The sequence below is a fragment of the Mesorhizobium sp. M0060 genome (assembly GCF_040323155.1).
GTDB lineage: Bacteria > Pseudomonadota > Alphaproteobacteria > Rhizobiales > Rhizobiaceae > Mesorhizobium.
Map to the genome: position 1 here is coordinate 110,825 of NZ_JAMYUP010000001.1, position 56,083 is coordinate 166,907.

55 protein-coding genes (2 of these 55 cut by a window edge) are annotated in these 56,083 nt (G+C 63.3%); 24 read left to right on the forward strand and 31 right to left on the reverse strand.

Features of this window, described 5'->3' with window-relative positions; all coding sequences use genetic code 11:
- The 4 genes from NKJ94_RS00580 to NKJ94_RS00595 form a co-directional block, all read left to right on the forward strand.
- Positions 1-729 carry the 3' portion of an FAD-binding oxidoreductase gene (locus NKJ94_RS00580; protein ID WP_352522466.1) on the forward strand. 18 nt of this gene lie to the left of the window's left edge, so only the last 729 of its 747 coding nucleotides appear in the window; its start codon lies beyond the left edge, outside the window; its stop codon occupies positions 727-729.
- A gap of 442 nt (positions 730-1,171) precedes the next feature.
- Entirely contained in the window at positions 1,172-1,375 is a 204-nt protein-coding gene (locus NKJ94_RS00585; protein WP_352522467.1) for a DUF680 domain-containing protein, read from the forward strand.
- 72 nt (positions 1,376-1,447) lie between these two features.
- A complete protein-coding gene (locus NKJ94_RS00590; protein WP_352522468.1) occupies positions 1,448-1,654 on the forward strand; it encodes a DUF680 domain-containing protein in 207 nt (68 codons plus the stop codon).
- 68 nt (positions 1,655-1,722) lie between these two features.
- The gene (locus NKJ94_RS00595) at positions 1,723-1,959 is read left to right on the forward strand and encodes a DUF680 domain-containing protein (protein WP_352522469.1); all 237 of its coding nucleotides are present in this window, start codon (positions 1,723-1,725) and stop codon (positions 1,957-1,959) included.
- 185 nt (positions 1,960-2,144) lie between these two features.
- On the opposite strand, the gene NKJ94_RS00600 is transcribed toward NKJ94_RS00595, so the two are convergent.
- The 5 genes from NKJ94_RS00600 to NKJ94_RS00620 form a co-directional block, all read right to left on the reverse strand.
- Complete coding sequence (locus NKJ94_RS00600) at positions 2,145-3,257, reverse strand: ABC transporter ATP-binding protein (RefSeq protein WP_352522470.1); 1,113 nt, start codon at positions 3,255-3,257, stop codon at positions 2,145-2,147.
- Between the two features lie 25 nt (positions 3,258-3,282).
- On the reverse strand, positions 3,283-4,947 hold the full coding sequence (bglA, locus tag NKJ94_RS00605; protein WP_352522471.1) for a beta-galactosidase BglA: 1,665 nt from the start codon (positions 4,945-4,947) through the stop codon (positions 3,283-3,285).
- 4 nt (positions 4,948-4,951) lie between these two features.
- The gene (locus NKJ94_RS00610; protein WP_352522472.1) at positions 4,952-6,106 is read right to left on the reverse strand and encodes a carbohydrate ABC transporter permease; all 1,155 of its coding nucleotides are present in this window, start codon (positions 6,104-6,106) and stop codon (positions 4,952-4,954) included.
- 1 nt (position 6,107) lies between these two features.
- The gene (locus tag NKJ94_RS00615; protein ID WP_023680221.1) at positions 6,108-7,121 is read right to left on the reverse strand and encodes a carbohydrate ABC transporter permease; all 1,014 of its coding nucleotides are present in this window, start codon (positions 7,119-7,121) and stop codon (positions 6,108-6,110) included.
- Between the two features lie 227 nt (positions 7,122-7,348).
- The gene (locus NKJ94_RS00620; RefSeq protein WP_352522473.1) at positions 7,349-8,704 is read right to left on the reverse strand and encodes an ABC transporter substrate-binding protein; all 1,356 of its coding nucleotides are present in this window, start codon (positions 8,702-8,704) and stop codon (positions 7,349-7,351) included.
- A 360-nt stretch (positions 8,705-9,064) separates the two neighbouring features.
- On the opposite strand from NKJ94_RS00620, the gene NKJ94_RS00625 reads away from it, so the two are divergent.
- The gene (locus tag NKJ94_RS00625; RefSeq protein ID WP_352522474.1) at positions 9,065-10,087 is read left to right on the forward strand and encodes a substrate-binding domain-containing protein; all 1,023 of its coding nucleotides are present in this window, start codon (positions 9,065-9,067) and stop codon (positions 10,085-10,087) included.
- Positions 10,088-10,154: 67 nt separating this feature from the next.
- Here the strand turns inward: NKJ94_RS00625 and NKJ94_RS00630 are convergent, their stop codons facing one another.
- Positions 10,155-11,063 carry a LysR family transcriptional regulator gene (locus tag NKJ94_RS00630; RefSeq protein ID WP_352522475.1) on the reverse strand — a complete coding sequence of 303 codons (909 nt, stop codon included), beginning with the start codon at positions 11,061-11,063 and terminating at the stop codon, positions 10,155-10,157.
- 82 nt (positions 11,064-11,145) lie between these two features.
- On the opposite strand from NKJ94_RS00630, the gene NKJ94_RS00635 reads away from it, so the two are divergent.
- Together NKJ94_RS00635 and NKJ94_RS00640 are read left to right on the forward strand one after the other, a co-directional pair.
- Positions 11,146-11,334, forward strand: coding sequence for a hypothetical protein (locus NKJ94_RS00635; RefSeq protein WP_352522476.1), 189 nt, complete (start codon positions 11,146-11,148; stop codon positions 11,332-11,334).
- Between the two features lie 22 nt (positions 11,335-11,356).
- Entirely contained in the window at positions 11,357-11,851 is a 495-nt protein-coding gene (locus NKJ94_RS00640) for a DUF8737 domain-containing protein (protein WP_352522477.1), read from the forward strand.
- Positions 11,852-11,862: 11 nt separating this feature from the next.
- On the opposite strand, the gene NKJ94_RS00645 is transcribed toward NKJ94_RS00640, so the two are convergent.
- The 13 genes from NKJ94_RS00645 to puuE all read right to left on the reverse strand — a co-directional run bounded on the left by NKJ94_RS00645 (position 11,863) and on the right by puuE (position 26,352).
- The gene (locus tag NKJ94_RS00645; RefSeq protein ID WP_352522478.1) at positions 11,863-13,320 is read right to left on the reverse strand and encodes a S8 family serine peptidase; all 1,458 of its coding nucleotides are present in this window, start codon (positions 13,318-13,320) and stop codon (positions 11,863-11,865) included.
- Positions 13,310-13,978, reverse strand: coding sequence for an anti-sigma factor (locus tag NKJ94_RS00650; protein ID WP_352522479.1), 669 nt, complete (start codon positions 13,976-13,978; stop codon positions 13,310-13,312). The genes NKJ94_RS00645 and NKJ94_RS00650 overlap by 11 nt, the downstream gene beginning before the upstream one ends.
- A complete protein-coding gene (locus tag NKJ94_RS00655) occupies positions 13,975-14,538 on the reverse strand; it encodes a sigma-70 family RNA polymerase sigma factor (protein ID WP_352522480.1) in 564 nt (187 codons plus the stop codon). The genes NKJ94_RS00650 and NKJ94_RS00655 overlap by 4 nt, the downstream gene beginning before the upstream one ends.
- Before the next feature lie 159 nt (positions 14,539-14,697).
- The gene (locus NKJ94_RS00660) at positions 14,698-15,537 is read right to left on the reverse strand and encodes an alkaline phosphatase family protein (protein WP_352522481.1); all 840 of its coding nucleotides are present in this window, start codon (positions 15,535-15,537) and stop codon (positions 14,698-14,700) included.
- 101 nt (positions 15,538-15,638) lie between these two features.
- Entirely contained in the window at positions 15,639-17,291 is a 1,653-nt protein-coding gene (locus NKJ94_RS00665; RefSeq protein WP_352522482.1) for an ABC transporter ATP-binding protein, read from the reverse strand.
- Positions 17,291-18,115, reverse strand: coding sequence for an ABC transporter permease (locus tag NKJ94_RS00670; protein WP_352522483.1), 825 nt, complete (start codon positions 18,113-18,115; stop codon positions 17,291-17,293). Before NKJ94_RS00670 ends, NKJ94_RS00665 begins: the two co-directional genes overlap by 1 nt.
- A gap of 10 nt (positions 18,116-18,125) precedes the next feature.
- Positions 18,126-19,085 carry an ABC transporter permease gene (locus NKJ94_RS00675; RefSeq protein ID WP_352522484.1) on the reverse strand — a complete coding sequence of 320 codons (960 nt, stop codon included), beginning with the start codon at positions 19,083-19,085 and terminating at the stop codon, positions 18,126-18,128.
- A gap of 16 nt (positions 19,086-19,101) precedes the next feature.
- Positions 19,102-20,688, reverse strand: a complete 1,587-nt coding sequence (locus NKJ94_RS00680; protein ID WP_352522485.1) for an ABC transporter substrate-binding protein — start codon at positions 20,686-20,688, stop codon at positions 19,102-19,104.
- A gap of 155 nt (positions 20,689-20,843) precedes the next feature.
- On the reverse strand, positions 20,844-22,829 hold the full coding sequence (locus NKJ94_RS00685; RefSeq protein WP_352522486.1) for a CocE/NonD family hydrolase: 1,986 nt from the start codon (positions 22,827-22,829) through the stop codon (positions 20,844-20,846).
- A gap of 84 nt (positions 22,830-22,913) precedes the next feature.
- Entirely contained in the window at positions 22,914-23,507 is a 594-nt protein-coding gene (locus NKJ94_RS00690) for a nucleoside deaminase (RefSeq protein ID WP_352522487.1), read from the reverse strand.
- Entirely contained in the window at positions 23,507-24,010 is a 504-nt protein-coding gene (locus NKJ94_RS00695; protein WP_352522488.1) for an ureidoglycolate lyase, read from the reverse strand. The genes NKJ94_RS00690 and NKJ94_RS00695 overlap by 1 nt, the downstream gene beginning before the upstream one ends.
- Positions 24,007-24,855, reverse strand: a complete 849-nt coding sequence (locus NKJ94_RS00700; protein WP_502895989.1) for a bifunctional allantoicase/(S)-ureidoglycine aminohydrolase — start codon at positions 24,853-24,855, stop codon at positions 24,007-24,009. Before NKJ94_RS00700 ends, NKJ94_RS00695 begins: the two co-directional genes overlap by 4 nt.
- 63 nt (positions 24,856-24,918) lie before the next feature.
- Positions 24,919-26,352, reverse strand: coding sequence for an allantoinase PuuE (gene puuE, locus NKJ94_RS00705; protein ID WP_352522490.1), 1,434 nt, complete (start codon positions 26,350-26,352; stop codon positions 24,919-24,921).
- A gap of 173 nt (positions 26,353-26,525) precedes the next feature.
- Between puuE and uraH the strand changes: the two genes are divergently transcribed.
- The 4 genes from uraH to xdhC all read left to right on the forward strand — a co-directional run bounded on the left by uraH (position 26,526) and on the right by xdhC (position 31,800).
- On the forward strand, positions 26,526-26,900 hold the full coding sequence (gene uraH / locus NKJ94_RS00710) for a hydroxyisourate hydrolase (protein ID WP_352522491.1): 375 nt from the start codon (positions 26,526-26,528) through the stop codon (positions 26,898-26,900).
- Between the two features lies 1 nt (position 26,901).
- The gene (gene xdhA / locus NKJ94_RS00715; protein WP_352522492.1) at positions 26,902-28,383 is read left to right on the forward strand and encodes a xanthine dehydrogenase small subunit; all 1,482 of its coding nucleotides are present in this window, start codon (positions 26,902-26,904) and stop codon (positions 28,381-28,383) included.
- Complete coding sequence (gene xdhB, locus NKJ94_RS00720; RefSeq protein WP_352522493.1) at positions 28,383-30,734, forward strand: xanthine dehydrogenase molybdopterin binding subunit; 2,352 nt, start codon at positions 28,383-28,385, stop codon at positions 30,732-30,734. Before xdhA ends, xdhB begins: the two co-directional genes overlap by 1 nt.
- Positions 30,735-30,810: 76 nt before the next feature.
- Positions 30,811-31,800 (forward strand): xanthine dehydrogenase accessory protein XdhC, encoded by a 990-nt coding sequence (gene xdhC, locus NKJ94_RS00725; RefSeq protein WP_352522757.1) that lies wholly within the window; start codon positions 30,811-30,813, stop codon positions 31,798-31,800.
- Between the two features lie 9 nt (positions 31,801-31,809).
- Here xdhC and dps read toward each other — a convergent pair whose 3' ends face one another.
- The 4 genes from dps to NKJ94_RS00745 form a co-directional block, all read right to left on the reverse strand.
- Complete coding sequence (gene dps / locus NKJ94_RS00730; RefSeq protein ID WP_352522494.1) at positions 31,810-32,298, reverse strand: DNA starvation/stationary phase protection protein Dps; 489 nt, start codon at positions 32,296-32,298, stop codon at positions 31,810-31,812.
- Positions 32,299-32,443: 145 nt separating this feature from the next.
- A complete protein-coding gene (locus tag NKJ94_RS00735) occupies positions 32,444-33,709 on the reverse strand; it encodes an LLM class flavin-dependent oxidoreductase (RefSeq protein ID WP_352522495.1) in 1,266 nt (421 codons plus the stop codon).
- The gene (locus NKJ94_RS00740; protein WP_352522496.1) at positions 33,706-34,728 is read right to left on the reverse strand and encodes an LLM class flavin-dependent oxidoreductase; all 1,023 of its coding nucleotides are present in this window, start codon (positions 34,726-34,728) and stop codon (positions 33,706-33,708) included. Before NKJ94_RS00740 ends, NKJ94_RS00735 begins: the two co-directional genes overlap by 4 nt.
- Positions 34,729-34,804: 76 nt before the next feature.
- Positions 34,805-35,725 carry a LysR family transcriptional regulator gene (locus tag NKJ94_RS00745; protein ID WP_352522497.1) on the reverse strand — a complete coding sequence of 307 codons (921 nt, stop codon included), beginning with the start codon at positions 35,723-35,725 and terminating at the stop codon, positions 34,805-34,807.
- A gap of 139 nt (positions 35,726-35,864) precedes the next feature.
- On the opposite strand from NKJ94_RS00745, the gene NKJ94_RS00750 reads away from it, so the two are divergent.
- The 4 genes from NKJ94_RS00750 to NKJ94_RS00765 all read left to right on the forward strand — a co-directional run bounded on the left by NKJ94_RS00750 (position 35,865) and on the right by NKJ94_RS00765 (position 40,232).
- Entirely contained in the window at positions 35,865-37,082 is a 1,218-nt protein-coding gene (locus NKJ94_RS00750; protein WP_352522498.1) for a urate hydroxylase PuuD, read from the forward strand.
- Positions 37,079-38,392 carry a guanine deaminase gene (gene guaD / locus NKJ94_RS00755; protein ID WP_352522499.1) on the forward strand — a complete coding sequence of 438 codons (1,314 nt, stop codon included), beginning with the start codon at positions 37,079-37,081 and terminating at the stop codon, positions 38,390-38,392. The genes NKJ94_RS00750 and guaD overlap by 4 nt, the downstream gene beginning before the upstream one ends.
- A 74-nt stretch (positions 38,393-38,466) precedes the next feature.
- Positions 38,467-38,970: a heme-degrading domain-containing protein gene (locus NKJ94_RS00760; RefSeq protein ID WP_352522500.1), complete on the forward strand. Its 504-nt coding sequence runs from the start codon at positions 38,467-38,469 to the stop codon at positions 38,968-38,970.
- The gene (locus NKJ94_RS00765) at positions 38,967-40,232 is read left to right on the forward strand and encodes a glycerate kinase type-2 family protein (protein WP_352522501.1); all 1,266 of its coding nucleotides are present in this window, start codon (positions 38,967-38,969) and stop codon (positions 40,230-40,232) included. The genes NKJ94_RS00760 and NKJ94_RS00765 overlap by 4 nt, the downstream gene beginning before the upstream one ends.
- A 7-nt stretch (positions 40,233-40,239) precedes the next feature.
- Here NKJ94_RS00765 and NKJ94_RS00770 read toward each other — a convergent pair whose 3' ends face one another.
- The 3 genes from NKJ94_RS00770 to NKJ94_RS00780 form a co-directional block, all read right to left on the reverse strand.
- Positions 40,240-40,959, reverse strand: a complete 720-nt coding sequence (locus NKJ94_RS00770; RefSeq protein ID WP_352522758.1) for a UdgX family uracil-DNA binding protein — start codon at positions 40,957-40,959, stop codon at positions 40,240-40,242.
- Between the two features lie 85 nt (positions 40,960-41,044).
- Positions 41,045-42,466, reverse strand: a complete 1,422-nt coding sequence (locus NKJ94_RS00775; RefSeq protein WP_352522502.1) for a glutamine synthetase family protein — start codon at positions 42,464-42,466, stop codon at positions 41,045-41,047.
- A 14-nt stretch (positions 42,467-42,480) separates the two neighbouring features.
- Positions 42,481-43,863 carry an aspartate aminotransferase family protein gene (locus NKJ94_RS00780; RefSeq protein ID WP_352522503.1) on the reverse strand — a complete coding sequence of 461 codons (1,383 nt, stop codon included), beginning with the start codon at positions 43,861-43,863 and terminating at the stop codon, positions 42,481-42,483.
- Between the two features lie 160 nt (positions 43,864-44,023).
- Here NKJ94_RS00780 and NKJ94_RS00785 point away from each other — a divergent pair, with 160 nt between their 5' ends.
- A complete protein-coding gene (locus NKJ94_RS00785; RefSeq protein ID WP_352522504.1) occupies positions 44,024-44,476 on the forward strand; it encodes a hypothetical protein in 453 nt (150 codons plus the stop codon).
- Between the two features lie 4 nt (positions 44,477-44,480).
- On the opposite strand, the gene NKJ94_RS00790 is transcribed toward NKJ94_RS00785, so the two are convergent.
- Together NKJ94_RS00790 and NKJ94_RS00795 are read right to left on the reverse strand one after the other, a co-directional pair.
- Positions 44,481-45,455: a WD40 repeat domain-containing protein gene (locus tag NKJ94_RS00790; protein WP_352522505.1), complete on the reverse strand. Its 975-nt coding sequence runs from the start codon at positions 45,453-45,455 to the stop codon at positions 44,481-44,483.
- Between the two features lie 113 nt (positions 45,456-45,568).
- A complete protein-coding gene (locus NKJ94_RS00795) occupies positions 45,569-46,627 on the reverse strand; it encodes a CobW family GTP-binding protein (RefSeq protein ID WP_352522506.1) in 1,059 nt (352 codons plus the stop codon).
- Positions 46,628-46,844: 217 nt separating this feature from the next.
- Here NKJ94_RS00795 and NKJ94_RS00800 point away from each other — a divergent pair, with 217 nt between their 5' ends.
- Entirely contained in the window at positions 46,845-47,567 is a 723-nt protein-coding gene (locus tag NKJ94_RS00800; protein WP_352522507.1) for an intradiol ring-cleavage dioxygenase, read from the forward strand.
- A gap of 201 nt (positions 47,568-47,768) precedes the next feature.
- Complete coding sequence (locus NKJ94_RS00805; protein WP_352454736.1) at positions 47,769-48,251, forward strand: MarR family winged helix-turn-helix transcriptional regulator; 483 nt, start codon at positions 47,769-47,771, stop codon at positions 48,249-48,251.
- A 1-nt stretch (position 48,252) separates the two neighbouring features.
- On the opposite strand, the gene NKJ94_RS00810 is transcribed toward NKJ94_RS00805, so the two are convergent.
- Positions 48,253-49,125: an AraC family transcriptional regulator gene (locus NKJ94_RS00810; RefSeq protein WP_352522508.1), complete on the reverse strand. Its 873-nt coding sequence runs from the start codon at positions 49,123-49,125 to the stop codon at positions 48,253-48,255.
- A 49-nt stretch (positions 49,126-49,174) separates the two neighbouring features.
- Here NKJ94_RS00810 and NKJ94_RS00815 point away from each other — a divergent pair, with 49 nt between their 5' ends.
- The 5 genes from NKJ94_RS00815 (at position 49,175) to NKJ94_RS00835 (ending at position 53,305) form a co-directional block, all read left to right on the forward strand.
- Positions 49,175-49,582 carry a DUF2000 family protein gene (locus NKJ94_RS00815; protein ID WP_352522509.1) on the forward strand — a complete coding sequence of 136 codons (408 nt, stop codon included), beginning with the start codon at positions 49,175-49,177 and terminating at the stop codon, positions 49,580-49,582.
- A 218-nt stretch (positions 49,583-49,800) separates the two neighbouring features.
- Positions 49,801-50,685 (forward strand): DMT family transporter, encoded by an 885-nt coding sequence (locus tag NKJ94_RS00820; protein WP_352522510.1) that lies wholly within the window; start codon positions 49,801-49,803, stop codon positions 50,683-50,685.
- 68 nt (positions 50,686-50,753) lie between these two features.
- A complete protein-coding gene (locus tag NKJ94_RS00825) occupies positions 50,754-51,776 on the forward strand; it encodes a LacI family DNA-binding transcriptional regulator (RefSeq protein ID WP_352522759.1) in 1,023 nt (340 codons plus the stop codon).
- On the forward strand, positions 51,773-52,756 hold the full coding sequence (locus tag NKJ94_RS00830; RefSeq protein WP_352522511.1) for a 2-hydroxyacid dehydrogenase: 984 nt from the start codon (positions 51,773-51,775) through the stop codon (positions 52,754-52,756). The genes NKJ94_RS00825 and NKJ94_RS00830 overlap by 4 nt, the downstream gene beginning before the upstream one ends.
- 156 nt (positions 52,757-52,912) lie before the next feature.
- Positions 52,913-53,305 carry a hypothetical protein gene (locus NKJ94_RS00835; RefSeq protein ID WP_352522512.1) on the forward strand — a complete coding sequence of 131 codons (393 nt, stop codon included), beginning with the start codon at positions 52,913-52,915 and terminating at the stop codon, positions 53,303-53,305.
- Positions 53,306-53,379: 74 nt separating this feature from the next.
- Here the strand turns inward: NKJ94_RS00835 and NKJ94_RS00840 are convergent, their stop codons facing one another.
- Positions 53,380-54,153 (reverse strand): gamma-glutamyl-gamma-aminobutyrate hydrolase family protein, encoded by a 774-nt coding sequence (locus NKJ94_RS00840; protein WP_352522513.1) that lies wholly within the window; start codon positions 54,151-54,153, stop codon positions 53,380-53,382.
- Positions 54,154-54,437: 284 nt separating this feature from the next.
- On the opposite strand from NKJ94_RS00840, the gene NKJ94_RS00845 reads away from it, so the two are divergent.
- Complete coding sequence (locus NKJ94_RS00845) at positions 54,438-55,547, forward strand: TRAP transporter substrate-binding protein (RefSeq protein WP_023718055.1); 1,110 nt, start codon at positions 54,438-54,440, stop codon at positions 55,545-55,547.
- A 66-nt stretch (positions 55,548-55,613) separates the two neighbouring features.
- Here NKJ94_RS00845 and NKJ94_RS00850 read toward each other — a convergent pair whose 3' ends face one another.
- A protein-coding gene (locus tag NKJ94_RS00850; protein ID WP_352522514.1) for a zinc-dependent alcohol dehydrogenase family protein crosses the window boundary here: on the reverse strand, positions 55,614-56,083 show its end. 553 nt of this gene lie beyond the right edge of the window; only the last 470 of its 1,023 coding nucleotides appear in the window; the start codon falls outside the window, past its right edge; its stop codon occupies positions 55,614-55,616.

The following is a 56,083-nucleotide window of genomic DNA, read 5'->3' on the forward strand; positions in this document are numbered from 1 at the left end:
GCGCAGTCGCCCTGGCAGACGGTCACCATCACCCGCATCCAAAAGCGCACGCCGCGCGTCACCAGCTTTTTCCTGCAGCCGTCGCGGCCTTTCGCCTATCGTGCCGGACAGCATGTCGACGTCAGGCTGACGGCGCCGGACGGCTATCAGGCGCGCCGCTCCTACTCCATTGCCTCGGCGCCGGAGGGCGGCGAGACCATCGAGCTGGCGATTGAAAAACTCGAGGACGGCGAGGTCTCGCCGTTCTTTCACGAGATCGCGGCGGTGGGCGACGAGGTCGAATTGCGCGGGCCGCTCGGCGGCCATTTCGTCTGGTCCGACAGCGATGGCGGACCGCTCCTGCTGGTTGGCGGCGGGTCGGGCGTGGTGCCGCTGATGGCGATGGTCCGTCACCGGGCGATGCGGAAATCGCTGGTCGCCGCCGCCCTGGTGTTTTCCGCGCGGGTCTGGGACGAGGTGATCTTTCGCGACGAGTTGATCGACCTCGCCGAGCGCCGGGATGGCTTCGATCTGGTGCTGACGCTGACGCGCGAGCCGGCCCGCCGACCGTCGGATTATGCGCGGCGGGTCGACACCGCGATGATGGTGCAAGCCATGACCAGGCTGCCCGCGCCGCCGAAGCTCGCCTTCGTCTGCGGCTCGAACGCATTCGTGACGGCCGCCGCCGAGGCGCTGATCGATGCCGGCGTTCCCGCGGCTCTCATCCGCACCGAACGTTACGGGGTCTGACCCGGTTCTGCTTGCCCGTTGCAGTCTTCGCTGGGCGGCATAAGGCAGGCCAAAGCAGCCGCAACGCCGACGCCGCATTTGGCCGAAATGGTTAACGATTCGACAAACAACCTCGGCTGCGACTTTTATCGGTTTGAAAAATCGAACCGAACGGTTCGTTTCTGTTGACAATGCGTGCAGGACGCTGTGAACGCTGCCTCTCCAAGTCACCTTGCAGCCAGACCGATGCTATGGGCTATCTACTTGATGTTTAGCAATAAAATTGTGGCGAAAGGAATCTCTGGCACAATTTCAAGGTGTAGATTCTTGGTCCACACCAAACAACTTCGTGATTGGAAACTGGCCATTGGCTTTCCCACATCGGGGCTGTCCGAACGACGCGAATTCCTCCCAAGACACGCCGCTAGACGGACCGAAAACTAAGATACTGGAGTACTAAAAAATGAAAAAGATCGCTCTTGCCGCCGTCGCCGTTTTGGCCATCACCGGCAGCGCCTTCGCTGGCAGCGACAACTTTGGTTCCAATAGTGCGAACCAGCCTGCCGCCTCGGTCGACAGCTCGTATACGGCTTCCATTCAGAAGCCGGCTCATGCCGACAAGCAGCCTGTCCAGGGCGCCGACCGTAACCTCTTCGGCAACAACTAACAGCCGATCCCAGCATCAGGGCGGCGGGCATAGCCGCCGCCCGGGATCTGAAAAAAATTCAGGAGTATTGAAATGAAAAAGATCGCTCTTGCTGCCGTCGCCGTTTTGGCCATCACCGGCAGCGCCTTCGCCGGCAGCGACAATTATGGTTCCAACGGAGCCAACCAGCCGGTTGTCTTGGTCGACAGCTCCTACACGGCTTCCGTCAAGAAGTCGGACCAGGCTGAAAAGCAGCCGGTCGTCCAGGGCGCCGACCGCAACCTCTTCGGCAACAACTAACAGCCGATCCCACCACTAAGGCGGGCGGGCATGCCCGCCGCTTGATTCGAAAATCCAGGAGTATCCAAATGAAAAAGATTGTTCTTACTGCCGCCGCTCTTTTGATCGCCGCCGGCAGCGCCTATGCCCGCAACGACAATGTTGGCGGGACCGACATCAACAAGCAGTCGACCGTCAACGTCGACAAGACGCAGACGTCTTCGGTACGTGACAGCAATTCGCCGGTCTACAAGCTGCTGAATTCGTCGGGCGACGTCCCGAAGTCCGCGCCTCAGGGCGCCGACCGCAACCTGTTCGGCCGCTAACAGCCGAGCTGGATTTCCTGAACAAGAGCGGCGGGCCATGCCCGCTGCTCTTGTTTTTTGCGTGCCGAGAAAACGCCCGCTCGGAGCAATTCCAGGAAAAGTGTGAAACGGTTTTCCGTCCGGAATTGCGTCAAAAAAGATAGCGCGGTTCGGCGTTTCCGTGAAACGATGAACCGTTCCAGAGTTCAGGCCGCCTTTGCTTCTGCTTCATGGAGCGCGAAGGAGTGTCCGTCCGCATCGAAGATATGCAGATCACTGGCATCCGCCGTCAGCCGCATCGTCGCCCCGCGCTTGACCCCGACATTGCCCGGCAGCTTGGTCACCAGCGGCAGGTCGGCGCGGCCGATGTCGACATAGACGAGTTGGACTTCGCCGAGCTGCTCGACATAATCGACCGTGCCTTCGAACAAATAGTCGGCCCCGGTGGCGATCATCAGATCCTCCGGCCGCACGCCGAAGCTCACCGCAGCGCCTTTCGCGGAGGCAGGCGTTGCGATCGGCACCGTCGCCTTGCGGCCGCCGACATGGCTGACGACCGTCGGGTTGCCGGTCTTGTCGATCGTCGCCGGCAGGATGTTCATCGCCGGCGAGCCGATGAACTGGGCGACGAACAGATTGCCGGGCCGCTTGTAGAGCTCCATCGGCGTTCCGACCTGTTCGATATGACCTTCCTTCAGCACCACGATGCGGTCGGCCAGCGTCATCGCCTCGACCTGGTCGTGGGTAACGTAGATCATCGTCGTAGCGGGCATCGATTCCTTGAGCTTGGCGATCTCGATGCGGGTGGCGACGCGCAGCGCCGCGTCGAGGTTGGATAGCGGCTCGTCGAACAGGAAGACCTTGGGATTGCGCACGATGGCGCGGCCGATGGCGACGCGCTGGCGCTGGCCGCCCGACATCGCCTTGGGCAGACGGTCGAGATATTTGGTCAGCTGCAGGATCTCGGCCGCCTGGCGCACCCGCTTGTCGATCTCGGCCTTGCTTTCCTTGCCGATCTTCATCGAGAAGGCCATGTTGTCATAGACGGTCATATGCGGGTAGAGCGCATAGGACTGGAACACCATGGCGATGCCGCGCTTCGACGGCGGCACGTCGTTGACGATCTCGCCGTCTATCCTGAGCTCGCCCGAGGTGATCTCCTCGAGCCCGGCGATGCAGCGCAGCAAGGTCGACTTGCCGCAACCCGAGGGACCGACAAAGACAATGAATTCGCCCGACTTTATGTCGAGGTCAATGCCGTGCAGAATGTTGAGATTGCCGTATGATTTCTTCACTTGCCTTAGCCTGACATCGGCCATGGTACCCTCCAGTTCTTCCTTGAATTCAGTCGATACGCCCGAACCAGGCGCCGTAGCCGCCGAGGCGGATAGTGCCGGCGCCAGTCTGTCCCGAAAACCCGTGTCCCGGCAAGGGCTGCAATGAGCGGCCGCCAAGATCGACTTCGGCCGGCTTTGCTCCGAGATTGAAGGCGCAGACGATCTGCTCGTTGCCTTCGCGGCGCGTGAAGGCGACGGTGTCGCCCTCGCTTTCGATGAACTCGATATCGCCCTTGGTCAACGCCGGATGGGCGCGGCGGAAAGCCAGGAAGCGCCGGTAGTGCTCGAGCAGCGAGCCGTCGTCGCCCTGCTGCACGTTGACCGCTTGCGCTAGATGCTTGCTGGGCACCGGCAGCCAGGGCTTTGCCGTCGAGAAGCCGCCATTGCGAGCGGCGCCGTCCCAAACCATCGGCGTACGGCAGCCGTCGCGGCCCTTGAATTCCGGCCAGAAACGGATGCCGTATGGGTCCTGCAGATCCTCGAAGCTGAGTTCGGCCTCGCTGAGCCCGAGCTCCTCGCCCTGATAGATGCAGACCGAGCCGCGCAACGACATCAGCAGCGCCGAGATGACCTTGAGATAGGCGGTCGGGTCGGGCTCGTTGGCCGCCCAGCGCGAGGCAGGTCGCATCACGTCATGGTTGGAAAAGGCCCAGCACGACCAGCCGTCGCTGGCCACCTTGCCGAAGGTTTCCAGCACCGAGCGCACCTTTGCCGCGCTGATCTTCTCCGGCGCCAGGAAGTCGAAGGAATAGCACATATGCACGCGCTTGCCGCCGGCCGTATAGGCCGCCACCACTTCCAGCCCACGCTGCGAATCGCCGACTTCGCCAACCGCGGCCGTCGCCGGATATTCGTCGAGCAGGGCGCGGAAGCGTTCGAGGAAGCCGAGGTTTTCAGGCCGGCTCTTGTCATAGAGATGGTCCTGGTAGTTGTAGGGGTTGACGGCCGGCGCCGTCTGGTCGTTGCGCTGCTCAGGCGGCAGCGGCGGATTGTCTTCCAGGCCTTGGCTGTGGAAATAGAAATTGATGGTATCGAGGCGAAAGCCATCGACGCCGCGCTCCAGCCAGAAGCGGGTGACGTCGAGCAGCGCGTCCTGTACCGCGCGGCTATGGAAGTTGAGGTCGGGCTGCTCGGCCAGGAAATTATGCAGATAATATTGCTGGCGGCTGGTGTCCCACTGCCAGGCCGAGCCGCCGAAGATCGACAGCCAGTTGTTGGGTGGCGTGCCGTCCGGCTTGGCATCCGCCCAGACATACCAGTCCGCCTTTGGATTGCTCCGGTTCGAACGGCTTTCCTTGAACCACGGATGGATGTCGGCGGTGTGCGACAGCACCTCGTCGATCATCACCTTGAGGCCAAGCCGGTGCGCCTCGGCGGTCAGCGCGTCGAAGTCGGCCAGCGTGCCGAACATCGGATCGACGTCGCAATAATCCGACACGTCGTAGCCGAAATCCTTCATCGGCGATTTGAAGAATGGCGAGATCCAGATGGCGTCGACACCGAGCGAGGCGATGTAGGGCAGCCGGCCGATGATGCCTCTGAGGTCGCCGATGCCGTCGCCGTTCGAATCCTGATAGCTGCGCGGGTAGATCTGATAGATCACGGCACCTCGCCACCAGTCGCGATCGATAGCGAGATCGGGCTTCGGGGTCGCCTTCAAAGCGGATTGCATGATCTCAACCTCCTTTCACCGAGCCGGCAAGCAGCCCGCGGACGAAATAGCGTTGCAGCGAGAAGAACACGATCAGCGGCACGATGATGGTGACGAAGGCCGAAGTCGTCAGGATCTCCCAGTCGCCGCCGCGCGAACCGAGCAACGCATTGAGCTTGGCGGTCAGCACGATTTGGTCGCCCTCGGTACCAAGGAAAACCATCGCCACCAGCAGATCGTTCCACACCCAGAGAAACTGGAAGATGGCGAACGAGGCCAGCACCGGGAACGACAATGGCAGCACGATCTTGACGAAGATCTCGAAATCGCTGGCGCCGTCGATGCGCGCCGATTCCATGATCTCGCGTGGCAGGCCGGCAATATAGCTCCTCAGGAGATAGATGGCGAAGGGCAGGCCGAAGCCGGTATGCGCCAGCCAGATGCCGAGATAGGTCTTCGACGGCACGCCGAAGAAACTGCCGACGCCGTTATAGAGCTTCAACAGGGGGATCAGCGACATTTGCAGTGGCACGACCAGGAGGCCGATGATGACGGCGATGAGCAGGGCCCGGCCGGGAAAGCGCATCCAGGCCAGCGCGTAGGCGGCGAACGCGGCGATCAGGATCGGGATGACGGTCGCCGGAATGGTGACGGTCAGCGAATTCATGAAGGAGCGGCCGATGCCTTCCGAAAACAGCACTGTGTCGTAATTGTCGGTGGTGAATTTCGGCGGCGCCGACGAGGCGTAATACACGCGCTGGCCACGTTCGCTTTCGAAGGCCTTCGGCGAGGTCATGACGAAACTGCCGTCGGCATTGAGCTGCAGGGTCACGCCGTCGCCGAGATCGGCTGTCGTGCCGGCGGGATATTGCGTCGGCGCTGCCGACTTGACGCCGAAGGCGCTGATGTTGCGGGCAGGACCATCGCCGAAGATATTGCCTTGCAGGACGAACTTGCCGACCTTCTCGACCTGCGCCGAGGCGGGCGGCAGCCGGCCGGCTTCCGTCTGGCTGGAACTGGTGAACGAGTTCCACCAGCCCGAAGCGATGATCTGATCCTTGTCGCGCAGCGACGAGACCAGAATGCCGAGCGTCGGGATCGTCCAGATCGCAACGAAGATGAAGACGGCGATATGGACGCCGAAACGGCTGACAAAGGACTTTCCGGTCGACACGGCCATCTCAATGCCCTTCCGTCTCTTTGTTCGCCTGGCGGATGTTCCAGACCATGATCGGAATGACCGCTATCATGATGATGATGGCGATGGTGGCGCCGCGGCCGAAATCGCCGCCGCCGCGGAACATCCAGTCGAACATCAGATTGGCCAGCACCTGACTGTTCCACTGGCCGTTGGTCATGGTCAGCACGATGTCGAAAACCTTCAGCACCAGGATGGTGATGGTGGTCCAGACGACGGCGATGGTGCCCCAGATCTGCGGCACCATGATCTTCCAGAAGATCTGGAAAGGGTTGGCGCCGTCGATGACGGCGGCTTCCAGCGTTTCTTCCGGAATGCCGCGCAAGGCCGACGACAGGATGACCATGGCAAAGCCGGTCTGGATCCAGATCAGGATGACCATCAGGAAGAAATTGTTCCAGAACGGCAGCGATATCCAGACCTGCGGCTGGCCGCCAAAATACTGGATGATGGCGTTGAGCAGGCCGATCTGCGTCTGGCCGTCGCCGCGATACTCGTAGATGAATTTCCAGATGACGCTGGCGCCGACGAAGGAGATGGCCAGCGGCAGGAAGATCAGGCTCTTGGCGATGGTGCCCCACCAGATCTTGTCGGTGAGCACGGCGATGATCAGCCCGAGGAAGGTGCAGGCGGCCGGCACCACCGCCAGCCAGATGATATTGTTGAGGATCGAGTTGCGGAACTCGCGGTCGCCGAACGCCCATTGATAGTTGGCCAAGCCGACGAAATGGGCGCCGCCGCGATCGAGGAACGACAGCCTCAGCGTCTCCACCACCGGGTAGATCAGGTAGATGGTGAGGATAATCATCGCCGGGCCGACGAACAGCCAGGGCCGGATCACCCCCTGCCGGCGCAGATTGTTGATCGCCGCCTTGCCGGAAACGCCGCGCGCCGGAAAGATCGTGTCGAGTGCCTTGTTGGCGCCCCAGAAATAGGCGACGCAGCCGCCCACGCCGATGATGATGACGAATATCGCCGAAAAAATCTGAGCCGCCATGGGTCCCTCGCCCTGCGCACGGATCCGCCAGTCGAGAATGGCTTTGGCGACGGGATCATGCGCCGATTCAGTTGTCTGGAGCGCGACCAGCCGAAAAGCAGGTCACTGGGCGCGCGTCATGCCGGAATGCGTTGTGCTCACGACAATCGACGCGACGCCAAGCACCGGGTAGGATCCGGGCCGTTTGAGGCCCGGATCGCATCGGATCGGGAACTCAAGCCGGCCGCTTACTTGATCGCGTCCCAGCTTTTCTGGATGTCGGTGGCGACGTCCTGGGCGGACTTGCCGCCGACCAGGTCGATCATGCCGGTCCAGAAGGCGCCGGCGCCGATCTTGCCCGGCATCAGGTCGGACCCATCGAAGCGGAAGGTCGAGGCGTTGGCCAGGATCTCGCCCTGCTTCTTCAGCGCGTCGCTGGCATAGGCGTCCTTGTTGACCGACTTGAACGGCGTCACGAAGCCGCCCTGTGCCATCCAGATCTCATGAGCGAGCGGCAGCTTCAGGAATTCGATGAACGCGCGGGCACTCTTGCTGTCTTTAGTGATCATGGCGAGCGTGCCGGCGCCGAGCACCGGAGTGCCGAGCTCGGGCTTGGAAGCGTAAGGCGGGAAGTAGAAGAAGTCGGCATCCTCGCCGATCTTGGTGCCTTGCGGGAAGAAGGTCGGGATGAACGATGCCTGGTGGTGCAGATAGCATTTCGGTGGCACCGAGAAGAGGCCCTTCGGGCTGTCGCGGAAATCGGTCGCCGCAACCGCCTTGGCGCCGCCCTCGACCATCTTGTCGTCGGTCGCGATCTTGCCGAAAATGTCGATGGCGTTGACCACCGCCGGATCGTTGAACGGAATTTCGTTCTTCACCCATTTGTCGTAGGTCTCGGGCGTCTGGGTGCGCAGCATGATGTCTTCGACCCAGTCGGTCGCCGGCCAGCCGGTGGCGCCGCCCGAACCAAGCCCGATGCACCATGGCGTGCCGCCGTCGGCGATGATCTTCTTTTCGAGCTCGGCAAGCTCTTCCTGCGTCTTGGGCACCTTGTAGCCGGCTTCTTCGAAATTGTCCGGCGAGTACCAGACCAGCGATTTCACGTCGGCCTTGTAGGGAAAGGCGAAGAAGCCGGGCTTGCCGTCCTTGTCCTTGAAGGTGCCGAGGTCGACCCAGGATTGGCCGGCGCCGTAATTGTCCTTGACCCAGTTGGCCGTGTCGTCGCCGAGTGGCGTCAAAAGGCCCTTCGACGCCAGATCCTGGATCAGGCCCGGCTGCGGCAGCACGGCGATGTTGGGCGGGCTGCCGGCTTGCGTGTCGATGACGATCTGCTGTTCGTAATTCTCCGACGAGGAGTACTTGATCTCGGCGCCGGTGGCTTCGGAGAAGTAATCGAGAACGGTGCGGATAAGCCCTTCGTCCTCGCCGCGCCACGGTCCGAAGATCGTCAGCGTCTCGCCCTTGAGGTCGACTTTCTTGAGCTCTTCGTAGTTCGCCCAGTTGAAACGGGGATCTTCGCCCGGCTTGAACTTCAATTCGGCTTGCGCCGGCATGGCCAGGGCAAGCGTGGCAAACGCAGCACCCAGCAGAAGCATTTTCTTCATCGGTATTCCCTCCCAGTGGTGACAAACACCGAACGAAACCTCCATTCCGTCCGCCGGCGCTGCAGGACTGTGACTCAGTCGGAAAGGAACCGCAACCTTTCGTAGAGTCTTCCAAAGCGCTTTGGTGATTTTGATCTCGCCACTGAATTGGTCGGGAGTCAAGAGGAGGCCGGGCTAATCGATTTAATTTTGCGCCGAGAAGCGGCGAAAGTGCGCTGCAGCACAGTATTATGGCGGTGCAGCAGCAAATTCGGCTTCAAACTGGCCCGAGCGATGCATATGGTCATCGCGCTCGGCGACGCGGTTCGTAGTGGCCACATCGATTCAGATTAAAAGCGCTTTGGGGTTTGGAGGCCTCCGGTGAACCTCAAGCAGCTCTCCCACATGCTGGCGCTTTCACAGACCACGGTCAGCCGCGCATTGAACGGCTACCCGGAGGTCAACGAGGAAACGCGCCGGCGGGTGGTCGATGCCGCCAAGCGCCAGGGCTATCGCCCCAACCCGAGCGCCCGCCGGCTGGCAACCGGCAAGACCGGCATGATCGGCTATGTGCTGCCGACGGGAACGACCGTCGATATCGACCCGCATTTCGTCGAGTTCCTGTCCGGCCTCGGCGACTATGCGCGTTCGCACGAGCTCGACCTGGTGCTGTCACCGGCCGATGCCGACGACCAGGAGACGACTTACCGCCGCATTGTCGCCAACCGGCAGGTCGACGCGGTCTATATCTCCTCGCCGAGGCCGGCCGACCGGCGCGTGGCGCTGGTCAATACGCTCGGCATTCCCTTCATCGTCCACGGCCGCAGCGAAGGCTTCGATTTCGATTATCCCTTCACCGACATCGACAATGAGGGCGCCTTCCACGAGGCGGCGCGGCTGCTCGTCCAGCTCGGTCACAGGCGGCTGGCACTGATCAATGGTGACGATCGCGAGACCTTCGCCATCCATCGTGAGCGCGGCGTGCGGCGCGCGCTTGCGGCAAGCGGCTTGATGCTTAGCGAACAGCATGTCTGTTCCCTCACCATGACCGAGGAGAACGGCTACCGCGCTGCCAGGCGCTTGCTGGAACAAAGCGACGCGCCGACGGCGATCGCCTGCTCCAGCCTGATCATGGCGCTCGGCGTGGTGCGCGCGGTGCGCGATCTCGGCCTGACCATTCCAGGCGACCTGTCGCTGATCGCCCATGACGACGTCTTCCCGTGGCTGAAGCCGGAAAATTTTTCGGTGCCGCTGTCGACGACGCGTTCGTCGATCCGCCTGGCCGGCGCGCGCATCGCCGAACGGCTGGCGGCGCGGATTTCCGGATTGGAGGAGGGCGCCCGCGGCGAGGTCTGGCCGGTCGATCTGGTGGTCAGGGGATCGGTGGCCGGCGCACCGGCCTAGGGGCACGACTCGATCACTCTGAATGGCGGCTGTTAGCCAGCGTTGGCGGTTGCTGTGCGTCCTGGTCTCAGGCCGCGGATTTGAGGTGATCGATGAAGGCGCGCAGCTTCGGCAGGACCTGGCGCTTGCCAGGATGATAGAGGAAGACGCCCGGCGTCGTGGTGGCGACGCCGTCCAGCACCGACTTGAGTTTTCCTTCGGCTATCGGACCTTCGGCGAGGGGTCGCGGCGTCTGCGCCAGCCCAACGCCCCGCATCGCAGCCCCGACCAACGTCGAATAGTCGTGCGCGATCAGCGGGCCTGAGACGATCGCTTCGATCGCGCCGTTGCCGTCGATGAAAGACCAGGGCGCGATGGCGCCATTCGAGCGGCGCAAGCGTAAGCAGGCGTGGTGGCGCAAGTCGTCGACACGCTCGGGACGGCCGTGGCGCTCGAGATAGTCAGGGCTGCCGACGACCACGAACGAGAACGGCGGAGTCAGCCGCACCGCGACCATGTCGGCGGCAATGAGCTGGCCGAGGCGGATACCGGCATCGAACCCGCCGGTCGCCAGATCGACCATCTGGTCGCTCACGGCGATCTCCAGTTCGATCTCAGGATAGGCTTGGCAGAACGACGCGATCACCGGCTCCAACATCAACGGCACGATAGCGCGGGGTACAGACAGGCGCAGCAGACCGGTCGGCCGTTGGCCGATATCGCGCGCGGCCTCGCCGGCCGCGACGAGCTCTTCGAAAGCAGGGCCGGCACGGTCGAGGAACCGCTGACCAGGCTCGGTTAAACCAACGCTCCGCGTCGTGCGGACGAACAGCGCCGTGCCCATGCGAGCTTCCAGGGCGCGCACCGCTTGGCTCACTGCGGACGGCGTCACGCCGAGATCCGCGGCGGCACGGCGGAAGTTGCGGCGCCTGGCGACAGCCAGGAACGCCTCGACGCCCTCCAGCGCACCATGTCGGACTGTGTAGTTCTGCTTCATAGGGTATTGTGATTACACCGGATAGCCGAATTGCGGTAGCGGGCTTAGGGGGTAATCGGCTGAAGCTCGGAGACATCTTGCAATGACGGATGGACTTGATGGCGTGCGCGACCACCATCGCGCCACTGGCCTGACCAAGCGGCTGCCGGGGCCGCGACCTTCGCCAAATCTCGGCGCGGGACCGGACTTCGCGCGGCTTTCCGCCGACCTGGGACGGAATCTCATGAACGACCGGCTCGGCGTCCCGAGCGCGGTGTTCGAGGCCGCGTGAACCAACGTTGAGAGGAGGCCAAATGTCCACGGAAATGGTGTTCCAAACCCATCTCGTTCTCGGCTATGTCGCGTGGCTGCTTTGCTTCGGCGCATATGGTTTGCCGTGGCTCAGGTCGATGGACCGGGTCGCAGCGCAGCGCGCTATCGCTACGCTGCACAGCTTCCGCTTCTTTGGGCTCGTCTTCCTCCTTCCGGGCGTCGTAAGCCCCAATCTGCCCGCCGACTTCGCCGTGTTTGCCGCCGATGGCGACTTCGCGACAGGGGTGCTGGCCATGCTGGCGCTGCTCACGGTGAGGATACGCCGGCTCTTCTGGCTGTTCGTCGTCGCCTTCAATGTCGTAGGGACGGTCGACCTCATCGTCGACTATTACCATGCCGTCCAGATCGGCCTTCCTGCACACGCCGGCGAACTGGGCGCCACCTACGCGATCCCGATCATCTACGTACCGCTGCTGATGATCACGCACATCGTCGCATTCTATTTTCTGGTGCGTCCTCGGCAAAACGCGACTTGAGCCGTCACGGACTATTCCTTCGCCGCCTCGGCCGCCTTGGTGTCCAGCAGGCCAAAGCCGAAATCATCGTCCCGCCCCTTGGGACCGAGATCCCTTGCGGTGGCGGCAAGTGCTTTCTCGACCCAGTCGGCCGAACGGTCGGGTGCGGCATGAAACAGGTTGGCGACGGCACCGGTCACGATCGCCGCTGCAAAGGAAGTCCCGGTCACCACATCCGAGCCGGCGCCGCTTGGCGCTACCATCTCGACGCCGGGAGCGGAGATGAAGACGTAGGCGCCGCGATTGGCCTGCGGCATCAGCCCGTCCTTCGCATCGGTGGCCGTCACCGCGATCACACCGTCGAAGGCGGCCGGATAACCATAGGGCGCCCTCGGCCCATTATTGCCGGCGGCCGCGACCAGTACGATACCGAGCGCCCGGGCATTGTGGCAGGCAATGCCGAGCAGATCGTTCTTCGGGCCGACGAAGCTCATATTGATGATGCGGACGTCCTGGTCCGCCGCCCAGTCGAGCGCCGAAAGGATGACGTCCATGGTCGACTTGCCGCCCTCGAAGGCGCGGGCGTGATAGATCCTGGCGCCGGGCGCCATGCCTTTGAACGCGCCGGTGCCGGCGATCAATCCATCGACCGAAGTGCCGTGGTCGCGCGCCTTGATCGGCACGTCGGGCATGGCATCGAACTGCTTGGCAATGACGCCGAAGAGCGCTGGATTGCTGTCGTCGATGCCGGTATCGATGACGCCAACGCGGACGTTGTCGCCGCTGGCCTCGTTGGCGTCGAGCGCGATGCGCTCGAACGCATAATTGACGATGCTGGCCGCCTGCTGCAGCGAATAGACATGGTTGGCCTCACGCCGCAAAGTGCGGCCGTCGGCGGCAAGCTGCGCCAGCACGACCCCGACCGGGCGGCCATCGGGAATGCCGAAGCGCACCAGCGTGTTGCCGAGCAGCCGCGACTGCCGCTGCGAGCGTATCTCGAGGCCGAACGAAGCGGCGATCTGCTGGACCGCGCCGGCATCGCCATTGATCGTGACCAGCACCTCGTCAGGCACGAAATCGCCGATCACCGCGCGCGGCGGCTCGGTTGCGACAAGATCGGTCGGCGCTACGACCGGACCGCCCGGCGCGGCCACCTGTACTGCTGGCGCATCGGCGGGTGGAGCGGACGGCGGGGCTGCGGTATTGCCAGGATTGGGTATCGGCGCCTCGGCGACTACGGCAGGATTGGGGAACAAGTCGACGATCAGCGCGGGAAGAAACACGGCACTCGCCGTGGAAGCTTTAGCCGGCGTTTTGCCGCCATCCTTCACGCCGCCGCCATCCTTGGCGCAGTCGGCGCCGGCCGCACTTGCCCGGTTCAGGCAGTCGATCTCCGCCTGGGTGAGGTTCGGGTCGTTGGTCTGCGCCATTGCGGACGCGGCGAAGATTGTCATCACCGCCGTCAATCGAATGACCGCCTTAGCCGCCATCAGCCGGTTTCCTTCCCTCCAGGGCAGCTTCAGTGAAAGGCTGGGCGGCAATAAGGCCGAGCAGTTTTTGATAGTCCGCGGCGGTCTTGGCCGGAACGCCGAGGCGGAAGACGCCGTCGGCGGTAGGCCCGCCGGCGATCTTCAACTGGTTCTGGTCGAGAAAAGCGACGATGTCGGACAGCTTCGCATCCGGTTTGAACTTCACCAGCGCAAACGGCATTTTGGCCAGATCGTCTTCCGATCCGGCAATCTCGAAGTCGTCACTCTTGTTGCCTGTCTGCACAAAGGATTGCACCACGACCAGAGCCAGCAGCACTGCGGCCGCGGCCCAGGCGACGCCGACCGGCACCGCCATGAGGCGGCTCCAGGCTTGCGCCAGCCAGGACGATGCCGGAGGCGCGCGGGCCGGACCGGCCTCGGCGTCGAGCGCCTTGGCAAAGCGGCTGAGCGCATCGGCCGGCGGGCGGATTGCCTCGTTGGCGGCAGCGGTGCCGGAGAATTCGGCCTCGGCCTCGCCAAGTGCGGCCATCGCCGCCGGATCGCTCGCCAGCCATTCCTCGATGACTTCGAGCTCGGCGCCCTCCAGCGAGCCGTTCAGATAAAACGGCAGCAGCATTTCCATTTCGTCGCGGCGCGACATTTTTTCAGCGGCACTCATGGCCATCCCCTGTCGTAACCAGCGGCCTTGAGGGCTTCGCCGAGTTTCTTGCGGGCGTAGAACATCCTGGTCTTGACCGTGGCGACCGGGATGCCGAGCACCTCGCCGATCTCGCTCACCGACTGCCCGTGATAATAGGCAAGGTCGATCACCGTGCGGTGTTCTTCCGGCATGGCATCGATGAAGCGCCGCAAGGCAGCGGCCTTGTCTTCCTTCATCGTCACGACTTCCGGCGTGTCGGCGCCGTCGGCGACCTGGGCCGCGTCATCGTCGTCGATCCAGTCTTCCTTCTTCTTGCGCAGCAGGGACAGCGCCTTGAAGCGGGCAATGCCGAGCAGCCATGTCGAGACCTCCGAGCGCCCCTCGAAGGCCGGCGCCTGCCGCCAGAGTTCGAGGAACACCTCGTTCGCGATATCGTCGGCCATCAGTTCCGATCCCGTCTGGCGTGCCACGAAGCGGTAGACCCGCGCGTGGTGGCGCATGAACAGGAGCCGCACGGCGGCACGGTCGCCGTTCGCGACTCGCTCGACAAGCGCGCGATCGGTCTCTGCGGCAGTCATCGCCGGTCGAGCCGCCTGGCTCCTGCCTGCTCTGTCGCTGATCGGCCCAAAAAGGTTCACCGCATCCGCCCGAGGACTTTTGCGGAGGCTAGCCGAAGAGCGGGAGCGTGGCCAGAGGGAGCGCTTTCCCTTCTCCCTTGGGAGAAGCGAGCTGCCGGATCAACTGAGAAACGGCTTTGCCTTCATCGTCGCCGGCGCTGGCACGCCGAGGCGCCTCAGCACCGTCGGGGCGAGCTGCAGCTGATCGAGCAGCGTGTTGGCTTCCGGACCCTCGCCGGATCCGAAGTAATAAAGTGCGAAATCCTGCATCTCCTCGTCATGGCCGCCATGATGGCCGCGATTGGTCTGCCCATGATCGGCGGTGACGATCACCTCGTAGCCGGCGTCCCGCCAGCGCGGCAGGAAGCCGGCGAGCATGGCGTCCACTGCATAGACGGCATGATCCATCTCGTGACAGTCGTGGCCGAAGCGGTGGCCCATCGAGTCCAGCGTGCAGCTGTGCAGGATGCCGTAGTCGATGCCGTGGCGCCGGGTCAGCATGGTCAACGTCGCGAACAGGTCGACGTCGCTCGGCGTCATCTGGTTCCTGGCATTGTAGCCGGTCATGGTGTGAAACCGGCCATGGCTGATCGGCCCGCCCGGCTCGTCGAACTCCATGTCCTCGACCAAGTCGAACGGATAGACCCGGAAGAATTCGGACCAGTAGGAGTGGGTGACCGCACCAGTTTTGCCGCCGGCCTTGGTGACTTCGGAAAAGATGTCCGGTTGTTCGACGCGAAACCGGTTCTCGTTTGACAGGATACCGTGCACTTGAGGCGGCACGCCGGTGTGGATCGAGGCATAGCAGCAGGCCGAGGTCGACGGCAGCACGGAGCGCATCTTCCACACGCGTGCTTCGCCTGATTGCACCCAGCCTTCGAGATTGCCCATCAGCCGTCGCCAGTTCCGGTAAGGCACGCCGTCAAGGATGATGAGCAATAGTTTTGTCTTGAGCGCCACGGGCGGCTCCATGCGATTCAATCGAAAAAGTCAGAGCGTGCGTCTGGGGCCTGCCGTTCAATCCAGGCCAGGACCTGATCGTAGGCGCAACGGCCGGCCCGCTAGTTCCCCGCGCTTGCCATGCGCCGTCCCTTGATCGCCTTTTCCAGCCAGCCGATCTCCATTTCGGGCACCGACGACAGCAAAAGATCGGTGTAGGCATCGAAGGGCGGCGCCAGCACCTTGCTCTTGGCACCGTAGCGCACCACTTCGCCGCGATACATCACCGCGATGGAATCGGCGATCGACTTCACCGTTGCGAGATCATGGGTGATGAAGAGATAGGCGACATTCTCCTCCTTCTGCAGCTCGAGCAGCAGCTCCAGTATGCCGTGGGCCACCAGTGGATCGAGCGCCGAGGTCACCTCGTCGCAGATGATCAGCTTCGGCTTGGCGGCGAGCGAACGGGCGATGCAGACGCGCTGCTTCTGGCCGCCGGAAAGCTCGGCCGGGTAGCGGTCGACAAAACCCTTGCCCATCTCGATCTTGTCGAGCAGTTCTGCGACGCGGGCGTCCCGCTGCCTTCCACGCAGACCGAAATAGAATTCGAGCGGCCGGCCGATAATGGTGCCGACCGTCTGGCGCGGGTTCATCGCCACATCGGCCATCTGATAGATCATCTGCAGCTGACGAAGATCCTCTTTCGGCCGGTCGGCGAGCCGGTTGGCGAGCGGACGCCCGTCGAAGGTGACTGTTCCCTGTTCGGGCGGCAACAGGCCGGTGACGGCGCGCGCCAGTGTCGACTTGCCGGAGCCGGACTCGCCGACCACCGCCAGCGTCTGGCCCGGGAAAATGTCGACCGAAACGTTCTTCAGCACCTTGATGTGGCTGCGGCCATAAGCGGCGGTGATATTCTTGACCGACAGGAACGGCGTCGCGCCTGGCTTCTGCTCCTGGTGTTCGATCTGATGCACCGAGACCAGCGCGTTGGTGTATTCCTGGCGCGGCTCCTTGATGATTTGGCGGGTGCCGCCCCATTCGACCAGCCGCCCGTGGCGCAACACCATGATCTCGTCCGAGACCTGGGCGACGACGGCAAGGTCGTGGGTGATGTAGAGCGCCGCCACATGCGTATCGCGGATGGCGTCCTTGATTGCCGCCAAGACGTCGATCTGCGTCGTCACGTCGAGTGCCGTGGTCGGCTCGTCGAAGACGATCAGATCGGGCTCCGAGCACAGCGCCATTGCCGTCATCACGCGCTGCAGCTGGCCGCCCGACACCTGGTGCGGAAAGCGTTCGCCGATACTTTCGAGATTCGGCAGGCTGAGCTTCTTGAACAGCGCGACGGCGCGCTTTTCGGCTTCGGCCCGCGTCGCGATGCCGTGCAGCAGTGCTGCCTCGACCACCTGGTCCATCAGCCTGTGCGCCGGGTTGAAGGCAGCTGCCGCCGATTGCGCGACATAGCAGACCTCGCGGCCGCGCAATTTGCGGAATCCCTCCTTGCCGCTCTTCAGGATGTCGCGGCCATTGAGGATGACCTCGCCGCCGGTGATGCGCACGCCGCCACGGCCATAGCCCATCGACGACAGGCCGATGGTCGACTTGCCGGCGCCGGACTCGCCGATCAGGCCGAGCACCTTGCCCTTTTCGAGCGTCAGCGAGACATCGTGCACCAGCACGATGTTCTTCGGCGCCTCACCCGGCGGGTACACCGTGGCCTCGATACGTAGATTGCGGATATCGAGCAGCACGGACTTCGGTCGCTGGTCAGCCATTACCCGCGTCCTCCCTTCAGGCTTGTCGTGCGGTTGAGCACCCAGTCGGCGACAAGATTGACGGAAATCGCCAGCGCGGCGATCGCCGCCGCCGGGATCAGTGCCGCCGCAATTCCGAAGACGATACCGTCCTTGTTTTCCTTGACCATGCCGCCCCAGTCGGCGTCCGGCGGTTGCACGCCGAGGCCGAGGAAGGACAAGGTCGACAAGAACAGCACGGCATAGATGAAGCGCAGGCCGAGTTCAGAAACCAGCGGCGACAGCGCATTGGGCAGGATCTCGCGGAAGATGATCCAGCCGCTGCCTTCGCCGCGCAATTTGGCCGCCTCGACATAATCCATGACGTTAATGTCGACCGCCACCGCCCGCGACAGGCGGTAGACGCGGGTCGAGTCGAGAATGCCCATCACCAGGATCAGCGTCACCAAATTGGTTGGCAGCACCGAGAGCACGACGAGGCCCATGATCAGCGTCGGGATCGACATCAGGAGATCGACGAGGCGCGACAGCAGCGTGTCGAACCAGCCGCCGAACACCGCGGCAGAGAAGCCGAGGATAGCGCCGAGCGAGAACGACAATGCGGTGGCCAGCACTGCGATGAACAGGGTGATACGGGCGCCGTAAATCATGCGTGACAACAGATCGCGGCCCAGATTGTCGGTGCCCAGCCAATGTGTGGCCGACATCGGCTCCCACACGTCGCCAACGATCTCACCATTGCCGTGCGGTGCAATCCAGGGCGCAAAGATCGCCGCCAGCACGAACAATGCGGTCAGCACCAGTCCGATCAGCGCCGGGATGGGGATGCGTTTTATGACGAGCATACCCGCCCCCTCATTTCGGATGTCTGAGGCGCGGATTGGCGACGATCGCCGCTATGTCCGCAATGATGTTCAGGCTAATGTAAACGGCGGCAAAGATCAGCCCCACCGCCTGCACCACCGGCACGTCGCGCTTGGTGACGTGGTCGACGAGATACTGCCCCATGCCCGGATAGACGAAGATCACTTCGACCACGACGACGCCGACGATGAGGTAAGCGAGATTGAGCATCACGACGTTGATGATGGGCGCGATCGCATTGGGGAAGGCATGCCTGCGGATGACCGCGAAGGCCGAAAGCCCCTTGAGCTCCGCCGTTTCGACATAGGCCGACTGCATGACGTTGAGGATCGCGGCGCGTGTCATGCGCATCATGTGGGCGAGCACCACCAGCGTCAGTGCCGCCGCCGGCAGAGCGATCGCCTGCATGCGCTCGAGGAAAGGCATCCCGTCAAAGACGGTCGAGATGCCCGGGAAGATCTGCCACTTCACGGCGAAGAAATAGACGAGCACATAGCCGATGAAGAATTCCGGAAAGGATGTCGAGGCGAGCGCCAGCCCAGAGATCAGCTTGTCGACCCAGCCATTGCGGTAGCGCACCGCGATGAGCCCGAGGATGATCGCCAGCGGCACCGCGATGATCGCCGCCCAGAAGGCGAGGAACAGCGTGTTCCACAGCCGCCCCTTGATCGAGGTCGCAATATCCTGCCCGCTCGACATCGCGGTGCCAAGATTGCCAGTGAGCACGCCGCCGAGCCAGCGAAAATACCTGATATAGGCCGGGTCGTTGAGGCCGAGCTGCTCGCGCAGATTGGCGAGCGACTCCGGCGTCGCCGACTGTCCGAGGATCGCTTGCGCAACGTCGCCGGGCAGGATCTGGGTGCCGGCGAAGATGAGGACCGAAACGGCCAATAGCAGGACGATGCCCAGCGCAATGCGCTGGGCCACCAGTTTCACGATGGGTGAGGACATATCCGCAAGGCCGGGCTCAGGCTTCGAGCCAGCACTTTGCCAGAGCGTATCCGTTCATCAGCTCCTGATGCGGATCGTCCACCCAGCCGGCAACCTTGGCGCCCGTCGCGTCGATGAACTGGTTGAACATCGGCAGGATCAGGCCGCCTTCGTCGCGCACCATGACAGCCATGTCGTGGTACATTGCCTTGCGCTTGGCTTCGTCGAGTTCGGCGCGGGCAGCCAGCACCATCTTGTCGAAATCCGGACGCTTGAAACGCGTGTCGTTCCAGTCCGCCGTCGACAGGTAGGCGGTCGAGTACATCTGGTCCTGGGTCGAGCGACCGCCCCAGTAAGAAGCGCAGAAGGGCTGTTTGTTCCAGACTTCCGACCAATAGCCGTCGCCCGGTTCGCGCTTGATCTCCAGCTTGATGCCGGCCTTGGCCGCGCTCTGCTGGAACAGCTGTGCGGCGTCGACAGCGCCGGGGAAGGCGACATCCGATGTCCGGAGCAGAACGGCACCATCATGGCCCGACTTCTTGTAATGGAACTTAGCCTTGTCGGGATCGTATTTGCGCTGCTCGATCTCGGTGAAGAGCGGATACGCCGAATTGATCGGGAAGTCGTTGCCGAGCGAGCCATAGCCTCTGAGTATCTTGTCGAGCATCTCCTCGCGGTCGATCGCCAGCTTCAGCGCCATCCGCAAATCATTGTTGTCGAACGGGGCCGTGTTGCAATGCATGATGAAGACGTAGTGGCCGGGTCCGGCGTGGTTGCGGATGGTGACGCCGGGCAGACGCTTGATCAGATCGACGATCTTCGGCTCGACTCGATTGATCATGTTGACCTGGCCGCCCTGCAGGGCCGCCGTGCGCGCGCTGGCGTCGTTGATGACGATGATCTCTATCTGGTCGGCATGGCCCATCTTGTCGCCCTGCCAGTAATTGGCGAAGCGCTCGCCGCCATGGCGCACGCCGGGCTCGTTGGTGGTGACCTTGTAAGGACCGGCCGAGATGCCGGCATCCGCCTTGTCCTTGCCGCCATTCGGCTGGACGATCAGATGGTAGTCGCTGAGCAGATAGGGAAGGTCGGCGTTCGGCTCCTTCAGCGTCAGCACGACTTCCTTGCCGCTGGCCTTGATGCTCTCGATGCCCTTCATGTAACCGAGCGCGCCGGATTTCGACTTCTCGTCCGAATGGCGTTCGAGCGTGGCGGCCACGTCCTCTGCGGTCACCGTCTTGCCGTTGTGGAACTCGACGCTATCGCGGATCTTCAGCGTCCAGGTCTTGGCGTCGTCCGACGAGCCGATCTCCTCGGCAATACGGTTCTCGAGCTTGCCTTCGGGAGACAGCTCGACGATCAGTTCGCCCCACATCTTGCCGAAGGCGAACGGCACCTGCGTCATGAACAGGGCCGGATCGAGGCTGTTGGTGGACTCGCCGCCAACCAGGCCGGCCTTGAGCGTGCCGCCCTTGACCGGACCCGCCGCGCGTGCTGCGCCGGAAAGCAGCGAATTGGCGAAGGTTGCCGTGACGCCGAGCGCTGCCGCCCGGCCGAGAAAATCACGACGGCTCAGTTTGCCGGACGCAACGCGCCGGCTCAGATATTCCAGTTCGTTAGACATGTTGAGTTCCTCACTCTGTTGGTCCGACCTTATGGTCGTTTTTCTCATTTCTTATCGGGAGAATAATGACCGTAAGGGAAAGCGGTAAGCAAGACCGAATGCGACATGCCGTGGCGTAAATCGTGCGTCGCAATTGGACCAATCGCTATAAGCGCTCAAACCAGTGCGCGCGGGATTTTCTCCTCGAAATTGCGCTCGAAAACCAGTTTTTCGCCTTCGTAGGCTTCGATTCTGGCGCTAACCATGAAGCTTTGCGCGTCGGACCGCATTTCGGCGAAGGTTTCGGTGCGCACCGACCATCCATTTCGCGACAGCGTCTGGGTCCAATGCGTCTGGCCCGACGCTGACAGCGGATTGTCAGGATGGATCGTCCATGTCTCTCTCGCGATGCTGCCATTGGCAAGGCCATGCGCCAGATCGCGCACCTCGCCGAAATCGTCGACGATGGAAAGCGTAATCATTCCGGTCTTTTCGTCGCGATCGACATGACGTTCGGAGCTCGCGGCGCGGACCGTCTCCGTTGCCCAGGGAGTGGCGGCCTCGGGCGTGGGAAACGTCACTTCATCGCCCTGCGCCAGCGGGCGCAACGGCAGCTTCAGCATCGCGGCCGACAGTTCGAGCCGGACCGGCTCCGGCGATGGCCAGATCATCGGCCAATAGGTGTTCGAAACGGCAATATGCATGCGGTGGCCGGCCGGCACGCGATAGGCGCATTGGTCGAGCACCACCCGGGCGCTGACGGTTTCGCCCGGCACCAGCGCTTGCGGGAACTCGTGCGAGTTGCGGTGCGTCAGGTTGAGCACGCCGTAGGAGATCAGCTCGGATGCGCCATCGGGATGCACGTCGCACAGCCGGATCGCGATGTTCGCCTGGCGCCGGTCCGACGAGAGCCTGACCAGAACTTCTGGAGCACCGACAATGTCGACCGCTTCGGCGAGCACCGGCTGGTCGAAGCACACCGAGAATGCATCGTCGGGGCGCTGGTCACCAGGCAATTCCGGGCCGAAGGTGAAGGGAAAATATTCGCCGCCGGCAAGGCCGCAGCTTTGCGGCGAAGCGACGATGGCGGGCTCGCTGCCTTCAGGGATAAGCTCAACCTCTTGCGTCTTGATAGTGGGCGACGGCCATTCCGATTCTGCGACCCAGCGGCCCGGCCGCTCAGGATGCCAGCGCGCCGGGCGCACGCTGTCCATGACATAGGCGCGGTAGGCCGGGTCGGCCTCGACGCCGGTGTCGATGTCCTTCAGCCAGCGGTCCCACCAGCGCAACGCCTCCTGCAGGAAGCCGATGCGCGGTTCGGGCGCGGCGTAATGCGGGTATTTGTGGATCCACGGGCCGACGATGCCTTTGACCGGTGCCTCGATGTTGGCGGCGAGATGGGAAATCGTATTGCGATAGCCGTCATGCCAGCCGCCGATCGACAGCACCGCGGCATGAACGGCGGAATAGTCCTCGCAGACCGAGCCGCGCTTCCAATAGGCATCGCGATGCTGGTGCTTCAGCCATAGCGGCGCCAGGAAAGGCTGGTTCTCCAGCCGGGTCAGCCACAGGTCGCGCCATCTGTTGTCGCCGGCCAGCAGCGGATCCGGCGGCCGCGACGAATAGGACAGCATGGTCGAGGCCCAACCGAAATTCTCGATCAGCAGGCAGCCGCCCTTATAGTGGATGTCGTCGGCATAGCGGTCGACGGTCGAGCACAGGCTGATCACCGCCTTTAGCGCCGGCGGCTGCATCGCCGCAACCTGCAGGCAATTGAAGCCGCCCCAGGAAATGCCCATCATGCCGACATTGCCGTTGCACCACGGCTGCGCCGCCGCCCAGGCAATCACATTGCAAGCATCTTGCAATTCCTGCTCGGAATATTCGTCGTCCATCAGCCCTTCGGAATCGCCGTTGCCGCGCATGTCGACGCGGATCGAGGCGTAGCCGTGGCCGGCGAAATAGGGATGCGTCAGCTGATCGCGATAGGTCGTGCCGTCACGCTTGCGATATGGCAGGTGCTCGAGAATTGCCGGCACCGGATCGTCGGCGGCGTCGGCTGGCATCCACACCCGCGCCGACAGCCGGCAGCCGTCCGGCATGACGATGCCAACGTCCGGGAACTCTACGACTTCTCGGGGGAATTCAGTGATGGTTTTCATGCGGCAGGCTCCAGGACCGCCAGATGATGGAGTCCGCAGGACGTCGTCGTGGGCCAGCCAACGAATTCGGCTGGTCAATCCGCGTCAATTCAGCGGTATGTCGTTTTCCGCTTTGCTCGCCTGATAGGCAGTGGAGAGCTCGTCGTAAATTGCGGAGATCGCGCTGATCCGCGCTTCCAGCCGCTCCCGCTCGGCATCGGGCAGCGATCGCACCAGTCTGCGGATCGAGAAGCTCTTCCAATAGGCATTCTCGGCATTGTAGCCGCCGGGATCGAGGGTAAAGACCTCTTTCAGGATCTTCAAATCGTGCGGGATGGCGAAGCTGTCGCGCGAATCCTCGTGACTGAACAAATGGTAGAAATTGTCGAAGCCGGTCCAGGTGATCGCCGACAGGCAGAGCGAGCAGGGCTCGTGGGTGGCGAGGAAGATAGCGTCCCTGGTGTCGACGCGCTCGGCCTTCGGCATTTCGTAGAAGCGCTTCAGGCAATGCACCTCGCCGTGCCAGAGCGGGTTTTCGGTCTCGTTGTTGGTTTCGGCAAGCACCAGCGAGCGGTCGTCCTTGCGCAGGATCGCCGCGCCGAACAGCTTGTTGCCATGGACGACGCCTTCGGCGGTCTTCGGCACGATGTCGTGCTCGATGACGTCGAGCAGTCGGTCGATCAGCGATATGTCGGTCATCACCTAATCCCGTCGGGAAGATGGATTTCGTAAGGGTGCGAGAAATGACACTCTTCGAGATTGGAGCCGTCGCCCCCGCGGTCGACGACCACAAAATCCTGGACATCGCCGATCGGCGTCAGCACGCCGTGCCACAGATTGCGCGGGTAGTTGACGCCTTGTCCGGGCGCGGTGATGAAGGCGTGCGGCTCGCCAGGGCCTTCCTCGCCATCATGGCAGACGACGACCAGGAACGGCCGTGGCGACAGCGGGATGAAGGCCTGGCTGCCAAAAGGGTGACGCTCCACCATGGTGAGCTTCAACGGAAAATCATAGGGCGTGCCACGCACCATCGAGATCAGCACGCGCGCATTCGGGCCTCGTGCTTCAGCGGTGGCGAGATCGTGGTAGCGCTCGGCCTTGCCGCCGTTGATCGGATAATGGTTGTCGCCGCCCCTATCGATGACGTCGCCGAACTCGGCGAAATTCTCGCGGGTCAGTGGCCGCGCGACAATGCGGGTCATGGCGTACGCCTTGCGACGCCGGCGCTGCCGAGCTTGGCGTGCCGGTTGACGTCTTTGTAGAGGAGATAGCGGAACTTGCCCGGGCCGCCGGCATAGCAGGCCTGCGGGCAGAAGGCGCGCAGCCACATATAGTCGCCTGCCTCGACCTCGACCCAGTCCTGGTTGAGGCGGTAGACCGCCTTGCCCTCCAGCACATAAAGCCCGTGCTCCATGACATGCGTCTCGGCAAACGGGATGACGGCACCCGGCTCGAGGGTGACGATGGTGATATGCATGTCGTGGCTCATGTCGGCCGGATCGACGAAGCGCGTCGTCGCCCATCGGCCCTCGGTTCCGGACATCGGCGTCGGCGCGATATCCTGTTCGTTAGCGAAGAACGCTTGCGGCGTATCGATGCCGTCGACTGCATCATAAGCCTTGCGGATCCAGTGGAAGCGGACAGCCGCGCCGCTTTCGTTGCGAACCGTCCACCCGATGGCCGGCGGCAGGAACGCGAAGCCGCCCGGCCTGAGCACATGCTTCTTGCCGGCAACCGAAACGCTCAGCTCGCCTTCGACCATGAACAGCGCGCCTTCGGCGCCGGAATCGGGTTCAGGCCGGTCGCTGCCGCCACCCGGCGCGACCTCGACGATATATTGCGAAAACGTCTCGGCAAAGCCCGACAGCGGCCGCGACAGCACCCAGACGCGTGTCCCCTCCCAGAAGGGCAAGGCGCTGGTGACGATGTCCTGCATCACGCCTCTGGGGATGACGGCATAGGCTTCGGTGAAGACCGCACGGCCGGTCAGCAATTCGCTCTGGCCGGGGTGGCCGCCCTGCGGCGCGTAGTAGGTTCGCTCGGCCATTTTCATCATATCCATAAGTTCAAGCCTATTGCGGAAGCCAAGGCCTATTGCGAAGCCAAAGGCCTATTGCGGAAGCATATCCTTCAGGCGAAGCAGCGCGATGCGCTCGACCTGTCTGCAGGCGGTTTCGAATTCGAGGCTGCGGCTGTTGCCGATACGCGCCTCGAACTCGGCCAGGATTTCCGCCTTGGTCTTGCCTTTCACCGCGATGATGAAGGGGAAACCGAAACTGGTGACGTAGGCGGCATTGAGTTTTGAAAACAGCTCGCGCTCCTTGTCGGTCAGCGCATCGAGCCCGGCCGAGGTCTGTTCCCTCGTCGATTCGGCCGTCAGCCTTCTGGCTTGCGCCAGTTTTCCGGCAAGGTCGGGATGGGCGTTGAGCACGGAGAGCCGCTCGGCCTTGCTGGCCGCGCGAAACACACGGCAGAGCGCATTGTGGAGGCCGCCGGCACTGTCATGCGCCGGGCCGAGCTCCAGCTCGTAGGCGCGCTCGGCAATCCACGGCGAATGCTCGAAAACGCCGCCGAATGTGTGGACGAAGGCCTCGAATTCCATTTTCGACGGGCGCAGCGCCGGCAACCGAAACGGATGCGTCTGCTGCCAGTGCTTTGCAATGTCGATGCGCCGTGCCAGCCAGACCTTGTCATGCGATTTGACGTAGTCGATGAAGCGCTTCAGCGCCGCGACCCGGCCCGGCCGCCCAACCAGGCGGCAGTGCAGGCCGATATTCATCATGCGCGGCCGCCCTGCCTTGCCCTCTTCATAGAGCGTATCGAAACTATCCCTGAGATAGGCAAAGAACTGGTCGCCCGAGTTGAAGCCCTGCGGCGTAGCAAAGCGCATGTCGTTGGCGTCGAGCGTATAGGGGATGATCAGCTGCGGTTTCGCCGTGCCGTCCGGCGCCACGTGCTCGAACCAGTAGGGCAGTTCGTCGTCATATGTGTCCGACACATACTCGAAGCCGCCCTCTTCCGCCGCCAGCCGCACCGTGTTGATCGACGTGCGGCCGGTGTACCAGCCGGTCGGCCGCGCGCCTGTCACTTCGTAGTGCAGCCGGATCGCCGCCTCCATATCGCGGCGCTCGTCTTCTGGCGCGTGGTCGCGATAGTCGATCCATTTCAGCCCGTGCGAAGCGATTTCCCAATCGGCCTCTTGCATCGCCGCGACGTGATCGGGCGAACGCGCCAGGGCCGTGGCGACGCCATAGCAGGTGACCGGCACTTGTGCCTCGCTGAACAGGCGCAGCAATCGCCAGAAGCCGGCGCGGGCGCCGTATTCGTAGATCGATTCCATGTTCCAGTGGCGCTGGCCGGGCCAGGGCGCCGCGCCGACGATCTCCGACAGGAAAGCCTCCGAAGCCTTATCGCCGTGGAGGACGCAGTTCTCGCCGCCTTCCTCGTAATTGACGACGAACTGCACCGCGACATGCGCGCCGCCGGGCCATTTCGGATCCGGCGGGTTGGCTCCGTAGCCGCGCATGTCTCGTTCGTAACGCATTCTCGCTCCTGCCGGAAATTGTGATCAGGATAGTCGAAAGGAGTGCCTGCGCATTCCCCCGAAATTTTTGAAAGTGTTTTTGTCGTGCTCCGCTCGACCGGGACTTATGCATCGCCTTTAATTGGCGCACAATTCATGAATAGTGTTCGACGGTGCAGGGAATGGAGCAGCCAGTGGCGGAAACGTCGAAAGCCGAAGGCGGGCGCCTGACGACCCATGTGCTCGACACCGCAGCCGGCAGGCCGGCGACAGGCCTGTCGATCGAGCTCTATCATATCGACGGCCAGGTGCGGACGCATCTGAAGACTGTCGTCACCAACGATGACGGCCGCTGCGACGCACCTTTGCTTGCCGGCGCGGAATTCCGCACCGGCGAATACGAGCTGGTCTTTGCGGCCGGCGATTATCTGCGCCGGCAGGGGACGAAACTGCCGGAACCGGCCTTCCTCGACCATGTGCCGATCCGCTTCGGCATGGCCGAGCCGGTACACTATCATGTGCCGCTGCTCCTATCACCCTACGGCTATTCGACCTACCGGGGAAGCTGAGATGGCTGGGATCAAGACACGCAACGAAATTCGATTCATTCTCAATGACGAGGACGTCGCGCTCAGCGCGGTTGCGCCCGACCAGACACTGCTCGACTGGCTGCGGCTCGACCGCTCGCTGCGCGGCACCAAGGAAGGTTGCGCCGAGGGCGATTGCGGCGCCTGCACGGTGCTGGTCGGCAGGCTCTCGGCCGGAAGGCTGGTGTATGAAAGCGTCAATGCCTGCATCCGCTTCCTCGGCTCGCTCGACGGCACTCATGTCGTGACCGTCGAGCATCTGCGCGGCGACGCAGGAAAACTGCACCCCGTGCAGCAGGCGATGGTCGATTTCCACGGCTCGCAATGCGGCTTTTGCACGCCGGGTTTCGTCATGTCGCTTTATGCGCTGTGGATGCGGTCGCCGGAGCCGTCGGATGCGGCGATCGAAAAGGCGCTGCAGGGCAATCTCTGCCGCTGCACCGGCTATGAGGCGATCATGCGCGCGGCGCGCGCCATCTCCAGCTACGGCAAGGTCGCCAAGGACCCGTTGGCGGCCGAGCGCGAGGCAGTCACAGCCAAGCTCGAAGCGATGAAGGACGGTTTGCGCATCGAGATCGGTTCCGGCAATAAACGGCTGATCGTGCCGGCCAATGCCGACGATCTGGCCAGCGTGCTCGACAAGGAGCCAAGTGCCACCATCGTCGCCGGTTCGACCGATGTCGGCCTCTGGGTTACCAAGCACATGCGCGACATCTCGCCGGCGGTCTTCATCGGCAATCTCGATGGGCTGTGCGGGATGTCCGAGGACAAGGGCATCATTTCGATCGGCGCCGGTGTCACCTACAGCGAAGCCTTCGCGACGCTTTCGAAGCGCGTCCCGGCGCTCGGGCCGCTGTTCGACCGCATCGGCGGCGATCAGGTCCGTAACATGGGCACGATCGGCGGCAACATCGCCAACGGCTCGCCGATCGGCGACACGCCGCCGCCGCTGATCGCGCTCGGCGCGCAACTGACGCTGCGCCGCGGCAACAAGCGGCGGACGATCCCGCTGGAGGACTTTTTCATCGCCTATGGCAAGCAGGACCGGCAGCCCGGCGAATTCGTCGAGGCCGTGCATGTTCCGGTGCCGGACAGCGAGACGAAATTTGCCGTCTACAAGATCACCAAGCGCCGCGACGAAGACATTACGGCTGCGCTCGGCGCGTTTTCCCTGACGCTGGCAGCGGACGGCTCGGTGGCGGATGTGCGCATCGCCTATGGCGGTATGGCGGCAACGCCGAAGCGGGCCTTTGGCGTGGAAAAGGCATTGCTTGGCAAGCCTTGGACGGAAGAGACGGTCGAGGCGGCGATGACCGAGTACGCCAGCGATTTCACCCCGCTGACCGATATGAGGGCAAGCGCGGAATACCGGGCGCTGGCGGCGCGCAACCTGCTGCTGCGCTTCTTTGTCGACACCAGCGGCACCAGGGCGCCTGCCCAGGTGTCACGGCACGAGGCGGCGTGATGAACAAGCATGCCACCCCCAACCTCAAGGCGCAAAAAATCGCCGGCGGCGTCGCCACCGACCAGCGGCACGATTCCGCCCACAAGCATGTCAGCGGCACAGCCGTCTATATCGACGACATGCCGGAACCGGCCGGCACGCTGCATGGCTGCCTCGGGCTTTCCAATGCTACGCATGCCACCATCACGAAAATCGATCTGTCGGCGGTGCGCACTGCCCCCGGCGTCATTGACGTGCTGACGGCAAGCGACGTGCCCGGCGAGAACGACATTTCGCCGACCGGCCGTCACGACGAGCCGGTGCTGGCCGACGGCAGGGTTCAATTCTTCGGCCAGCCGATCTTCTGCGTCATCGCCGAAACCCGCGAGCAGGCGCGCCGCGCCACACGGCTGGCCAAGGTCGAATACAAGGAGTTGCCGTTCGTCGCCGATATTGGCGACCTCGATCCCCGGAAAGACAAGCTGGTCACTCCGCCGCTGACCCTGAAGCGCGGCGATGCCGCAGCCGCCATCGAACAAGCACCACGCCGGCTCAAAGGGCAGATGCGCATCGGCGGCCAGGAGCATTTCTATCTGGAGGGCCATATCGCCCTGGCCATTCCGGGCGAGGACCAGGACGTCACCATCTATTCCTCGACCCAGCATCCGAGCGAAATCCAGCACATGGTCAGCCATGCGCTCGGTGTGCCGAGCCATGCGGTGACGGTAGAAATCCGCCGGATGGGCGGCGCTTTCGGCGGCAAGGAAACGCAAGGCAATCAGTTTGCGGCGTTGGCTGCTATCGCTGCGAAGAAACATCATCGCGCCGTCAAGATCCGGCCCGACCGTGACGACGACATGATCGCCACCGGCAAGCGCCACGACTTTTTGGTCGATTACGAGGTCGGCTTCGACGACGATGGAAATATTCTCGGCGTCGATTTCATGTTCGCGGCGCGCTGCGGCTTCTCGGCCGACCTCTCGGGCCCGGTCACCGACCGTGCGCTGTTCCATTGCGACAACACCTATTTCTGGCCGGCAGTGCACGCGCAATCGGCGCCGCTCTACACCAACACTGTGTCGAACACCGCCTTTCGCGGCTTCGGCGGTCCGCAAGGCATGGTCGGCGCCGAGCGCGTCATCGACGAGGTCGCCTTTGCCGTCGGCAAAGACCCGCTCGAAATCCGCAAGAAGAATTTCTACGGCACCGGCGACCGCAACATCACGCCCTACCACCAGACGGTCGAGGACAACGTCATCCACCGCATTGTCGCCGAGCTGGAGGCGAGTTCCGACTATGCAAGGCGTCGCCGGACCATCGATGCATTCAACGCCAATAGCCGCTTCATCAAGCGCGGACTGGCGCTGACGCCGGTCAAGTTCGGCATCTCGTTCACCGCCACCCATTACAACCAGGCCGGCGCGCTGGTGCATGTCTACACCGACGGTTCGGTGCATCTGAATCATGGCGGCACCGAAATGGGACAGGGTCTCTACGTCAAGGTGGCGCAAATTGTGGCGGAGGAATTCCAGATCGACCTCGACCAGGTGAAGATCACCGCCACGACGACCGGCAAGGTGCCGAACACCTCGGCAACTGCCGCATCGTCCGGCTCCGACCTCAATGGCATGGCGGCACAGAACGCCGCCCGGCAAATCAAGGACCGGCTGACCGATTTTGCCGTCGAGAAATACCAGGTGCCGCGCGACCAGGTGCTGTTCCTGCCCAACCGGGTGCGCATCGGCAACCAGGAGATCGCCTTCGCCGATCTCGTCAGGCAGGCCTACATGGCGCGCATCCAGCTTTCGGCGGCGGGCTTCTACACGACGCCGAAAATCCATTGGGACCGCGACAAGGGCGAGGGCCACCCCTTCTACTATTTCGCTTACGGGGCTGCGTGCTCGGAAGTCTCGGTCGACACGCTGACTGGCGAATACATCGTCGAGCGCACCGACATCTTGCATGAAACCGGCCGCTCGCTGAACCGCGCCATCGACCTCGGCCAGGTCGAGGGCGGTTTCATCCAGGGCATGGGTTGGCTGACGACGGAGGAACTGTGGTGGGACGACAAGGGGCGGCTGCGCACCCATGCACCGTCGACCTACAAGATCCCGCTCGCTTCGGACCGGCCGAAGATTTTCAACGTGACTTTGGCCGACTGGGCGGAAGCAGGCGAGCCGACGGTGCACCGCTCCAAGGCGGTCGGCGAGCCGCCCTTTCCGCTCGCAATGTCGGTGCTGCATGCCCTCTCGGACGCAGTGGCGAGCGTTGCCGGCCACAAGATCTGTCCGCGCCTCGACCCGCCTGCTACGCCGGAGCGTGTGCTGATGGCGATCGAACGGCTGAAGCGGGAAGCCAAGACCGGCACCTAAACCCGGCCTCGGAATCCCGGAAAGCGTGCAATTCAGGCCGAAAAACTCTATATTTTCCCGATAGGGAATGCGAATGATGAACGCGAGAGTGCAAAGCCTGAAAATCTTTCTTGCCAGCGCCGGCCGCATCGCAGTGGTCGAGGTCGCCGGGACAAAAGGTTCGACGCCGCGCGAAAAGGGCGCCTTCATGCTCGTCTCTGGATCGGCCACTTTCGGCACGATCGGCGGCGGCCAGCTCGAATACATGGCGATCGACAAGGCGCGGCAGATGCTTTTCTCCCCCCTCGAGGGGGAGATGGCCGCGAAGCGGCCAGAGGGGGTCGTCTCAGAAGGCACCGCCAGAGCGTCGAGCACTGCCGCGGCGACCCCACCCGGCGGCTTCGCCGCCACCCTCCCCTCAAGGGGGAGGGATATCCGCGCCACGCTCGACATCGCGCTCGGGCCGGAGATCGGCCAGTGCTGCGGCGGTCGGGTGGAAGTGCTGATCCGGCTGGTGGACGCGGCGCTTGAGGCCGAGCTGGTTGCGGCGGCGGAAGCCGAGGAGGCGCAGCTGCCACATGTCTACATCTTCGGCGGCGGCCATGTCGGCCAGGCGCTGGCATCGGCGGTGGCTTTGCTGCCGGTGCATGTCGTTGTTGTCGAGACACGAGCCGAGGCGCTGGAGGGCATGCCGGGCACGGTCGAAACAAGCCTGACGCCGATGCCCGAGGCGATTGTTCGCAGGGCCCCGGCCGGCTCCGCCTTCGTCGTCCTCACCCACGACCACGCGCTGGATTTCCTGATCGTCGCCGAGGCGCTGAAACGCCGGGATGCCGCCTATGTCGGCATGATCGGTTCCAGGACCAAGAAGGCGACGTTCCGGAACTGGTTCCTGAAGTCGGCGGACGGAAGCGAGGCGGAATTTGCCCGCCTCGTCTCGCCGATCGGCGGCGATGCCGTCAAGGACAAGCGCCCGCAGGTGATCGCCGCACTCGCCGCAGCCCAGATCATGACGGTGTTGGCCGCCCATGCTGCGCCCTCGGCCACTCCGTCCAGAGCCCCTCATGGCGGGGCTATGGCCGGCTGACGTTTCCTTTTATTCCTTCTCCTGCGTGTGCGCCTCTAGGAACCACAGCAATTTGTCGAGCGAGCGCGAATAGGCGGTGAAGATGTCGGCGGTGTCGGCGTCGCCCGCACCCGCCGCCTCGTCGATCGCCGCGCGTGCCCGCTTGGCTGTCGCGGCATAGCGGTCGATCAGCGCTGCCAGATGATCCCTGGTCTTGTGGATGTCGGTCGGATAGGCCTCGAGCATGGTCGCCTTCGACACCTCTTGCGATGTGCCGAGCGCGGTGCCGCCGAGCTGTACGGCGCGCTCGGCAATGGTGTCGACATGGCCATCGATCTCGTCGCGGAACGTGTCGAGCATCTCATGGATGGCGATGAATTGCGGCCCCTTGACGTTCCAGTGCGCCTGCTTGGTGATCAGCGCCAGATCGATGGCGTCGGCGAGGCGGGCGTTGAGAAGATCGATACACTCTTTCTTGGCGTTGGATTGCAGGTCGTTGCGGGTGGCGATGGCGTCCATGATCGGCTCCTGTGGCGGTTGCGTCCGCGTGGTTCAAAGAGGGCGAGTTTGTGGAAGGTCAATCGAACATGCGCGCAGACGCCCTCATCGCCGCGCGGCACAGCATCCCAAAACGACGATCTCCGACTTTCGTTCCGCTCGCCGCTTACGCCGGCCGATTCAAGCCCAGGTGTTCACGCAGCGTGCTGCCTCGATAGTCCGTGCGGAACAGGCCGCGTCGCTGCAACTCCGGCACGACAAGCGTTGCAAAGGCGTCGAATTCGCCGGGAAAATAGGATGGCATGACGTTGAAACCGTCTGCCGCGCCGCCCTCGAAGCGTGCCTCGAGCTCGTCGGCGATCTGAGCCGGCGTTCCAACGACGCGCCAATGGCCGCGCGCGCCGGCAAAATGGCGGGCAAGCTGGCGAATGGACAGGTTATCGCGGCGGGATTGCTCGATGACCAGCGCCTGCCGGCTCTGCATGCCTTCGCTGGCCGGCAGCTCCGGCAGCGGTCCGTCGATGGGATAGCGCGCGAGATCGGATATGCTGAGATAGCTGGAAAGCAGCGCGACGCCGACGTCGTCCGGGATCAGTTCCTGCAATTCATCATATTTTGCCCGGGCTTCCGTTTCGCTTGCAGCGACGATCGGTGCGACGCCAGGCATGATCTTGACGTCGTCCGGCTCGCGCCCATAGACCGCCAGCCGCCCTTTGAGGTCATCGTAGAAGGCCTTCGCCTCCTTGAACGTTTGCGCCGCCGTGAACACCACATCGGCGGTTCGGGCGGCGAGGTCGCGGCCCTCGTCCGACGCTCCCGCCTGAATCATGACCGGTGCACCTTGCGGCGAACGCGGCAGATCGAGCGGGTCGCGCACCGAAAAACTTCTGCCTTCGTGATTGAAGCCACTGGTTCCTGCGCCCCGCCAGAGAGCTGCGACCACGGCAGCGAATTCGCGCGCCCGCTCGTAACGGTCCGCATGCGGGCGCAGACCGGTCGAGCCGAAATTGGCGGCCTCGATCTGGCTGGCGGAAGTGACAAGGTTCCAGCCGGCACGCCCGCCGCTCAGATGATCGAGCGACAAGAAGGTCCGCGCCAGCCCGTAAGGCTCATTGTAGCTCGTCGATGCCGTGGAGACGAGCCCGATGCGCTCCGTCTGGACGGCGAGCGCCGCAAGCAGGCTGATCGGCTCGAAGCCGATCGAGCGTGAGGTCTGGCTGGCGATGTTGACATTGGCCTCGCGCACGCCGGCGGCGTCCTCGCAGAAGATCATGTCGAACTTCGCCGCCTCCGCCGTGCGCGCCAGCTGGATGTAATGGTCGATGTCGATACCGGCTGTCACATGCGCCTGCGGATGGCGCCAGGCGGCGATGTGGTGGCCTGTCGCCCACAGGAAGGCGCCGAGCTTCATCTGGCGTCGACCGGTACTCATTGTCGATCCTCCCCGGCAAGTCCGAGGTGGGAGCGCAGTGTCGCCCCGCTGTAACCAGACAGAACAAGGCCGCGACGGTGAAGCTCCGGCAGCACGCGACCGATGAAATCGTCGAGCGTCGACTTGAGCGGCATGTCGATGTTGAACCCCTCGCAGGCTCTCGAGCGAAAGCGCTCTTCGAGCCTGTCCGCGAATGTGTCCGGCCTGGCCGTCATTTCGGCACCCGCCGCTACATTCATCAGCACCTTTATCGCGCCCGGACTGCGGCCAAACGCAAGTGCGCGGCGCTTCAGATCGTCGTGCAGTGCCTTGGTGCGCTCGACGGATAGCTCGTCCAGCAGGACGACGTCGGCGGTGCGGGCGGCGATGTCCATGTCGGGCTCGGACAGGCCGGACATCACTAGCACCGGCGTGTCCTGCGGCGACGGTGCCACATTGAGCGGCCCCCGCACCGAGAAATACTCGCCCTTGTGGCCGAGCAGGTGCATTTTTTCGGGATCGAAGAAGCGGCCGCCACGCTTGTCGAACAGCAGCGCGTCCGCGTCCCAGCCTTTCCACAGGCCTTGCACGATGCCGATGAACTCCACCGCGCGCCGGCGAAAATCGTCAGTGGGAATCCCTTCCGGCCGGCTGAAATTGGCCGCCTCGCGCGGACCGGGCATCATGCTCGCGTGCCAGCCGGCGCGACCATGGCTGATGATGTCGAGTGAGGCGAAACGGCGTGCGAGATTGTAGGGCTGGTGGGCGACCATCGAGGCTGCCGCGACCAGGCCGATCCTGCTCGTCACCGTCGCCAGTGCCGCCAGCAGGGTCGTCGCTTCGAACGGCACTTGCCGGTTCGGTCCGCCGCCTGCAGCCAGCGCGGAATCGGCGAGCAACACCATGTCCAACCCGGCTGCTTCGGCCTTTTGCACGGACCGGGTCAGAAGGCTGAAATCCGGGCCGGCGTCGGGCGGATGGGGAGGGGCGGCTTCCGGAGACAGCGAAACGGCGAGATGCATTGTGGCGCCGTTGGCCATTGGTCTTCCCTGGTGAGTGAGATTCCGCAGGAATTATCTTCGCCGGCTGGACGGAAAGCAACCGGCCAGCCGGCGATCACTTGCCGGCCAGAATATCCCTGATCAGCCGCTGGCAGCGCTCGGCCATGAAGTCGAGCAGCAGCCGCACCTTCGGATCCTGCAGCTTCTTGTGCGGGTAGACGGCGGCGAACTGTACCGGCGTCGGCGGCGTGTTGCTCAGGATCACTTTCAGCCGCTGGTCGCGGATAAATGGCTCGACCTCGAAGCGCGGCTTGTTGATGATGCCGCGGCCGGACAGCGCCCAGCCGGTCAGCACGTCGCCATCATCGGTATCGTAGGGGCCGTGCACCTCGAATTTTTGCGGCCCGCTTGGCGTCTGCAGCGTCCAGACATATTCGCGCGCGCCGGAATAGCGCAGCATCAGGCAGTCGTGCTTCTTGCCGATCAACTCCTGCGGCTCGCGGGGCTCGCCGCGCGCTTCCAGATATTTCGGCGCCGCCACCAGCACCCGTTCGCATTCCATGATGCCGCGCATTCTGAGGCTAGAATCCTCGATGATGCCCAGCCGGAACGCAACATCGATGCCTTCCTTCATGATGTCGACATTGTGATCGGAAAGCCGGAGCCGCACCTCGATATCGGGGTACCTGTCGTGGAAATCCGGAATGCCCGATGCTACCAGCCGCCGGCCGAGGCCGAGCGGTGCCGTCACTTTTATGGTGCCGCGCGGCTGGCCGGATAAGGCGCTGACCGCCGCTTCCGCCTCGGTGACCGCCTCCAGCACCTGCTTGGCGCCGGAGTAGAACACCGTGCCGTGCTCGGTCGGCATCAACTGCCGCGTCGTGCGGTTGAACAGCCTGACGCCGAGATGCTTCTCGAGCTCCTTGATGCGGTTGGAGGCGACCGCCGGCGAAATGCGCATGTCGCGCCCAGCCGCCGACAAATTGCCGAGCTCGACGACGCGGACGAAAACGGCGATGTTATCGAGATAGGCCATGCGGCTTTCGTGGCTCTCATGTGGCTGCGTGTAACGAGCGTAGTATTTTCCAATTTTTTTTGAAAGTCATCGTGCACCTCGGCCCTTTCCGTTTGCGCTCCAGCCCGTAAAGTCAGCCGATCGGCAGGGACGACTTTTCATGATGGATTTCGTGATATTCTGGGATTGGCTGAATTTCGCCGTGCGCTGGCTGCACGTCGTCACCGGCATCGCCTGGATCGGGTCGTCCTTCTATTTCGTCGCGCTCGATCTCGGCCTGCGCCAGCGTCCGGGCATGCCTGCCGGCGCTTTCGGCGAGGAATGGCAGGTGCATGGCGGCGGCTTCTACCACGTGCAGAAATATCTGGTGGCGCCGGCTGAAATGCCCGAGCACCTGACCTGGTTCAAATGGGAATCCTACGCCACCTGGCTGTCGGGCTTCGCCATGCTGTGCGTGGTCTACTATGCCGGCGCGGACCTGTTCCTGATCGATCCGAATGTGCTCGCGATGTCGGTGCCTACAGGCATCTTGTTGTCGCTGGCGACGATCGGCATCGGCTGGGTGGTCTACGATCTCTTGTGCCGTTCGCCGCTCGGCAAGAGCGACACCGGCCTGATGCTGGTGCTCTACGGGGTGCTGGTGTTCGTCGCCTGGGGGCTAACCCACCTGTTCACGGGCCGCGCCGCCTTCCTGCATCTTGGTGCCATCACCGCGACGATTATGTCGGCCAACGTTTTCATGGTCATCATCCCCAACCAGAAGATCGTCGTCGCCGACCTGATCGCCGGCAGGAAGCCAGATCCGAAATACGGCAAGATCGCCAAGCAGCGCTCGCTGCACAACAATTACCTGACGCTGCCGGTTTTGTTCCTGATGCTGTCGAACCACTATCCGCTGGCGTTCGGGACAGAGTTCAACTGGGTCATTGCCTCGCTGGTGTTCATCATCGGCGTGCTGATCCGGCACTATTTCAACACCATGCATGCACGTAAAGGCAATCCGACCTGGACCTGGCTGGTGGCGGCCGTGCTGTTCGTCGTCATCATCTGGCTGTCGACGGTGCCGAAGCTGTTGACCGGCGAGGTCAAGACGTCCTCGGCGGCGGAGGTCTACGTCGCCTCGGCGCACTTCGCCGCTGTGCGCGACACCGTTCTTGGCCGCTGTTCGATGTGCCACACGGCAGAGCCGTCCTACGAGGGTATCTACCACGCGCCGAAGGGCGTGATGCTCGACACCGATGCCGGCATCGCCGAGCACGCCGGCGAGATCTACCTGCAGGCCGGCCGCAGCCACGCCATGCCGCCCGCCAACGTCACCCAGATCACCGACAAGGAACGGGCGCTGCTGGTGGCCTGGTTCGAAGGCGCGGGGAAATGACCAGCACGCTCCTGCGCGGCCGTACGCTGTCGTTTTTGCGCTGGCCCGAAACCATCGACGACCATTCCGCCTGGCGTTACGAGCACGATGGCGGCCTGCTGATGCACGACGGCAGGATCATTGCAGCGGGCGCCTATTCCGAGGTCGAGAAAAAGGCGGGCGCGGGAACAAAAAAGATCGACCATCGGCCGCATCTGCTGCTGCCCGGTTTCATCGATGCGCACGCGCATTTTCCGCAGATGCAGGTCATCGCTTCCTACGGCGCCGAGCTGCTCGACTGGCTGAACACCTACACCTTTCCCGAGGAGATCAAATTCCAGAACGCTCAGCATGGACGCCGTATCGCCAGACTGTTCCTGGATGAAGTATTGCGCCACGGCACGACGACGGTCGCCGCCTATTGCTCGGTGCACAAGGAATCGGCCGAGGCGTTCTTTGCCGAGTCGCACGACCGCAACATGCTCAATATCGCCGGCAAGGTTATGATGGACCGCAACGCCCCGGAAGGCGTGCTCGACACGCCGCAATCGGGTTATGACGACAGCAAGGCGCTGATCGAGGAGTGGCACGGCAAGGGGCGCCAGCACTATGCCATCACCCCGCGCTTCGCCATCACCTCGTCGCCGGAGCAATTGGAGATGGCGGGTACGCTCTGCCGTGAATATCCGGACCTGCATATGCAAACGCATCTGTCGGAAAACCACGCCGAGATCGCTTTCACCCAGAAGCTTTATCCGCAGGCGCGCGACTATACCGACATCTATGAGCATTACGGGCTGCTCGGCCGCAAAAGCCTGTTCGGCCACTGCATCCATCTGTCGGAACGCGAGGCGGATGCGCTTTCGGATAGCGGCTCGGTGGCGGTGTTCTGCCCGACCTCCAATCTGTTTCTCGGCTCGGGCCTGTTCAATTATCAGCGGTATCGCCGCCGCGAAAAGTCGCTCCGCATAGCCGCTGCCACCGATGTCGGCGGCGGGACCAACTATTCGATGCTGCGTACCATGGACGAGGGCTATAAGGTGATCGCGCTGAACGGCGAGAAGCTCAATCCGTTGCAGTCCTTCTGGCAATTGACCCTCGGCAATGCCGAGGCGCTGTCGCTTGCGGAAAAGATCGGCACCCTGAAGGAAGGCAGCGATGCCGATATCGTCGTGCTCGACGCTCGCGCCACGCCGGCGATGCGGCTGCGGATGGAGACGGCGGACACGCTCGCCGAGGAATTGTTTCTGCTGCAGACGCTCGGCGACGACCGCGCCGTGCGCGAGGTCTATGTCGCCGGCCGGGCGGCCAAGACGGACATGGCGGTTTAGCTGTCGTATACGGCGGGCTTGACCGAGCGGCAGCCATCGGTCAAATCGTGCAGCGAAGTTGACAGGGGAACGACATGGCCGTTGCGGACGACATCGCTCTGATCAAGAAACAGGAAGCCACGCTCGTCTTCCCGGCGTTCGATGAGGCCGTCGCTTTCAAGATCGGCTCGGCGATCCGCGACCGCGCGCTAGCCGAGAACCTGCCGATCATCGTCGATATCAGAACCTTCGACCGGCCGCTGTTTTATGCGGCAATGCCCGGCTCGAACGCCTCCAATCCGGATTGGGCGCGGCGCAAGATCAATGTCGTGCGCCGGTTTTTGAAAAGCACCTATCGCATGGTGCTGGAGCAGCAGCGCCCCGACCGCAGCTTCAAGCCCGGCGAGGGGCTGGATATATCAGATTATGTGCTGGCCGGCGGCGGCTTTCCCATCACGGTCAAGAGCGCCGGTGTCATTGGCGTGATCGCAGTCTCCGGCCTGCCGGAGCGTGAGGACCACGGCGTGGTGGTCAATGCGCTTTGCGAGCATCTCAGCATCGACGCGCGCGGGCTGGCACTGCCGCTGGAAGCAAAATGACAGAGGTAGACCCCAAACTCTTCCTCACGTCGATCTTCAACGCCGCCGTTGCCGCCGCCGATCCCGAAAGGACCATCAGGGACCATTTGCCGGCAAAGCCGAAGGGCCGCACGATCGTCATCGGCGCGGGAAAAGGCTCGGCGCAGATGGCGGCGGCTTTCGAGAAAGTGTGGGACGGGCCGATCCAAGGGCTGGTGGTCACCCGTTATGGCTGTGGCGCGACATGCCGGCGCATCGAGATCATCGAGGCGGCGCACCCGGTGCCGGACGCCGCCGGGTTGGAGGCTTCACGACGGTTGCTCGAAAAGGTTCAGGGACTAACGGCCAACGACCTCGTCGTCGCGCTCATCTCCGGCGGCGGCTCGGCGCTGCTGCCGGCGCCCGCCAAAGGTCTGACGCTGGCCGATGAGATCGCCGCCAACGAGGCGCTGCTCGCCTCCGGCGCGCCCATCGCCGCCATGAACACCATCCGCAAACATCTTTCCACGATCAAGGGCGGCAGGCTGGCGGCCGCCGCCTATCCGGCCAAACTGGTCTCGCTGGTCGTTTCAGACATTCCGGGCGACAATCCGGCGCTGGTCGCCTCCGGCCCAACCGTTCCCGATTTGGGAAGCCGCGAAGAGGCGCTGGCATCGATCGCCGCCTATGGCATGAAACTGCCTGCTCAAGTGATGGCGCATATCAGCTCGCCGGCTGCAGATGCACCGCGTCCGGATGATCCGCGCTTTTCCCGCAACGAAGTGCATCTGATCGCCTCGGCCGGCGTGTCGCTGGAGGCGGCTGCAGCCGAAGCGAAGCGTCAAGGCATTCAGGCCGTCATCCTCTCCGATTCCATTGAAGGCGAGGCGCGCGAGGTCGGCAGCGTCCACGCGGCGATCGCCCGCGAGGTGGCGACGCGCAACCGGCCATTCCCAAAACCGGTGCTGATCCTGTCCGGCGGCGAGACGACGGTGACCTTGCGCGCGAAAGGCAAGGGCGGACGCAACTCGGAATTCCTGCTTGCTTTCGCCATTGGCATCAACGGCATGGCGGGCGTCCATGCACTGGCCGCCGACACCGACGGCATCGACGGTTCGGAAGACAATGCCGGCGCCTTCGCCGACGGTTCGACGGTGTCGCGGATGCGGGCGGTGGGCGTCGATGCCAAGGCCATGCTTGCCGGCAACAACGCCTGGACCGCGTTTAACGCCGTCGGCGACCTCTTCGTGCCTGGACCGACCGGGACGAACGTCAACGATCTCAGGGCGATATTAGTCAAATAGGCCAAGCTCAGGCCGCCATCAGCTTTTTCACTGCTTTCATGTCCTGCAGAAACCGTTCGCGTTCGGCCTGCTTGTCCGCCGGCTCGCGAATGCGAAGGATGAAGGACGGGTGGATGGTGACGAAGACACGCAGGCCATCGTCCCGCTCTACGACCGCCCCGCGCATCTTCATGATCGGCACCACCTTGCCGAGCAGCGACTGCGCTGCCGTGGCGCCGAGCGCCACCGCCAGATTGGGCTTGATCAGATCGAGCTCCTTGTCGAGCCACCAGCGGCAGGCCTGCACCTCCCCGGCATTCGGCTTCGAATGGATGCGCCGCTTGCCGCGCGGCTCGAACTTGAAATGCTTGACCGCGTTGGTGACGTAGACTTTCAGCCGGTCGACGCCGGCATCGTCCAGGATCGCATCGAACACCTTGCCCGCCGGACCGACGAAAGGCTTGCCGGCCAGATCTTCCTGGTCGCCCGGCTGTTCGCCGACGAAGATCACCTTCGCCTTGTCAGGCCCTTCGCCGAATACGGTCTGCGTCGCGTCGTGCCACAGCGGACAGCGGCGGCAGATTTTAGCCGTTTCGCGCAGTTCAGGAATGGTCCTGGCGTCGATTTCTGTCGTTTCCGGGGACTTGCCTGCCGGCAAGCGTCTGGCCTGCACCTTGGTGTGGTGCGGCGCGGGTGTTGTCATTCTGGCGATCATGGCGAGTACGGTCCTGTCCGCTTCCGCGATCAGAACCGGAATGAGCGAAGCCGCCAGAAGGTTCCTTCAAAACTGGTTCGGTCGGAACTTCGCCGGACGAACCCTGCGGGGCAGGGCCTTACACTTCGTGCAGATAAAGGTGATAATCCAGCTCGCTGACCGTGCGTGCCACGCGCAGATATTCGGATTGCTTGATCGCCACGAATGTCCGGTGCAGATCTTCGCCCAATGCGCCCTTGAGGAAGGTCGACGCCCTTGCCGCCTCGATCGCGGCGCGCCAGTCGACCGGCATCGTCGTACGCGTGACGGCGGATTCGTAGCCATTGCCGGTCGTTTCGGGACCGGGATCGAGCCCCTCGTCGAGACCCCTGGTGATGCCGGCCAGCACCGTCGCCGCCACCAGGTAAGGATTGGCGTCGACGCCCGACGGCCGGTGCTCGATGCGCCGGTTCTTGGCATCGCCGGCCGGCACGCGCAGCGCCACCGAGCGATTGTTGACGCCCCAGCTCGGCGCCACCGGGGCATAGGATTGCGAGACGAAGCGCCGCCATGAATTGGCGTGCGGTGCAAACACCAGCATCGATTCCGCCATCGTCTGGATGAGGCCGCCAAGGCCGCGCAGCAGCGGCAGCGACCAGTTTTCGCCGCCGGCTTCGGCAAAGACGTTCTTGCCGGCATCGTCCAGCAGCGAGACATGGAAATGCATGCCTGAGCCGGCATACTTCTCGATCGGCTTGGCCATGAAGCAAGCGGTAACGCCATGGCGACGTGCCTGCGCCCGCACCAGCCGCTTGAGCATGACGAGATCGTCGGCCGCCCGCATGACGTCCTTGCGGTAGTTGAGCGTCAGCTCGTACTGGCCGGGCGCATATTCGGAAATGACCGTTTCGGCCGGGATGCCTTGCACCTTGGCGGCAGCATAGATGTCGGAAAACAGCGGCTCCATGCCGTGCAGATGGTCGACGGAATAGACTTCGGTCTTGGCCGAGCGGCGGCCGTCGAGCACCGCGTGGGCGGGCTGCACCTTGCCTTCGGCATCGCGCTCGTTGGCGAGCAGGAAGAATTCGAGCTCGAAGGCGCCGGCCGGATGCAGGCCCTTGGCCGCGAGGATATCCACCTGGCGGGCGAGCGCCAGCCGCGGGTCGGACGACATCGGCTGGCCATCGAGGTGGTACATCGCCATCAGCACCTGGCCGCGCGGCGGCTGTGTGCCGAATAGCGGCACCAGCGTGCCGGGGATTGGCCATGCGCGCAGGTCGCCGTCGCCGGTCGTCCAGATCAGCCCGGTCTCGTGAACATCCTCGCCGGTGATGTCGAGGCCGAGAATCGAGATCGGCATGTGCCGGCCGCCCTCGAAGATGCTCATCAATTCATGCCGGCGCACGATCTTGCCACGCCCGACGCCATTGGCGTCGGTCAGCACGATGTCGAACGCCTCGATCTCGGGATGGGCGTCGAGAAAGGCCTGCGCCTCGGCGGGCGTCGAGCCCGAAGGGGATGCCGTGACCAGGTTCAAACTTTGCTTGGGCGCTTGTTTCATGTGGCAAGCTTGTCTCATGCCACAAGCTTTGCCGCAACCGCGCCGAAGGCGGTGATCAGCCGGTTCACCTGGGCGGCGCCGGTCGCAGGCGAGATCAGCATCATATTGTGGAACGGTGCGATCAGCACGCCGCGATTGACCAGCGCAACGTGGATCGCCGCCTCGAGCTCCGGCGCATGCGCTCCCTCTGCATCGCCGCCATTCCTCAGCGGGCCTGGTGCGCAGATGAACTCGACACGGGCGCCGACTCGGGCAACGTGCCAGGGCAGCCGGTAGCGGTCGATGACGGCGGTCAACCCGGCGTCAAGCCGCCGCGCCAGATGCTCCATATGGCTGTAGTTGTCGTCGGTCATGACGTGTTCGAGCGTGGCGCGCATCGCCGCGAATTGCAGCGGATTGGCCGATAGCGTTGTCCCCATGCCGGAATAGCCGGGCTCTTTCTGGCTGATATAAGCGGCATAGCGCGCCGCAACGTCTTCGCTCATGCCCCAGACACTCGCCGGCACGCCGCCGGCGATCGGCTTGCCGAGTACGAACAGGTCCGGCTCCAGCCCGTATTTCCTCGTATAGCCGCCGCGACCGGTCGAGATCGTGTGCGTCTCGTCGATCAGCAGCAGCGCGCCGGTCGCACGGGTGAGCCGCCGCAACCCGTCATGAAAGCCGGCTTCGGGCAGCACCATGCAGGAGTTGGTCAGCACCGGCTCGGTGATGACGCAGGCGACATCGTTGTCGCGGAGTGCGGCCTCGAGCGCCGGCAGATCGTTGAACTCGACCACATCAGTCGCCCGCGTCAAGTCGCGGAACTCGCCGGCAAGGCCGGGCCGGTTCACCGCCTTGCCGTCGACCAGTCGGACCATCGTCTCGTCGACCGAGCCGTGATAGCAGCCGTTGAAGACCAGGATCTTTTCCCGGCCGGTGACGGCGCGGGCAACCCGCAGCGCAAAGCGGTTGGCGTCTGTCGCCGTCGTCGCGATCTGCCAAGACGGCAAGCGGAAACGCTGCTGCAGCAGCGGACCGATGGCGAGCGCGTCTTCGGAAGGCAGCATGTAGGTCAGGCCGCGTCCGGCCTGCCGGCGGATTGCGCGGGCGACTGGCGGCGGCGAATGGCCGAACATCGAGCCGGTGTCGCCGAGGCAGAAATCGTCGAGCCGGTTGCCGTCGATGTCGGTGATAGTGGCGTCTTTGGCGCTATCCACGAGGATCGGGAACGGCGTCGGCCAGTCGTTCATCCAGTGCATCGGCACGCCGCCGAAGAAGCCGGGCAGGCCATTGCCGATTTTGGCCATCGATTTCGGCCGCGCCCGGCGGAAGGCTTCTGCCTCGGTCTCGCGCAACTCGGCGATCCGGGCCGGGCCGATGCCGCCGATGGAAGTCTTTGAATGGTCGATGACGTTCATGAGCCCTCTCATCAGCACTCTAGCCAATCGGCCTCTGCCACCGCAATTGGCCGGGTGGCTGCCCTGCGTTGGTTCAGCGATCATGGCGAACATGACCGGCGCTTGACCTCAGCGTGGCAACCGGCATCAATGCGGGCAGGTTGGTGGTTGGGGAAGAACAATGCGGGCGATCGTTTGTGCAGCAACGCTGCTTTTGTCGGCCGGCACGGCCTTGGCCTCCGGCGGCATCTGGTGTTCGGTCGAAGACAAGGCGGTAAAATTCCAGGTCGATGCCGGCGTCATCACCGGCATGGGCGGACCAACTTTCAATTTTCGCGGCGATGTCGAAATTCTGGACAGGCCAGTCGGTGACGATCTGCGCAAGACGCTGTTCGAGGATTCGAACCTCACGCAATACTGGCTCGACAACAAGGAGTTGCGGCTGCTCGTCTATCGCGAGCACGAGGTCGCAAACACCTATAGCTATGTCAAGCTGGCCATTCTGACAAAGGCCAGCGACGAAGGCGTCTATGACGGGCGCTATTTGCTCGAAGTCTATGACGGCACGACAGACGCGGACCGGGACGGTAAGCCGGCTGAATTGACCGGCAAAGTATCTTGTGGAGCTGAGTAACGGACTACGCCGAAATGTCGATGACGCCGCAATCGCCGGCGGCGCTGCCGAAAGCGATGCGGCGCTCTTCCTTGTCCCACATCATCGAAGTGACGGCGCCCTTGCCCGGCCGGCGCAACAGCACTTCCCTGGCGTCGGCGAAGCGCACCGCCATCACCATGCCGTCATCATAGCCTATGGCGACGACATCCTGGCTCGGGTGGCAGGCGACGCAGGTGACCATGGCGTTGCCGCGCGTGCCGAGTTCCAGTGGCGCCTTGCCCATCGGCCCGTCCTTGCCCGAAAACGGCCAGACGATCGCCGCCGGCGCGCCGGAACTCGCCAGCCATTTGCCCTTGGCGCTCCACGACAGGCTTTTGACCTTGCCGGGATAGCCGGACATGCGCATGTGCTTGCCGTCGGCGAGTTTCCAGCCATGCAGCGCGTTTTCCTGCATTGTGGTGACGACGAAGCTGCCGTCCGGCGAGAAGGTGATGCCGGTGTGGGCGCCGGCCCACTCGAGTTCGACCGGCTTGCCGTCGGCGGCCGGGAAATGCAGCGTTGCGCCATTGTAGCGGGCAACGCCGAAGCGCATGCCCTTGGGCGAGAAGGCCAGCCCCTCGACCGAGCGCGGATGCGAGAATTCTCTGGTCTTGCCGTCGGCAAAGCGCACATAGGCAATCTTGCCCGAAGCATAGGCAACAGCGCCTTGCGGCCCGGCGGCGACGCTGGTGATCCATTTTTTGCCTGCGGTCGCCAATTCCGTGGTATTGCCGCCGGCGGTCACGGCAAAGATCTTGCCGTCCTCACCGCCGGTGATCAGCCGGTCGTTTGCCGCATCGTGAACGGCGGCGAGCATTCCGTCATTGGCCTGCACCGTCTTGTGGCCATGGTCGAGCCGATGGACGGTGCCGTCGGCCAGCGCGAAATGCGGCACGTCGCCAAGGAAGCCGGCGGCGAGGCAATGGCCTTCGAGATCGAGCGGGGCGACTGTGGGCATGAGTTTGTGATCGGTTGAATGTCTGATTCAGGGCGCTTGCGAGGGCCGTTAGGGGGCTTACTCGACCTTTCCTGCTCGAGCAAGCAGGTGGCCAACCAGATATCCGTTGCGATCTAAGCCTGGCAGGCCTCGAAACTCTTCTTCAACCGCTCGGCGTCGAGTTCGCGGCCGATGAACACCAGCCGGCTCTCGTGCTTCTCGCCGTCCTTCCAAGCGCGCTGGTGGTCGCCTTCGATGATCATGTGCACGCCCTGGATGACATAGCGCTCGTCATCGCCTTTCAGCGCGATGATCCCTTTCAGTCGCAGGATGTTGGGGCCTTCCATCTGGGTGACCTTCTCGATCCACGGGAAGAACTTTTTCGGGTCCATCTCGCCGCCGCGCAGCGACACCGACTGCACGGTCACGTCATGGATGTCGGAAGGGTGCGCATGATGATGCCCGTCATGATCGTGGTGATCGTGGCCGTCGTGATCATGGTGGTGGTGGTCATGATCATGATGGTCGTGATCGTCATGCGCCTCGAGGAAGTGCGGATCGTTCTCCAGCGCACGGGACAGGTCGAACGCACCGCGATCGAGCACCTCGGTCAGCGCCACGCCGGCGCGCGTGGTGCGATGGATGCGTGCCGCCGGGTTGATGGCGCGGATCGTCGCCTCGACCTTGCTCAGCTCTTCGGGGGTGACCAGATCGGTCTTGTTGAGCACGACGACATCGGCAAAGGCGATCTGGTCCTCGGCCTCGCGCGAATCCTTGAGACGCAGCGGCAGGTGCTTGGCATCGACCAGCGCCACCACCGCATCGAGCCTGGTCTTGGAACGCACGTCGTCGTCCATGAAGAAGGTTTGCGCCACCGGCACGGGATCGGCGAGGCCGGTAGTCTCGACGACGATGGCGTCGAAGCGGCCGGGCCTGCGCATCAGGCCTTCGACGACGCGGATCAGGTCGCCGCGCACGGTGCAGCAGACGCAGCCATTGTTCATCTCGTAGATTTCCTCGTCGGATTCCACGATCAGCTCGTTGTCGATGCCGATCTCGCCGAATTCATTGACGATGACGGCGTAGCGCTTGCCATGGTTTTCCGAAAGGATGCGGTTGAGCAGTGTCGTCTTGCCGGCGCCAAGATAGCCGGTGAGGACGGTTACGGGGATCTGCGTCTGTGCGTCGCTCATATTGTGCCTCGAATAGGGATTGTCGGCTCCATATAGGATGTGTGCTCTGCTTTTGCACGAGGCAAACCGGTGGGCCAAAGAGGCCTGCATTACCGAAAGTTCCCTGCATTGCCGAACATTCCCCACATTACCGAACTTTCATTGGCGCGGGCTGGTGGTGGGGCCTAGATAGGCCAAGGGCTGCTCACGGGGGCTGTTCGCATTGAAGAGGTGCCAGATGTCCGACAAGTCCTTGCCACTAAGCCGGCGGCAGGCACTCGGTCTTGTAGCTGTCACCGCCGGCGGCATATTCCTGCCCGCCGGGGCAAGAGCTGGGCAGGTTTCGCCCTATGCCGGGCTTGCTTTGTTTGAAGCCGGTGCTGGTGTCTGCGCCATCACGCCCGAGGTCACGGAAGGGCCGTTCTATTTCGACCCGAAGCTCGAACGCCCCGACATCACCGAGGGCAAGAGGGGCATTGCCCTCAACGTGCGGCTGCAAATCGTCGATGCTGCCTGCCGGCCGCTTCCCGACGCGCGCGTCGACATCTGGCATTGCGATGCCCAAGGCGCCTATTCCGGATATCCTGGACAGGGCGACGGACAGGATGTCGACACGTCCGGCCAGAGTTTTCTGCGGGGCTGGCAGAGAACCGATGAAAGCGGCATTGCTTCATTCGCCACCATCTATCCCGGCTGGTATCGGGGCCGCACTACCCACATCCATTTCAAGATCTTCCCCGATGACCGCTCGGTAATGACCGGCCAGATGTTCTTCCCCGACAGCCTCAGCGAGCAGATATTCGCCACCGTCGCGCCCTATAAAGATCGCCCGGGCAAACGCGACACATCGAACGCGCGGGACGGCATTGCGCGGCAGGCCGGGCCGCTGTCGGAGGCAGCGCTGCGGGAAATGGCGGACGCCTATCAGGCCTTGATGGTGGTCGCGGTGAAGGCCGGTTGAGAACACCTCGTCACATCGCCATCTAGTCCTCGCGGAAAGTCGTTTGTCATCTAACTGAAATAAACATCTGGCATTAGCCACGGCGAACCGAGATGCTTGCCGGCAAAGCTATTTTCCGAGCCGGAATGTTTTCGATCGTCATTGCCAACCGGCGGGCTGCTTCTATGCTGTCCGCACCGGTTCGGCCGAGGAGGGATGAGCATGGCCAAGGCGGATAAGACTGCAACAATGAGCCGGCTGCATTCGGCGGCGCGGCTGGCGCGCACGGCGCTTGCCGCTCGGCTTCTGGCGCATGGCTTCTATGCCGGCCAGGACCAGATCATGCTGGCGCTCGACCGCGAGGACGGGCAGACGCCCGGCAATCTTGCCGGCCGCCTCGGCGTGCGTCCGCCGACCATCACCAAGACCATCAACCGGCTGCAGGCGCAGGGTTTTCTGGAAAAGCGCGCCTCTTCCGCCGATGCCCGCCAGGCTCATATTTTCCTCACCGACACCGGCCGCGAAATCATCCACGCCATCGAGAAATCGGTGAAGAAGACCGAAAAGCAGGCATTGAAGGGTCTCGACAAGAAGGATCAGAAAGCGCTGTTCAAGCTGCTTGCCCGTGTCGAGGCGAACCTTTCGAACGGCGAAATGGTGCTCCCGGATGACGAACTGGATATCGAAGACAAGATCCTTGAATAGGTCACGCGTTCGCCGCTGACGGCCGGCGCGTCAGTGCCGACCAACGTCCGGGCGTGACGCCGAACGCCTTCTTGAAATGCCGATTGAAATGGCTTTGGTCGCTGAAGCCGGCTGCGATGGCGATCTGCGCCAGCGGCTCGTCGGCTTCGATCATCCGACGGGCTCGCTGAAGCCGGCGCATCAACAAGAACCGGTGCGGGCTGGTCGAGAAGGTGGCGCGGAAGTGCCGCGACAGGGCATAACGGTCCAACCCGGTGATCGCCTCCAATTCATCCGAACGCACAATCCGCGCGACATTTTCTTCCAGATAGTCGCGCGCCAGGCTGGCGGCGCGCCACGCCGTTTTCGCTACCGGTTTCGCCGGCTGACCGGCGTGCCGGGCCAGGCTTTGCATAAGCTGCGTCATGAAATCGACGACAAACAGCTCGTCCAGTTCCTGATCCAGCGGCCCGAGCGCCGAAAGCAGCGTCGCGCGGAGATCGCGGTCTGTCACCACGGCATTCCCGACGAATGGCAGTGATCCGCCGCCGAGACAATCGAGCATCAGCGATGGCTCCAGATACAGCATTCTGTATCGCAATCCGTCTTCGGTGCCGGCGCCGCCGTCGTGCATTTCGTCCGGATGAAGAATGATGATCTGGCCAGGCAAGCTCTGATGCATTTGGCCGCGATAGCGGAAGCGCTGCACGCCATAAAGCGTCACCCCGATCGCATAGGTGTCGTGGCGATGGAGATCGAAGGCGTTGCCGTGGAACCGGGCCTCGATGCGTTCCATGCCGGCAGCACGGGGTGCCGGTACGATGCAGTTTTCGGCTGCATCCACGCACAAACGTCCAAGACCCTGAAAGGCTTCCCCCTCTAGACCGTGCGGCATCGCTTCTCTCGCAGCCTCGGATTGGCCCTTTCGGATTGGAAACTGTCGCATGTTCGATACGAAATTTGCAATCGTGCTCAAGGATGATCTTCCCGTCTGGCAAAAGCTCAATGTCACCGCCTTTCTGACCAGCGGCATCGTCGCGCAATTTCCCGACATTATCGGCGACCCCTACCGTGATCGCGCCGGCAATATCTACAACCCGCTGTCGATCCAGCCGGTCATCGTGCTTTCGGCGGACGGCCAGACACTCGGCGCGATCCATCGGCGGGCGCTGGATCGCGACGTAACGGCCTCGCTCTATGTCGAGGAAATGTTTTCGACCGGTCATGATCTGGCCAACCGTGCCGTCTTTGCCGAATTTGCCCCGGACGACGCCAAGATCGTCGGCATCGCGCTTCGCGCCGAAAAGAAGCTCGTCGACAAGATCACCAAGGGTGCCCGGATGCACGCCTGACGCATGTCACCCAAGAGTGCGTGGACGTTCTGGCACAGCGATATGCGGAACAGAGACTGTGCCTGTCGGCGCCTGTCGTTGTGCCAGCCTCTTTTGGCTTGCCGGCAGGCGACATTTCCCGCATTGGTGAAGGACTGCCTTGCTTCCCGTCCGGCCTGAAATTGAGTGCTCCCTCAAGACAAGACGAAAGCGCGACGTCGCCGGCGGCGATCCTCTGCATGCTTTCCGTCTACGTGTTTTTCACCTTCCTCGACACCAGCAGCAAATACCTTGTCCTGGCCGGCGTCTCGGCGCTGATCGTCGCCTGGACCCGCTTCGCGGTCCATGTCCTGCTCGTCGGCGTCTTTCTGCGCGGGTGGCGCGAGCCGTCGCGTTTTCGTCCGGCCAACCTGCCGGCGCACATCACGCGCGGTCTGTTCCTGTTCGGGTCGACCATGTTCAACATTCTGGCGCTGCGGACGCTGCAGCTCGCGGAAACCACTTCGATCTACTTTTTCGGGCCGATGGTGATCACCGCGCTTGCCGGTCCGCTGCTCGGCGAATGGGCGGGCTGGCGCCGCTGGCTGGCGATCCTGACCGGCCTTGCCGGCGTCCTCATCATCACCCGGCCGGGCGTCGGTGTTTTCGGCATCGGGTATCTCTTCGCGCTTTGCTCGATACTGTCGAATTGCTTCTACGTCATCATGACGCGCCGGTTGTCGGCTACAGAGACGTCCGAGAGCCTCATCCTGTTTTCGGCGCTCGCGCCGGCCGTGCTGCTTTTGCCGATGCTGCCGCTTTCGTTGTCGCTGCCGCCTGACGGCTGGCACTGGTTCATTCTCTCGATGCTTGGCGTCTTCGGCGCCATCGGTCACTGGCTGCTGGTGCAGGCCTATCGCCTTGCCACCACCACGGCTCTGGCCCCCTATCCCTATTCGCAGATGATCTGGATGATCATCTGCGGCTTCATCGTCTTCAACCAGTTTCCCGACCGCTGGACGTTGCTTGGTGCCGGCGTCATCGTCGCCAGCGGCCTCTACATCGTCCATCGCGAGCACCAGCTTCGCGTGCGCAACCGCGCGATGCTGGACGCGGAGGCGGAAGCGCTGGCAAAAAAACTTTGATTTGCTCGGGATCGATGGCATAAGAGCCGGCCTTTAAACAGTTTAAATTGCTTCGGGAGCGCAGGGCGCTGGCACAGAAGATCAAGCTTTCGACCATCGCGGATGCGCTGGGCGTGTCCACGGCCACGGTCTCGCTGGCCTTGCGCGACAGCCCGCTGGTCGCCGGCGGCACCCGCGACCGCATCAAGGAACATGCACGCGCCATCGGCTATATCTACAACCGCCGCGCCGCCAGCCTGCGCACCTCGCGCTCGGGCATTGTCGGCGTCGTCGTCCACGACATCATGAACCCCTTCTTTGCCGAGATATTGCGTTCGATCGAGAGCGAGCTCGACCGCAGCCGGCAGACCTTCATCCTGTCGAACCACTACGACCAGCTCGAGAAACAGCGCACCTTCATCGACACGCTTCTGCAGCTCGGCGCCGACGGCGTCATCATGTCGCCAGCCATCGGCACACCGCCCGAAGACATAATCATGGCCGAGGAAAACGGTCTTCCGGCAGTGCTGATTGCACGCACCGTCGAAGGTGCCGACGTGCCGGTCTTTCGCGGCGACGATGCCTATGGCACCGGGCTTGCCACCAATCATTTGATTTCGCTTGGCCACAAGCGCATTGCCATGATCGGCGGCACCGACCAGACCTCGACCGGCCGCGACCGCTACCAGGGTTATGTCAACGCCATGGAGGCGGCCGGGCTTGAGGTCAGGCCGTCCTGGCGCATCGTCGGCCCGCGCACCAAGCAGGCCGGCTTCGAGGCCGCCGGGCAGTTCCTGGCGCTGAAGGACAGGCCGACCGCGGCCTGCTGCTGGAACGACCTCGTCGCCATCGGCCTGATGAACGGCATCGCGCGCGCCGGGCTGGTGCCGGGCATCGACATCTCCGTCACCGGCTATGACGACCTCGAGGAGGCGGCGATCGCGACGCCGGCGCTGACCACTGTCTGGAACGGCCAGCGCGAGGTCGGCCGCCGCGCCGCCAGCGCGCTGCTCGACAAGCTAAACGGACAGACGGTGCGGCCGTCGCAGGAACTGATCAAGCCGGAACTGCACGTGCGCCAGTCGACCGGCAAACCGGTGGAGCGGGCATGACAAAAGCCGAACAGCAGCAAGCGGTTGCCATTCTGGTGCCGGGCCATTTCAACGACCATGCCGTCGGCCGCATCGACGGGGCGTTCAGCCGCGTCTGGATCGAACGCGCCGATCCGTCGCTGGTCACCGACGAGATGCGCCGCACTGTGCGCGGCATTGCCGCCTTTGGCGGCATAACCGCTGCATTGATGGATGCGCTGCCGAAGCTCGAGATCATCGCCAATTTCGGCGTCGGCTATGATTCGGTTGACGTCCGCCACGCCGCACAGCGCGGCATCATGGTCACCAACACGCCGGATGTGCTGACCGAGGAGGTCGCCGACACGGCGATCGGGCTGTTGATCAACACCGTTCGCGAATTGCCGCGCGCCGAGACTTGGCTGCGCGACGGCAGTTGGCTGCGCAACGGCAACTATCCACTAAGCCGGCTGACCTTGCGCGGCCGCCATGTCGGCATCTTCGGCATGGGCCGCATCGGCCTCGCCATTGCCCGCCGGCTCGACGCTTTCGGACTGCCCATCGCCTATCACAACCGGCGCCGCGTCGAAGGCCTGTCCTATGATTATCACCCGACGCTGAAAGGTCTCGCCGAGGCGGTCGACACACTGATCTCGGTGGCGCCCGGCAGGGCCTCGACGGAACGGGCGGTCAATGCCGAAATCCTCTCGGCCCTTGGGCCGAACGGCGTCTTCGTCAATATCGGCCGCGGCAGCACGGTCGACGAACCAGCCCTTGCCGCCGCACTTGCCAGCGGCAGCATCGCCGCTGCCGGGCTAGACGTCTTTGCCGACGAGCCGAATGTGCCAGAGGCGTTGCTTGCCGCGCCCAACACCTCGCTTTTGCCACATGTCGGCTCGGCCTCGCAGCACACCCGCCGCGCCATGGCGGATCTGTGCGTCGACAATCTGGTTTCATGGTTTTCGCAGCGCAGGGCGCTGACGCCGGTACCGGAGACCGCAAACCTCCAGGCGAGGTCCTGAGCGGCCTGCCATATTTGTTAACTTCAGCTTAACCCTTCGGAATCATTCTGATCCTTCGCTCGTGTATGTCCGCCTGACAGCGACATGAGAGCAAGATGAAGCGCGCCTCCTGATCTCTTGGAACGCGGCGCGCTTGGAATGCGCGGAGAAAAAAGGATGAAAACGCTTCCCGGATTGCTGGCGGTCGCCGCGCTGTTCGGCTGCGCCCAGCTGTTTTACGCCGGTAGCGGAGAAAGCCTCGCAGCCAACGAGACAGCGCCGTCGTCCGGCAACTACAGGCTTACCGCCAATGGCGACGAGGCGTCTTGTGCAGTCAGCCGCGGCGCCGAGATTTCGCAAGGTTTGTCGCTGTTGACGGTCGCCGCGAATTGCCGCCGGGTGTTGCCGGGCGTCGAGCAGGCGAAGTTCTGGCGAGAGCAGGATGACGGCACGGTCACCTTCAGCGCCGACGGCACCGATCCGATCGTCATGTTCTCGGTCGCTGACGGCGACGGCTACGAATCCTATGCACCGGCGCTGCCGCTGCTGACGCTGGCGGCCAGACCGTGATCCCGAAAAGTGGAAACCGGTTTTCGGAAAAGATCATGGTCATACAATAGCGGCGACTGACGAGCGCGGCGGGATTATTCTGCCGCGGCGCGCGCGCCGGATTTTGCGGCAGCATGCAGGCGCACCGCATCGCCGAATGCACGGAATATCTTTGCCGAGTTGCTGTCCGACTTGACCCAGTATTCGGGATGCCACTGGACGCCAACGGCGAAAGCCGGTGCATCGCGCACCGAAACGGCTTCGACAGTGCCGTCGGCGGCGACCGCCTCGACCTGCAGCTTCGGCCCAAGCCGGTCGACCGCCTGGCGATGCACCGAATTGACCATGATGTCGCCGGCGCCGAAGATCCCGGCCAGGCAGCTGCCGGGTTTTATCGAAATCGTCTGGCGGATGGCGAAACGCTCATCCTGATTGTCGCTTGCCGGCGCTCGATGGTCGAGCGAACCGTCGCGTTCCTGAATTTCAGTGGCAAGAGTGCCGCCCAGTGCCACATTCATCTCCTGGATGCCGCGGCAGATGGCGAGCAACGGCACCCCGCGCTCCACAGCCCTGCGGATCAACGGCAGCGTCGTGGCGTCGCGGGCGGGATCGTAGGGGCCGTCGGCTTCGCTGGCGTCACCGCCATAGAGCGAGGGATGGACGTTGGACTTCGAACCGGTGACCATGACGCCGTCGACGGCGGAAAGCAGCTCATCGAAGTCGAGCCGGTCGCCGAACGACGGTACGAGCAGCGGGAACACGCCTGCACCCGAAAGCGCCGCTTCAAGATATTGCTGCGGAGCGGCATGCCAGGTGTAATTGTCGAACTGGCGAACGTCGGTCGATATGGCGACGAGCGGCTGGTGCATTTGGTCCGGATCCCATCGGGTGCAACGAATTATCTGCCTGCAAAATAGGCGATCCGAAGGCGCATTTCCATGGCAAGTTTCGGCGTGTCGCGTAGGCCAGTTAATCGACCTTAGACTATAGTTGCAAGATCTGCCCCAACGCCGTGAATTTCCCCGAAATGCGCCACTCAAACCGGGCTGCCGCGCTGGACTCGACTCCTTGCCTGTGTATTGTCGGCTCGAAGCCGATCCGGGCGCCGAAGCGTCCCGAATGTCGGTCAGTTGATCCAAAAGGGAGGAACTTCATGGATCGTCGTTCGTTCATCCGCAAGGCCGGCACCACCGGTTTCGGCGCTGCGGCCGCTGCCGCGACACTTGCTGCGCCGGCCATCGCCCAGTCCAATCCGAAAGTGACCTGGCGGCTGGCGTCGTCCTTCCCGAAGTCGCTCGATACGATCTATGGCGGCGCCGAAGTCTTTTCCAAGATGCTGTCGGAGGCGACCGACGGCAACTTCCAGGTTCAGGTCTTTGCGGCCGGCGAACTCGTTCCCGGCCTGCAGGCCGCCGACGCCACCACTGCCGGCACCGTGGAGGCCTGCCATACGGTGGCATACTATTACTGGGGCAAGGACCCGACCTGGGCGCTGGGAGCGGCGGTTCCGTTCTCGCTCAACGCGCGCGGCATCAACGCCTGGCACTATCATGGCGGCGGCATCGATCTGTTCAACGAGTTCCTGGCGACGCAGGGTCTGTTCGGGCTGCCGGGCGGCAATACCGGCGTGCAGATGGGCGGCTGGTTCCGCAAAGAGATCAAAACGGTCGCCGACCTTTCCGGCCTCAAGATGCGTATCGGTGGTTTTGCCGGCAAAGTGGTGCAAAGGCTCGGCGTGGTTCCGCAGCAGATCGCCGGTGGCGACATTTATCCGGCGCTGGAGAAAGGCACGATCGATGCCGCCGAATGGGTTGGCCCTTATGATGACGAGAAGCTCGGCTTCTACAAGGTTGCGCCCTATTACTACTATCCCGGCTGGTGGGAAGGTGGACCGACCGTCCATCTGATGTTCAACAAGGCGAAATACGACGAACTTTCGCCGGCTTACAAGTCGCTGGTGCATACTGCCGCTCAAGCGGCCGACGCCAACATGCTGCAGAAATACGACTATCTCAACCCGGCGGCGGTGAAGCGGCTGGTGGCCGGCGGCGCCAAGTTGAGCCCGTTCAGCCAGGAGATCATGGCCGCCTGCTTCGAAAAGGCCAACGAGGTCTATGCCGAGATGGAAGCCTCGAACGCGCCGTTCAAGAAGATCTGGGACTCGATCAAGGCGTTCCGCAAGGAGCATTATCTCTGGGCGCAGGTGGCCGAATACAATTACGACACCTTCATGATGGTCCAGCAGCGCAACGGCAAGCTCTGACCTTCGCTGCTCTGCGGCGCCGGCGTTCCTTCGGGACACCGGCGCCGCAGTGCATTCCGTTTGCGGTCAGCCGGGCATCACCAGGACTTTGACCTCACCTGGCGCAGGCGGGTTGGCAATGACCGCCGCCGCCTCGTCGAGCCCGACTTGTCGCGATATCAGCCTGTCGACCTCGATGGCACCCGAGGCGATGAGATCGGCCGCGCGGCGATGGGTAAAGGGATTGAGGAACGAGCCCAGGACCTTCAACTCCCGAAACAGCAGGTCGAACGGTTCGAACGCCGCTTTCATGCCTTGCGGCATCACGCCGACGACGACAATCGTGCCGCCCGCTTTGGCCAGCCGCATCGCCTGCTCGACTGTCTCTTTCACGCCGGCGCATTCGAACACCACGTCGACACCGCCCGGCATCAAGCCCGACGGTCCGACGATCACATCGGTGACGTCGGAAGCGCTGGGATCGACCGTCGCCGTTGCGCCAAGTTGCTCGGCAAGAGCCCGCCGTGAGGCCTGACGCGTCGACAGGATGATGGTCG

Coding starts and splice junctions, on each gene's coding strand:
- NKJ94_RS00585 (WP_352522467.1), top strand. CDS start 1,172: ATGAAAAAGATCGCTCTTGCCGCCGTCGCCGTTTTGGCCATCACCGGC.
- NKJ94_RS00590 (WP_352522468.1), top strand. CDS start 1,448: ATGAAAAAGATCGCTCTTGCTGCCGTCGCCGTTTTGGCCATCACCGGC.
- NKJ94_RS00595 (WP_352522469.1), top strand. CDS start 1,723: ATGAAAAAGATTGTTCTTACTGCCGCCGCTCTTTTGATCGCCGCCGGC.
- NKJ94_RS00600 (WP_352522470.1), bottom strand. CDS start 3,257: ATGGCCGATGTCAGGCTAAGGCAAGTGAAGAAATCATACGGCAATCTC.
- bglA (WP_352522471.1), bottom strand. CDS start 4,947: ATGCAATCCGCTTTGAAGGCGACCCCGAAGCCCGATCTCGCTATCGAT.
- NKJ94_RS00610 (WP_352522472.1), bottom strand. CDS start 6,106: ATGGCCGTGTCGACCGGAAAGTCCTTTGTCAGCCGTTTCGGCGTCCAT.
- NKJ94_RS00615 (WP_023680221.1), bottom strand. CDS start 7,121: ATGGCGGCTCAGATTTTTTCGGCGATATTCGTCATCATCATCGGCGTG.
- NKJ94_RS00620 (WP_352522473.1), bottom strand. CDS start 8,704: ATGAAGAAAATGCTTCTGCTGGGTGCTGCGTTTGCCACGCTTGCCCTG.
- NKJ94_RS00630 (WP_352522475.1), bottom strand. CDS start 11,063: ATGAAGCAGAACTACACAGTCCGACATGGTGCGCTGGAGGGCGTCGAG.
- NKJ94_RS00635 (WP_352522476.1), top strand. CDS start 11,146: ATGACGGATGGACTTGATGGCGTGCGCGACCACCATCGCGCCACTGGC.
- NKJ94_RS00640 (WP_352522477.1), top strand. CDS start 11,357: ATGTCCACGGAAATGGTGTTCCAAACCCATCTCGTTCTCGGCTATGTC.
- NKJ94_RS00645 (WP_352522478.1), bottom strand. CDS start 13,320: ATGGCGGCTAAGGCGGTCATTCGATTGACGGCGGTGATGACAATCTTC.
- NKJ94_RS00650 (WP_352522479.1), bottom strand. CDS start 13,978: ATGAGTGCCGCTGAAAAAATGTCGCGCCGCGACGAAATGGAAATGCTG.
- NKJ94_RS00655 (WP_352522480.1), bottom strand. CDS start 14,538: ATGACTGCCGCAGAGACCGATCGCGCGCTTGTCGAGCGAGTCGCGAAC.
- NKJ94_RS00665 (WP_352522482.1), bottom strand. CDS start 17,291: ATGGCTGACCAGCGACCGAAGTCCGTGCTGCTCGATATCCGCAATCTA.
- NKJ94_RS00670 (WP_352522483.1), bottom strand. CDS start 18,115: ATGCTCGTCATAAAACGCATCCCCATCCCGGCGCTGATCGGACTGGTG.
- NKJ94_RS00675 (WP_352522484.1), bottom strand. CDS start 19,085: ATGTCCTCACCCATCGTGAAACTGGTGGCCCAGCGCATTGCGCTGGGC.
- NKJ94_RS00680 (WP_352522485.1), bottom strand. CDS start 20,688: ATGTCTAACGAACTGGAATATCTGAGCCGGCGCGTTGCGTCCGGCAAA.
- NKJ94_RS00685 (WP_352522486.1), bottom strand. CDS start 22,829: ATGAAAACCATCACTGAATTCCCCCGAGAAGTCGTAGAGTTCCCGGAC.
- NKJ94_RS00690 (WP_352522487.1), bottom strand. CDS start 23,507: ATGACCGACATATCGCTGATCGACCGACTGCTCGACGTCATCGAGCAC.
- NKJ94_RS00695 (WP_352522488.1), bottom strand. CDS start 24,010: ATGACCCGCATTGTCGCGCGGCCACTGACCCGCGAGAATTTCGCCGAG.
- NKJ94_RS00700 (WP_502895989.1), bottom strand. CDS start 24,855: ATGGCCGAGCGAACCTACTACGCGCCGCAGGGCGGCCACCCCGGCCAG.
- puuE (WP_352522490.1), bottom strand. CDS start 26,352: ATGCGTTACGAACGAGACATGCGCGGCTACGGAGCCAACCCGCCGGAT.
- xdhA (WP_352522492.1), top strand. CDS start 26,902: ATGGCTGGGATCAAGACACGCAACGAAATTCGATTCATTCTCAATGAC.
- xdhB (WP_352522493.1), top strand. CDS start 28,383: ATGAACAAGCATGCCACCCCCAACCTCAAGGCGCAAAAAATCGCCGGC.
- xdhC (WP_352522757.1), top strand. CDS start 30,811: ATGAACGCGAGAGTGCAAAGCCTGAAAATCTTTCTTGCCAGCGCCGGC.
- dps (WP_352522494.1), bottom strand. CDS start 32,298: ATGGACGCCATCGCCACCCGCAACGACCTGCAATCCAACGCCAAGAAA.
- NKJ94_RS00735 (WP_352522495.1), bottom strand. CDS start 33,709: ATGAGTACCGGTCGACGCCAGATGAAGCTCGGCGCCTTCCTGTGGGCG.
- NKJ94_RS00740 (WP_352522496.1), bottom strand. CDS start 34,728: ATGGCCAACGGCGCCACAATGCATCTCGCCGTTTCGCTGTCTCCGGAA.
- NKJ94_RS00745 (WP_352522497.1), bottom strand. CDS start 35,725: ATGGCCTATCTCGATAACATCGCCGTTTTCGTCCGCGTCGTCGAGCTC.
- NKJ94_RS00750 (WP_352522498.1), top strand. CDS start 35,865: ATGATGGATTTCGTGATATTCTGGGATTGGCTGAATTTCGCCGTGCGC.
- guaD (WP_352522499.1), top strand. CDS start 37,079: ATGACCAGCACGCTCCTGCGCGGCCGTACGCTGTCGTTTTTGCGCTGG.
- NKJ94_RS00760 (WP_352522500.1), top strand. CDS start 38,467: ATGGCCGTTGCGGACGACATCGCTCTGATCAAGAAACAGGAAGCCACG.
- NKJ94_RS00765 (WP_352522501.1), top strand. CDS start 38,967: ATGACAGAGGTAGACCCCAAACTCTTCCTCACGTCGATCTTCAACGCC.
- NKJ94_RS00775 (WP_352522502.1), bottom strand. CDS start 42,466: ATGAAACAAGCGCCCAAGCAAAGTTTGAACCTGGTCACGGCATCCCCT.
- NKJ94_RS00780 (WP_352522503.1), bottom strand. CDS start 43,863: ATGAACGTCATCGACCATTCAAAGACTTCCATCGGCGGCATCGGCCCG.
- NKJ94_RS00785 (WP_352522504.1), top strand. CDS start 44,024: ATGCGGGCGATCGTTTGTGCAGCAACGCTGCTTTTGTCGGCCGGCACG.
- NKJ94_RS00790 (WP_352522505.1), bottom strand. CDS start 45,455: ATGCCCACAGTCGCCCCGCTCGATCTCGAAGGCCATTGCCTCGCCGCC.
- NKJ94_RS00795 (WP_352522506.1), bottom strand. CDS start 46,627: ATGAGCGACGCACAGACGCAGATCCCCGTAACCGTCCTCACCGGCTAT.
- NKJ94_RS00800 (WP_352522507.1), top strand. CDS start 46,845: ATGTCCGACAAGTCCTTGCCACTAAGCCGGCGGCAGGCACTCGGTCTT.
- NKJ94_RS00805 (WP_352454736.1), top strand. CDS start 47,769: ATGGCCAAGGCGGATAAGACTGCAACAATGAGCCGGCTGCATTCGGCG.
- NKJ94_RS00810 (WP_352522508.1), bottom strand. CDS start 49,125: ATGCCGCACGGTCTAGAGGGGGAAGCCTTTCAGGGTCTTGGACGTTTG.
- NKJ94_RS00815 (WP_352522509.1), top strand. CDS start 49,175: ATGTTCGATACGAAATTTGCAATCGTGCTCAAGGATGATCTTCCCGTC.
- NKJ94_RS00820 (WP_352522510.1), top strand. CDS start 49,801: ATGCTTTCCGTCTACGTGTTTTTCACCTTCCTCGACACCAGCAGCAAA.
- NKJ94_RS00830 (WP_352522511.1), top strand. CDS start 51,773: ATGACAAAAGCCGAACAGCAGCAAGCGGTTGCCATTCTGGTGCCGGGC.
- NKJ94_RS00835 (WP_352522512.1), top strand. CDS start 52,913: ATGAAAACGCTTCCCGGATTGCTGGCGGTCGCCGCGCTGTTCGGCTGC.
- NKJ94_RS00840 (WP_352522513.1), bottom strand. CDS start 54,153: ATGCACCAGCCGCTCGTCGCCATATCGACCGACGTTCGCCAGTTCGAC.
- NKJ94_RS00845 (WP_023718055.1), top strand. CDS start 54,438: ATGGATCGTCGTTCGTTCATCCGCAAGGCCGGCACCACCGGTTTCGGC.